The sequence below is a fragment of the Ruegeria sp. CJ6 genome, assembly GCF_056536665.1.
Genome location: NZ_JBQFQB010000003.1, coordinates 1 through 56726 on the forward strand (window position 1 = coordinate 1; position 56726 = coordinate 56726).

The 56726-nt window shown below is 58.3% G+C and carries 54 protein-coding genes, 1 tRNA gene and 1 riboswitch (1 of these 56 running past the window's edge); of the genes, 34 read left to right on the plus strand and 21 right to left on the minus strand.

What is annotated here, in order from left to right; translation table 11 throughout:
* Nucleotides 1-183: 183 nt before the first annotated feature.
* From ACR0BT_RS09655 to ACR0BT_RS09670, 4 genes are read right to left on the minus strand one after another with little or no spacing between them, the layout of a single operon-like run.
* Nucleotides 184-1218, minus strand: a complete 1035-nt coding sequence (locus ACR0BT_RS09655) for a TRAP transporter substrate-binding protein (RefSeq protein WP_170391784.1) — start codon at nucleotides 1216-1218, stop codon at nucleotides 184-186.
* Between the two features lie 51 nt (nucleotides 1219-1269).
* Nucleotides 1270-2589 (minus strand): TRAP transporter large permease, encoded by a 1320-nt coding sequence (locus ACR0BT_RS09660; RefSeq protein WP_170391787.1) that lies wholly within the window; start codon nucleotides 2587-2589, stop codon nucleotides 1270-1272.
* Nucleotides 2586-3170 (minus strand): TRAP transporter small permease subunit, encoded by a 585-nt coding sequence (locus ACR0BT_RS09665; RefSeq protein ID WP_480763041.1) that lies wholly within the window; start codon nucleotides 3168-3170, stop codon nucleotides 2586-2588. The genes ACR0BT_RS09660 and ACR0BT_RS09665 overlap by 4 nt, the downstream gene beginning before the upstream one ends.
* Complete coding sequence (locus tag ACR0BT_RS09670) at nucleotides 3167-3958, minus strand: N-formylglutamate amidohydrolase (RefSeq protein WP_170420971.1); 792 nt, start codon at nucleotides 3956-3958, stop codon at nucleotides 3167-3169. The genes ACR0BT_RS09665 and ACR0BT_RS09670 overlap by 4 nt, the downstream gene beginning before the upstream one ends.
* Before the next feature lie 128 nt (nucleotides 3959-4086).
* Here ACR0BT_RS09670 and ACR0BT_RS09675 point away from each other — a divergent pair, with 128 nt between their 5' ends.
* Nucleotides 4087-4950, plus strand: a complete 864-nt coding sequence (locus ACR0BT_RS09675) for a MurR/RpiR family transcriptional regulator (protein WP_255611699.1) — start codon at nucleotides 4087-4089, stop codon at nucleotides 4948-4950.
* 844 nt (nucleotides 4951-5794) lie between these two features.
* Here ACR0BT_RS09675 and ACR0BT_RS09680 read toward each other — a convergent pair.
* Entirely contained in the window at nucleotides 5795-6469 is a 675-nt protein-coding gene (locus ACR0BT_RS09680; RefSeq protein ID WP_170609324.1) for a TIGR04283 family arsenosugar biosynthesis glycosyltransferase, read from the minus strand.
* 73 nt (nucleotides 6470-6542) lie between these two features.
* On the opposite strand from ACR0BT_RS09680, the gene ygfZ reads away from it, so the two are divergent.
* On the plus strand, nucleotides 6543-7280 hold the full coding sequence (gene ygfZ, locus ACR0BT_RS09685) for a CAF17-like 4Fe-4S cluster assembly/insertion protein YgfZ (RefSeq protein WP_480763043.1): 738 nt from the start codon (nucleotides 6543-6545) through the stop codon (nucleotides 7278-7280).
* A gap of 106 nt (nucleotides 7281-7386) precedes the next feature.
* The gene (locus ACR0BT_RS09690) at nucleotides 7387-8322 is read left to right on the plus strand and encodes an ABC transporter transmembrane domain-containing protein (RefSeq protein WP_170391799.1); all 936 of its coding nucleotides are present in this window, start codon (nucleotides 7387-7389) and stop codon (nucleotides 8320-8322) included.
* Nucleotides 8323-8366: 44 nt separating this feature from the next.
* Here the strand turns inward: ACR0BT_RS09690 and efp are convergent, their stop codons facing one another.
* The gene (gene efp, locus ACR0BT_RS09695) at nucleotides 8367-8930 is read right to left on the minus strand and encodes an elongation factor P (RefSeq protein ID WP_170391801.1); all 564 of its coding nucleotides are present in this window, start codon (nucleotides 8928-8930) and stop codon (nucleotides 8367-8369) included.
* Nucleotides 8931-9149: 219 nt separating this feature from the next.
* Here efp and ACR0BT_RS09700 point away from each other — a divergent pair, with 219 nt between their 5' ends.
* Nucleotides 9150-9470, plus strand: a complete 321-nt coding sequence (locus ACR0BT_RS09700; RefSeq protein ID WP_008757056.1) for a DUF6280 family protein — start codon at nucleotides 9150-9152, stop codon at nucleotides 9468-9470.
* Nucleotides 9471-9543: 73 nt separating this feature from the next.
* Here the strand turns inward: ACR0BT_RS09700 and ACR0BT_RS09705 are convergent, their stop codons facing one another.
* Nucleotides 9544-10113: a cobalamin biosynthesis protein CobQ gene (locus ACR0BT_RS09705; RefSeq protein WP_170391803.1), complete on the minus strand. Its 570-nt coding sequence runs from the start codon at nucleotides 10111-10113 to the stop codon at nucleotides 9544-9546.
* Nucleotides 10114-10173: 60 nt separating this feature from the next.
* Between ACR0BT_RS09705 and ACR0BT_RS09710 the strand changes: the two genes are divergently transcribed.
* Nucleotides 10174-11631, plus strand: a complete 1458-nt coding sequence (locus tag ACR0BT_RS09710; RefSeq protein ID WP_480763045.1) for a cobyric acid synthase — start codon at nucleotides 10174-10176, stop codon at nucleotides 11629-11631.
* Between the two features lie 3 nt (nucleotides 11632-11634).
* On the opposite strand, the gene ACR0BT_RS09715 is transcribed toward ACR0BT_RS09710, so the two are convergent.
* The 3 genes from ACR0BT_RS09715 to ACR0BT_RS09725 form a co-directional block, all read right to left on the minus strand.
* Nucleotides 11635-12372: a hypothetical protein gene (locus ACR0BT_RS09715; RefSeq protein ID WP_170401189.1), complete on the minus strand. Its 738-nt coding sequence runs from the start codon at nucleotides 12370-12372 to the stop codon at nucleotides 11635-11637.
* Between the two features lie 73 nt (nucleotides 12373-12445).
* A complete protein-coding gene (locus ACR0BT_RS09720) occupies nucleotides 12446-13864 on the minus strand; it encodes a TolC family outer membrane protein (protein ID WP_170391809.1) in 1419 nt (472 codons plus the stop codon).
* 95 nt (nucleotides 13865-13959) lie between these two features.
* Nucleotides 13960-14613, minus strand: coding sequence for a protein-L-isoaspartate O-methyltransferase family protein (locus ACR0BT_RS09725; RefSeq protein WP_170401191.1), 654 nt, complete (start codon nucleotides 14611-14613; stop codon nucleotides 13960-13962).
* A gap of 225 nt (nucleotides 14614-14838) precedes the next feature.
* Between ACR0BT_RS09725 and ACR0BT_RS09730 the strand changes: the two genes are divergently transcribed.
* Nucleotides 14839-14912 (plus strand) — tRNA-Cys (locus ACR0BT_RS09730).
* A 257-nt stretch (nucleotides 14913-15169) separates the two neighbouring features.
* On the opposite strand, the gene ACR0BT_RS09735 is transcribed toward ACR0BT_RS09730, so the two are convergent.
* The 5 genes from ACR0BT_RS09735 to ACR0BT_RS09755 all read right to left on the minus strand — a co-directional run bounded on the left by ACR0BT_RS09735 (nucleotide 15170) and on the right by ACR0BT_RS09755 (nucleotide 20156).
* Entirely contained in the window at nucleotides 15170-15943 is a 774-nt protein-coding gene (locus ACR0BT_RS09735; RefSeq protein WP_480763046.1) for a citryl-CoA lyase, read from the minus strand.
* Nucleotides 15940-17127, minus strand: coding sequence for a CoA transferase (locus tag ACR0BT_RS09740; protein ID WP_170391817.1), 1188 nt, complete (start codon nucleotides 17125-17127; stop codon nucleotides 15940-15942). Before ACR0BT_RS09740 ends, ACR0BT_RS09735 begins: the two co-directional genes overlap by 4 nt.
* Nucleotides 17117-18628, minus strand: coding sequence for a tripartite tricarboxylate transporter permease (locus tag ACR0BT_RS09745; protein ID WP_170391820.1), 1512 nt, complete (start codon nucleotides 18626-18628; stop codon nucleotides 17117-17119). The genes ACR0BT_RS09740 and ACR0BT_RS09745 overlap by 11 nt, the downstream gene beginning before the upstream one ends.
* 1 nt (nucleotide 18629) lies before the next feature.
* A complete protein-coding gene (locus ACR0BT_RS09750) occupies nucleotides 18630-19112 on the minus strand; it encodes a tripartite tricarboxylate transporter TctB family protein (RefSeq protein ID WP_170391822.1) in 483 nt (160 codons plus the stop codon).
* Nucleotides 19113-19178: 66 nt separating this feature from the next.
* Nucleotides 19179-20156 carry a tripartite tricarboxylate transporter substrate binding protein gene (locus ACR0BT_RS09755; RefSeq protein WP_480763047.1) on the minus strand — a complete coding sequence of 326 codons (978 nt, stop codon included), beginning with the start codon at nucleotides 20154-20156 and terminating at the stop codon, nucleotides 19179-19181.
* A 108-nt stretch (nucleotides 20157-20264) separates the two neighbouring features.
* On the opposite strand from ACR0BT_RS09755, the gene ACR0BT_RS09760 reads away from it, so the two are divergent.
* From ACR0BT_RS09760 to ACR0BT_RS09770, 3 genes are read left to right on the plus strand one after another with little or no spacing between them, the layout of a single operon-like run.
* Complete coding sequence (locus ACR0BT_RS09760; RefSeq protein WP_170420955.1) at nucleotides 20265-20933, plus strand: response regulator transcription factor; 669 nt, start codon at nucleotides 20265-20267, stop codon at nucleotides 20931-20933.
* Entirely contained in the window at nucleotides 20923-22290 is a 1368-nt protein-coding gene (locus ACR0BT_RS09765) for a sensor histidine kinase (protein WP_170563588.1), read from the plus strand. Before ACR0BT_RS09760 ends, ACR0BT_RS09765 begins: the two co-directional genes overlap by 11 nt.
* Nucleotides 22269-23267 carry an ABC transporter substrate-binding protein gene (locus ACR0BT_RS09770; protein ID WP_170464927.1) on the plus strand — a complete coding sequence of 333 codons (999 nt, stop codon included), beginning with the start codon at nucleotides 22269-22271 and terminating at the stop codon, nucleotides 23265-23267. Before ACR0BT_RS09765 ends, ACR0BT_RS09770 begins: the two co-directional genes overlap by 22 nt.
* A gap of 124 nt (nucleotides 23268-23391) precedes the next feature.
* On the opposite strand, the gene ACR0BT_RS09775 is transcribed toward ACR0BT_RS09770, so the two are convergent.
* The 3 genes from ACR0BT_RS09775 to ACR0BT_RS09785 form a co-directional block, all read right to left on the minus strand.
* Nucleotides 23392-24003 (minus strand): class I SAM-dependent methyltransferase, encoded by a 612-nt coding sequence (locus tag ACR0BT_RS09775; protein ID WP_170420951.1) that lies wholly within the window; start codon nucleotides 24001-24003, stop codon nucleotides 23392-23394.
* Nucleotides 23996-25003, minus strand: coding sequence for a glycosyltransferase family 2 protein (locus ACR0BT_RS09780; RefSeq protein ID WP_255611700.1), 1008 nt, complete (start codon nucleotides 25001-25003; stop codon nucleotides 23996-23998). Before ACR0BT_RS09780 ends, ACR0BT_RS09775 begins: the two co-directional genes overlap by 8 nt.
* Nucleotides 25004-25117: 114 nt before the next feature.
* On the minus strand, nucleotides 25118-26104 hold the full coding sequence (locus ACR0BT_RS09785) for an NAD(P)-dependent oxidoreductase (RefSeq protein WP_370644452.1): 987 nt from the start codon (nucleotides 26102-26104) through the stop codon (nucleotides 25118-25120).
* A gap of 105 nt (nucleotides 26105-26209) precedes the next feature.
* A riboswitch (cobalamin riboswitch) is annotated at nucleotides 26210-26416 on the plus strand.
* 85 nt (nucleotides 26417-26501) lie between these two features.
* Between ACR0BT_RS09785 and ACR0BT_RS09790 the strand changes: the two genes are divergently transcribed.
* From ACR0BT_RS09790 to cobJ, 7 genes are read left to right on the plus strand one after another with little or no spacing between them, the layout of a single operon-like run.
* Nucleotides 26502-26882, plus strand: coding sequence for a DUF1636 family protein (locus ACR0BT_RS09790; protein WP_170391837.1), 381 nt, complete (start codon nucleotides 26502-26504; stop codon nucleotides 26880-26882).
* On the plus strand, nucleotides 26879-27934 hold the full coding sequence (cobW, locus tag ACR0BT_RS09795; protein ID WP_170391839.1) for a cobalamin biosynthesis protein CobW: 1056 nt from the start codon (nucleotides 26879-26881) through the stop codon (nucleotides 27932-27934). Before ACR0BT_RS09790 ends, cobW begins: the two co-directional genes overlap by 4 nt.
* A gap of 5 nt (nucleotides 27935-27939) precedes the next feature.
* Nucleotides 27940-31233 (plus strand): cobaltochelatase subunit CobN, encoded by a 3294-nt coding sequence (cobN, locus tag ACR0BT_RS09800; protein ID WP_480763049.1) that lies wholly within the window; start codon nucleotides 27940-27942, stop codon nucleotides 31231-31233.
* On the plus strand, nucleotides 31230-32357 hold the full coding sequence (gene cobG, locus ACR0BT_RS09805) for a precorrin-3B synthase (protein ID WP_480763050.1): 1128 nt from the start codon (nucleotides 31230-31232) through the stop codon (nucleotides 32355-32357). The genes cobN and cobG overlap by 4 nt, the downstream gene beginning before the upstream one ends.
* A complete protein-coding gene (locus ACR0BT_RS09810; RefSeq protein WP_480562337.1) occupies nucleotides 32357-32986 on the plus strand; it encodes a precorrin-8X methylmutase in 630 nt (209 codons plus the stop codon). The genes cobG and ACR0BT_RS09810 overlap by 1 nt, the downstream gene beginning before the upstream one ends.
* On the plus strand, nucleotides 32983-33711 hold the full coding sequence (locus ACR0BT_RS09815; protein WP_170420941.1) for a precorrin-2 C(20)-methyltransferase: 729 nt from the start codon (nucleotides 32983-32985) through the stop codon (nucleotides 33709-33711). Before ACR0BT_RS09810 ends, ACR0BT_RS09815 begins: the two co-directional genes overlap by 4 nt.
* Complete coding sequence (gene cobJ, locus ACR0BT_RS09820) at nucleotides 33708-34466, plus strand: precorrin-3B C(17)-methyltransferase (RefSeq protein ID WP_223116738.1); 759 nt, start codon at nucleotides 33708-33710, stop codon at nucleotides 34464-34466. The genes ACR0BT_RS09815 and cobJ overlap by 4 nt, the downstream gene beginning before the upstream one ends.
* Here the strand turns inward: cobJ and ACR0BT_RS09825 are convergent.
* Nucleotides 34463-35194 carry a cobalt-precorrin-6A reductase gene (locus ACR0BT_RS09825; RefSeq protein ID WP_170401244.1) on the minus strand — a complete coding sequence of 244 codons (732 nt, stop codon included), beginning with the start codon at nucleotides 35192-35194 and terminating at the stop codon, nucleotides 34463-34465. The two genes, cobJ and ACR0BT_RS09825, sit on opposite strands and share 4 nt — an antisense overlap.
* Here ACR0BT_RS09825 and cbiE point away from each other — a divergent pair.
* From cbiE to mdoH, 13 genes are all read left to right on the plus strand, one after another.
* Nucleotides 35193-36392 (plus strand): precorrin-6y C5,15-methyltransferase (decarboxylating) subunit CbiE, encoded by a 1200-nt coding sequence (cbiE, locus tag ACR0BT_RS09830; protein ID WP_480706634.1) that lies wholly within the window; start codon nucleotides 35193-35195, stop codon nucleotides 36390-36392. The two genes, ACR0BT_RS09825 and cbiE, sit on opposite strands and share 2 nt — an antisense overlap.
* Nucleotides 36389-36757: a cobalamin biosynthesis protein gene (locus ACR0BT_RS09835; protein WP_170563610.1), complete on the plus strand. Its 369-nt coding sequence runs from the start codon at nucleotides 36389-36391 to the stop codon at nucleotides 36755-36757. The genes cbiE and ACR0BT_RS09835 overlap by 4 nt, the downstream gene beginning before the upstream one ends.
* Nucleotides 36754-37548, plus strand: a complete 795-nt coding sequence (gene cobM / locus ACR0BT_RS09840; protein ID WP_170563614.1) for a precorrin-4 C(11)-methyltransferase — start codon at nucleotides 36754-36756, stop codon at nucleotides 37546-37548. Before ACR0BT_RS09835 ends, cobM begins: the two co-directional genes overlap by 4 nt.
* Nucleotides 37535-38857 carry a cobyrinic acid a,c-diamide synthase CobB gene (locus tag ACR0BT_RS09845; protein ID WP_480763238.1) on the plus strand — a complete coding sequence of 441 codons (1323 nt, stop codon included), beginning with the start codon at nucleotides 37535-37537 and terminating at the stop codon, nucleotides 38855-38857. The genes cobM and ACR0BT_RS09845 overlap by 14 nt, the downstream gene beginning before the upstream one ends.
* Complete coding sequence (cobA, locus tag ACR0BT_RS09850; RefSeq protein ID WP_480763051.1) at nucleotides 38854-39582, plus strand: uroporphyrinogen-III C-methyltransferase; 729 nt, start codon at nucleotides 38854-38856, stop codon at nucleotides 39580-39582. Before ACR0BT_RS09845 ends, cobA begins: the two co-directional genes overlap by 4 nt.
* Nucleotides 39575-40318 carry a precorrin-6A synthase (deacetylating) gene (cobF, locus tag ACR0BT_RS09855; RefSeq protein WP_480763052.1) on the plus strand — a complete coding sequence of 248 codons (744 nt, stop codon included), beginning with the start codon at nucleotides 39575-39577 and terminating at the stop codon, nucleotides 40316-40318. The genes cobA and cobF overlap by 8 nt, the downstream gene beginning before the upstream one ends.
* 76 nt (nucleotides 40319-40394) lie before the next feature.
* A complete protein-coding gene (locus ACR0BT_RS09860) occupies nucleotides 40395-40859 on the plus strand; it encodes a DUF302 domain-containing protein (RefSeq protein WP_170401258.1) in 465 nt (154 codons plus the stop codon).
* 79 nt (nucleotides 40860-40938) lie between these two features.
* The gene (locus tag ACR0BT_RS09865) at nucleotides 40939-42558 is read left to right on the plus strand and encodes a thiamine pyrophosphate-binding protein (protein WP_480763053.1); all 1620 of its coding nucleotides are present in this window, start codon (nucleotides 40939-40941) and stop codon (nucleotides 42556-42558) included.
* Nucleotides 42545-43729, plus strand: coding sequence for a CaiB/BaiF CoA transferase family protein (locus ACR0BT_RS09870; protein ID WP_480763054.1), 1185 nt, complete (start codon nucleotides 42545-42547; stop codon nucleotides 43727-43729). The genes ACR0BT_RS09865 and ACR0BT_RS09870 overlap by 14 nt, the downstream gene beginning before the upstream one ends.
* Nucleotides 43730-43909: 180 nt before the next feature.
* Nucleotides 43910-45280, plus strand: a complete 1371-nt coding sequence (locus ACR0BT_RS09875) for a tetratricopeptide repeat protein (RefSeq protein ID WP_480763055.1) — start codon at nucleotides 43910-43912, stop codon at nucleotides 45278-45280.
* Between the two features lie 33 nt (nucleotides 45281-45313).
* Nucleotides 45314-46531: an OpgC family protein gene (locus ACR0BT_RS09880; RefSeq protein ID WP_170594865.1), complete on the plus strand. Its 1218-nt coding sequence runs from the start codon at nucleotides 45314-45316 to the stop codon at nucleotides 46529-46531.
* Nucleotides 46528-48027, plus strand: coding sequence for an OpgD/OpgG family glucan biosynthesis protein (locus tag ACR0BT_RS09885; RefSeq protein WP_480763056.1), 1500 nt, complete (start codon nucleotides 46528-46530; stop codon nucleotides 48025-48027). Before ACR0BT_RS09880 ends, ACR0BT_RS09885 begins: the two co-directional genes overlap by 4 nt.
* On the plus strand, nucleotides 48024-49895 hold the full coding sequence (gene mdoH, locus ACR0BT_RS09890; RefSeq protein WP_480763057.1) for a glucans biosynthesis glucosyltransferase MdoH: 1872 nt from the start codon (nucleotides 48024-48026) through the stop codon (nucleotides 49893-49895). The genes ACR0BT_RS09885 and mdoH overlap by 4 nt, the downstream gene beginning before the upstream one ends.
* Here mdoH and ACR0BT_RS09895 read toward each other — a convergent pair whose 3' ends face one another.
* Together ACR0BT_RS09895 and ACR0BT_RS09900 are read right to left on the minus strand one after the other, a co-directional pair.
* Nucleotides 49896-50711, minus strand: a complete 816-nt coding sequence (locus ACR0BT_RS09895) for a PHB depolymerase family esterase (RefSeq protein ID WP_170391879.1) — start codon at nucleotides 50709-50711, stop codon at nucleotides 49896-49898. It abuts the gene before it with no gap.
* Nucleotides 50708-51181 (minus strand): rhodanese-like domain-containing protein, encoded by a 474-nt coding sequence (locus tag ACR0BT_RS09900; protein ID WP_170401273.1) that lies wholly within the window; start codon nucleotides 51179-51181, stop codon nucleotides 50708-50710. The genes ACR0BT_RS09895 and ACR0BT_RS09900 overlap by 4 nt, the downstream gene beginning before the upstream one ends.
* 220 nt (nucleotides 51182-51401) lie before the next feature.
* Between ACR0BT_RS09900 and ACR0BT_RS09905 the strand changes: the two genes are divergently transcribed.
* The 5 genes in view from ACR0BT_RS09905 to ACR0BT_RS09925 are tightly spaced (each overlapping or abutting the next) and all read left to right on the plus strand, a layout consistent with a single transcriptional unit that may run on beyond the window.
* Nucleotides 51402-54272, plus strand: coding sequence for a monovalent cation/H+ antiporter subunit A (locus ACR0BT_RS09905; RefSeq protein ID WP_170401275.1), 2871 nt, complete (start codon nucleotides 51402-51404; stop codon nucleotides 54270-54272).
* Complete coding sequence (locus ACR0BT_RS09910; protein ID WP_170391885.1) at nucleotides 54272-54631, plus strand: Na+/H+ antiporter subunit C; 360 nt, start codon at nucleotides 54272-54274, stop codon at nucleotides 54629-54631. Before ACR0BT_RS09905 ends, ACR0BT_RS09910 begins: the two co-directional genes overlap by 1 nt.
* Nucleotides 54628-56166, plus strand: coding sequence for a monovalent cation/H+ antiporter subunit D (locus ACR0BT_RS09915; protein ID WP_480706646.1), 1539 nt, complete (start codon nucleotides 54628-54630; stop codon nucleotides 56164-56166). The genes ACR0BT_RS09910 and ACR0BT_RS09915 overlap by 4 nt, the downstream gene beginning before the upstream one ends.
* Nucleotides 56166-56663: a Na+/H+ antiporter subunit E gene (locus ACR0BT_RS09920; RefSeq protein ID WP_170392908.1), complete on the plus strand. Its 498-nt coding sequence runs from the start codon at nucleotides 56166-56168 to the stop codon at nucleotides 56661-56663. Before ACR0BT_RS09915 ends, ACR0BT_RS09920 begins: the two co-directional genes overlap by 1 nt.
* Nucleotides 56660-56726, plus strand: partial view of a K+/H+ antiporter subunit F gene (locus tag ACR0BT_RS09925; RefSeq protein WP_170563653.1) — the start only. Its footprint extends 203 nt past the window's final position; the window shows 67 of its 270 coding nt (coding positions 1-67); its start codon is at nucleotides 56660-56662; the stop codon falls past the right edge of the window. Before ACR0BT_RS09920 ends, ACR0BT_RS09925 begins: the two co-directional genes overlap by 4 nt.

Genomic DNA, 56726 nt, shown 5'->3' on the forward strand with positions numbered 1-56726 from the left:
CATCAAACGGCCCTGCATGTCAACCAGACAAACCAATACCGTATCAATCTCGCCAGACGAAACCTCAGCCTTCAAATGCTCAAATGTCAGCATGCAATACCTCTGTGATATGCGAGAATTTTCGACGAAAATTCTTTGTCCCTGTAACGACCGGCCCGCGAAAGAACGGGCCGGTCAAGTATTTTATCCGTAACGATAGGGCCGCCCGGCCTTGAGCATTTCGGCGTTGTAGCGCTTGAAGATATCCACGACCTTTGCCTTGGTCTCGGATTCCGCAGCAATTTCGTCCCAGAACTTAACAGCAGCTTCTTCAACCGTCGCCCACTCTTCATCCGGGATGGTCGTCAATTGCATCTTGGTACCGTTAACCCGCAGGTTGGCTTCGCCGCCCCAATACCACCACTGGCGGTAGTAGTGCGACTGGTCACAGCAGACCTTGAACAGAGTTTGCAGGTCTTCCGGCAGCTCGTTCCAGCGATCCATATTGGCAAAGAAGTGACCGGCCCAGGCCCCCGAAATGTTGTTGGTTAGGAAGTAGTTAGTCACATCCGCCCAACCCACGGTGTAGTCTTCGGTGATGCCCGACCAGGCAATACCGTCCAACTCGCCGGTTTGAACTGCAACTTCTATGTCTTCCCACGGCAGTGTGACGGGTACCACGCCAAACTGGCTGAGGAACCGGCCTGCTGTCGGGAAGGTGAAGATGCGTTTGCCCTTCATATCCTCCAGCGAATTGATCGGATCCTTGGTCGCAAAGTGACACGGATCCCACGCGCCGGCGCTGATGTGTTTAACGCCAACCTTCGAATACTCTTCGTCCCAGATTTCGTTCAAGCCCCACTGGTTGAACAGCACCGGCACGTCCAGCGAATAGCGCGAAGCGAACGGGAAGTAGCCGCCGAAAACAGTGACTTCGGTGGGCGAGGCCATCGAGTCATCATCCGATTGAACCGCGTCGATGGTTCCCTTCTGCATAGCGCGGAACAGCTCTCCGGTCGGGACCAGTTGATCGGCGTAGAATAGCTCGATCTGCATACGGTCACCGGCGATCTGGTTGAACATCTTAATAGCCGGGTCGATCACATGCTCGGCCAGTGCAGGACCGGCATATGTCTGCATCCGCCATGTGATCGTGCTTTGCGCCAGTGCAGGCGTTGCCAAAGGTGCCGCCGCAACCCCTACCCCCGCAGTTTTCAGAAACTTACGTCTTGTCGTCATGTCAATTTCCTCTCCGTTTAAGTTTGGGTGCCCGTGTGTCGGGCCTTCTGGTTAATTTCCGTAAACATACCCGGGCAGCCACAAGGCGATCTCGGGGAATATCATGATTATTGCGAGCGCCAGGATCATCACCCCGACAAAGGGCACGATTGAGCGGTAGATGTCGCGCAGGCTGATTTCTGGCGGAGCCATTGCGCGCATCAGGAACAAGTTGTAGCCGAAAGGCGGCGTCATATACGCGATCTGGGTGGTGATGGTGTAAAGTACACCGTACCAGATCAGATCGAAGCCAAGCGCCCCCACGAGCGGCACATAGAGTGGCGCCACGATGACGAGCATTGCGGTATCGTCCAGGAACGTGCCCATGATGATAAAGCTGAGCTGCATCAGGATCAGGATCAGCCACGGTGACAGCCCCAACTGCTCGGTGAACAGGTTCTCGATGGCCTTGACCGCGCCCAGCCCGTCAAACACCGCGCCGAAGCCCAGCGCCGCAAGGATGATCCACATGAACATGCACGAGATAGCCAGTGTTTGCTTGGTACAATCCTCGAAAATCTTCCACGTCATCCGACGCTTGAGGACCGACGCTACAAGCGCCGCCAACGCTCCGATGGCCGAACTTTCTACCAATGAGGTCCAACCGTTCACGAACGGCAGCATCATCGCAGCGAAAATCATCAATGGCAGTGCCCCGGCCCAGAGCAGACGGAGTTTCTCGGACCTCGGGACCTCGTGCGCGTCTTCCATCGCTGGTCCCAGATGCGGTTGAAGCCGGCAACGAATCCAGATGTAGAGGATGAACAAAGACGCCATCAGCAGCCCCGGCACAATGCCTGCCAGCCAAAGTTGACCGACGGGTTGCCGCGCGATCATGGCATAAAGCACCAGAACTACCGAGGGCGGCACAAGGATGCCCAAGCTCGACCCGGCCTGAATGACCCCCGTCACCATGGTCTTGTCGTATCCGCGCCGCAGCAGTTCAGGCAGCGCAATCGTCGCCCCGATGGCCATACCGGCCACACTAAGCCCGTTCATGGCCGAGACCAGCACCATCAGGCCGATGGTGCCGATGGCAAGCCCACCGTTCACCGGCCCCATCCAGACGTGGAACATGCGATAGAGGTCATCGGCCAGACGACTTTCGCTCAGGACATAGCCCATGAAGATGAACATCGGCAGGGTCAGCAGCGGGTACCATTTCATCAGCTTCATCGCCGCCGAAAACGGAATATCCTGCCCGCCTGTCCCCCAGAGCGCCAGTGCCGCAATGGCTGCGACGGCACCAATTGCACCAAAGACGCGCTGCCCGGTGAACAGCATCAGCATCATCGAAGCGAACATGAAGATTGCGATAAATTCCTGGCTCATGCCCGCGCTGCCCCGATCTCTTGCCCGTTGATCCGCGCAATGTCTTTGAAAAATTCTGATATCGCCTGCAGCAGCATCAGGAAGAAGCCGAAGACCATGATCGCCTTGACCGGCCAGATGTATGGCCGCCACGCAGTGGAGGATCGTTCTAGCCGTCCGACTTCTTCGCTGCCGGTCAGAAGGCTTGTGAAATAGGCGACAGGGTCATCACCCCAATAGCCCAGGCTGTACGCCGTGGATCCAAGCCCACCGTAGAACAGTACACCCAGATAAAGGATCAGCAGCAGTACCGTGAAGGCATCGAACCAGGCTTTCCGGCGATGGCTCCAATTATGATAAAACAGATCCATTCGCACGTTCGAACCCAGTTGGATCGAATACGGCCCCCCCATGATGTAATAAGTCACCATCGCAAACTGCGCCATTTCTAGCGTCCAGAGCGAAGGCAGAAAGAAGGTCTTCGAGATCGAGGACCACAGCAGGATGCCCATCATCACGAACAGGCCCCACATCATGACCCGCCCGATCCGGTAGTTCACCGCATCGACTACACGCACATATGCTGACATTGCCTTGATCATTCGCCCACCCCGCTACAGAACGGAGCAATGGTACGATTGATCCACGGGGCCAGACAATCGGCCATGACCCGCTGCTGCTCGGCTGTCTGAATCAGATCATTCCGGATCTCGATCATGACGTTTAACAATCCGTTGGGCGCTGCGTGAAGATCCAAAGTGTGCGCCACCCCGTCTGCCGCCGAATAGGGTTCGTTCAATCGAGTAACCAGGGGCAGCTCGTGCGCGGCGCTGGCCAACATCGCCTTGGCAAAGCGGGCGTCCTGGCCATGCAGCAAACCAAGCTCAACATCGCGCGGTGTTCCGCGGTATATCGGCGTGAAACTATGAACCGTCACCATGAGTTTTAGCGTGCGGTGATGACGGATCAGAACATCCTCTAGCCCTTGGCAAAACGGCACGTATACGCCTTCAATCCGCTGCTGACGCGCATTGGCGCTCAGTTCAAGGTTCGCCGGGATCGGTGTGTCTTCACTGCATTCCGGCATAGCATCGGGGGCTTCGGGAGGGCGGTTGCAGTCATAAACCAGCCTCGACACCCCGCCATGCACCAGCACGCCGTTCAACTGCTGGGCCAGTGCCTGTGCAACCGGCAGCGCGCCCGGGTCCCACGCGATATGGCTGCGCAGTGCCTCGGCACTTAGCCCCATGTCCCCCAGTCCGTCCGGGATACGATGCGAGGCGTGTTCGCACACCACCACAACCGAAGGCTCTTCCGGCGCGTCGTCGATGTGAACGACGGGACCGAAATCAGGCTGAGCAGAGGTGAGAGTGGCGCTACGTGATTCCATTTGGAAAAAATTCCACAGAGGTTCTTAACCTGTCAATAAATTTCCTGTATAAAATTCCCCAAGTCAGATTGCATTGTCAAATTTTCCACATAAACATGGGTAGAAAGGGAAAGGAGTATTCCGTGCGAGTGACAGAAAGGCTCCTTGCGCATCGCGAAATGATGACACCGACCGAGCGGCAGTTGGTCAACGTGCTGCTGGATGATTACCCCATGGCAGGGCTTGGCAGCATTACCGAGCTGGCCAGTATCGCCTCGGTTTCCACCGCCACGGTTGCGCGGATGCTTCAGAAAACCGGCTTTGATGGCTATCCGCAGTTTCAGTCCGCGATACGTAGCGAAGTGAAAGAGATGATCTCGGGGCCCGTCGCCAAACGGGATGTCTGGCAGAATGACTTACCTGAAGAACACATTCTCAACCGCTACTCCCGCCAAGCGCTTGAGAACCAGCGGCGTTCGATTGATGAGGTCGACCCGGATGAGTTTGACAGTTTCTGCCGTATGCTTTGCGATCCCAAACGGCGTGTTTTCATCACCGGCGGACGCATAACCGGGACCCTGGCGCAATATCTCTACCTCCACCTGCAGATGATCCGTCCTGATGTGAAGCTGCTGTCAGATGCAGCGTCGTGGACTCACGATCTGCTCGAAGTGCGCGAAGGCGACGTGCTGGTGGCCTTGGATGTGCGGCGTTATGAGAACACTACTTTGTTGATCGGGCAGCTTTGCCATGAACGCGGGGCCGAGGTTGTCCTGCTGACGGATCAATGGCGATCCCCCATCCACCGGCTGGCGAAACACACCTTTGCGGTAAGGATCGCAGTGCCTTCGGCATGGGATTCCATGACTTCGCTAATGGTGCTATTGGAATGCGCCATTGCCGAAATGCAGGAACGTCTCTGGGACAGTGTCAAGCAGCGCACGGACGAGTTAGAGCAGGCCTTTGACCGGACGAAGCTGTTTCGCAAGTTCGGCCAAAGCTCGGGGTCCTGACGTCAGGTAGCGACGTTTCATAAGGTACAACTGCGCGTGAACCCTGTTGTCAGACGCTGCGCAGACCGTACACTCCGGCGTATGACATTCATCGCTGAAAACCAATTACCTCTGCTGATACTGGCCTTTATGATCGGCCTGTTTGGCACAGGATTTCTGTTCCGCAAACCTGCAGGGCATCGGGCGTGGAAACTGGCGGATCTGGTCTGGGTCGTATTGGGTGGGATCGGTGCGCTGGTCGCCGTGTTGGCCGGGCTTTACACCTCGGACAGTTCGCGGCTGGACCGGCAGATCGACGTTGCTTATGCCGCCACGCTTGCATTCGACCGTGATGCCGCGCGGTTTCGGCTGAGGTTCTGTGACCCCGCTTACGACCCGGATACAGCTGTTTTGTGCGAAAAGGTAGAGTTTCTGTCCGCCTCAACCGCAAGCAATGCCGATTTACCGTTGTTCATCGCGGTCACGAACGAAGTAGCCCCGCTTCAAGGCCTGCATTTTCTATTCGGCCGCACGTCGAGTGATGACATGGATGAGGCCCGCGAGATGGCCGCGAAAGCGGATGCCTTCAGCATCGATCAATTTCTCGTCTTCACATCTCTGGACGATGATACACAAACCGCAATTGACAACATGCGGCGCAAGGTGCCTGCGATTGCCGGTGATTATCTGATCCTGGCCCAAAGCTATGACGATCTGATCGAACAGGTCGGCAAGCTCAAGGATGAATGGGAATATCTGCAGGCGAATGCGCATATTTTGGTACTGCAGATCATCGCCCTATGTCTGGTAAGTTTTGCTGCACCGTTCCGTCTGGGCAAATCCATCGTTGAACTGCGCACCGCCTTCAACGCCGATACGACTGCGCCAGCAGATGCGGATCAGCCCCCAGAAAGTACCGCGCCAGAGTCCAAAGGTTCCGCGCGCCCCGCCGAAACCAACCCTGACGGATATAGCGTTCCGCACTCGTAACCGCGTCTGCTTTCAACAGCACCGGGCGCGGCAAAGCGCGGATCAAGGCGACATCCTCCATCAGTGGCTGATCTGGGAATCCTCCGACAGAGTCATAAGCCCTGCGACGCACCAACAGCCCCTGATCGCCGTAGGGCAACCCAAACACTCTGCTACGCAGGTTGGCCCAACCAGCAACCCAGCGGGCACCAATCCCACTGACGCGAAACCGCAATCGGAAGGCTGCTGGCCTGTGCGAACGCAGATGCTCTGCCACGATGGCGCTCCAGCCTGACTGCAACTCGGTGTCGGCATGCAGGATCAGCAGCCAGTCGCCAGATGCTTTGGCACACCCCCTTTGCAACTGCCCTCCCCTTGACGCCGGACCTGTTACGATCATGGCTCCGGCTTCATCCGCCATCTCAAGTGTTGGGTCCTCTGAGCCGCCATCGGTCACGATTAACTCTCGGATCAGGCCCGAATGAAGCCCTTCCATCAAAGCCTGCAGCGTTCCCGGCAGGGAATGCCCCGCGTTAAGGGTCGGAATCACAATGCTGATCGGGGCGGACACGTCTGAAACCCTCTGGTCATGGCGGCGCGATTTCCTATATCACGAAGCCAGACGAATTGACGAGGATCAACCCATGTCCAATCGCCGCATTCTGCGCCTGACCGGCAACGATACTGATAGCTTTCTGCAGGGGCTGATCACAAATGACGTGCAGCGGCTGGACGACGGGCTGGTCTACGCCGCCCTTCTGACTCCGCAGGGCAAGTACCTGGCTGACTTCTTTCTCAAACGAGACGGTGAGTCGGTGCTGCTGGATGTGGCCGAAGTGCTGGCCGACGGGCTTGCCAAACGACTGACGATGTACAAGCTGCGTGCAGATGTGACCATCGACCAGACCGACCTGAACGTACAACGCGGCACCGACCCCGCGCCCGAAGGCGCCCTACCCGACCCGCGGCATCCTGATCTGGGATGGCGCGCTTATTCTACCGCTCCGGAAGGTGATGATGGTACGGACTGGGATGCTATCCGCGTCCGTCACTGTATCCCCGAAACCAGCATCGAACTGACGCCAGACAGCTATATTCTTGAGTCCGGGTTCGAGGCGCTGAATGGCTTGGACTTCAAGAAGGGCTGCTATGTCGGACAAGAGGTCACCGCGCGCATGAAGCACAAGACTGAGTTGCGCAAAGGTCTGCGCGTTGTCGAGATCGCGGGCACCGCTCCGGTCGGGACCGAGATTCACTCCAGTGGTAAACCCGCCGGGGTGTTGTTTACACAGTCTGGCGGAAAGGCGATCGCATACCTTCGGCTGGATCGCGCGGGGGACGAGATGCAGGCAGGTGGCGCGACGCTAAAACTGCCAGGTTGATTTTGTTGCTGAACCGGCACGCCCAATCTTTTGAAACTGTTTGCGTATTTGACGCGGCCGGGCCGCGCGGTATCACTGACTGCAATTGGCCTAACGGGATACGTGCATGTTTCGCCTCTATACCGCGATATGGCGTGTCAGCGCCGGACGGCAAATCATCCTTATTCTGCTGTCATTGGCGGTGGCTGCGCTGGCGGCTGCTCCGCTTGAGTTCCAGCGCGACATCGTCAATCACCTGACATCTGATAGCATCGAAGTGGATCGCCTGCTGTTGCTGGGCGCTGGGATGATGGGCGTCATCCTGTTGAGCCTTACGTTGAAATGGGTGCTCGGGTATCGCTCTGGAACGCTGGGCGAGGACATCATCCGACTGATCCGGGGACGGTTGCTTGCCCGATCAATCGATCTCAGCGAAGAGGGGCAAGACCTTCGTTCGGGCACGATGACAACGGCCGTATCCGCTGAGGCGGAAGAGCTGGGTAAGTTCGCAGGCGGTGCATTTTCTGACCCCGTGGTGCAAATCGGCACATTGATCAGCGTAATCGGCTACATCTCTTCCACCCAACCGGGGCTGGGCTTGATCGCACTTTCCATGATCGTTCCGCAGATTATTATCGTTCTGGCCTCTCAGCGAAAAGTGAACATCTTCGTGGCCGAGCGTGTTCGAATCCTGCGCAGCGCGACCGACCGCTTGACGCACGAGGATATTGAGGCGGCATCGCGAGCGATTGAGAAACAGTTCGACGAGATATTCGAGACCCGCCGCAAGATGTTCATCTGGAAACTCTCGGCCAAGTTCCTGCTGAGTGTCATCAATGGCGCAGGGACTGTTGGGATTCTGATGCTGGGCGGCTGGCTGGTGTTGCAGGGTAAAACCGATGTCGGCACCGTCGTGGCCGCGATAAGCGGTCTCGGACGCATTCAAGGCCCGACCGCTTTCTTGATCGCGTTCTACCGACAGGTCAGCGCCAATCGCATCAAGTACGAACTGATGCTGGAGCTGTTTGGAGATCATCCCGAGCGCTATCGCATTCGGACCTAATAAAGGGCCGCAGAGCGACCCTTTTGCACCGAACCATCGTCCGCTTACGCGCGTTCGGAATATTCCATGGTCTCGGTATTCACTACGATCATCTCATCCTGCCCGATAAAAGGTGGCACCATGACCTTGACGCCATTGTCCAGAACCGCTGGCTTAAACGAGTTCGCCGCAGTTTGACCCTTCACAACCGGCTCGGTCTCGACGATCTTGCAAGTCACTTTTTGGGGCAGCGTGGCGTTCAGCGCCTCGCTTTCATAAAACTCCACTACGATGGTCATGCCGTCCTGCAGAAACGGGCGGCGCTCACCCAGCAGTTCCGAAGGCAGTTCGATCTGCTCGTAGGTCTCGGAATCCATGAACACCAGCATGCCATCGGATTCGTACAGGAACTGCTGATCCTTCTGCTCAAGGCGCACGCGTTCGACCTTGTCGGCCGAACGGAAGCGTTCGTTCAGCTTTGAGCCATTGCGCAGGTTGCGCAGCTCGACCTGGGCAAAAGCACCGCCTTTGCCGGGCTTTACGTGATCCACTTTGACCGCCGCCCACAGTCCGTCATTATGCTCAAGCACATTGCCGGGGCGAATTTCGTTCCCATTTATCTTGGGCATGACTTAAATCCTTCACAAACGGTTGATGCGTCAGTTCTCGTCCCTATATCTGGCGTGACCACACCTGACAAGACAACGAAACCTAGTGCTGCACCTGCAGCGAGCCATGCAAATGACGCAACGCAACTATGCATTTTAGGTGTATCCGAATCGCATGTAATAGGTCATAAGGACCGTCACGCCGAAAATTGCAAGAGCAAGAAAAACAGGAAAGACGAGATGAGAGATTTCGTTGACGGCACTGCCTTTAACAACGAACAAGGCAATCGTGCACGCAAACTTTTCGCAGCCGTTGTACTGGCTGCTCTGGATGATGCCATCGCCGACGACAAGAAGTATGGCAACGGACCGGAACAAATTGCCCGTTGGGCACGTTCGCGCGATGGGCGCGAAGTACTATCGTGCGCCGGCATCGACCCCAATGAGCGGGTTGTAGGCGGGCTGATGGAATTTGTTGGTCGCGGCGTACGGACGTCTGTCGCCCTGTCCCGCGAAGAAAGCGAACGCCGGAATGCGGCTCAGCAGGCCGAAGCTGCCTGATTGTTCCCCGCATCCGATCGAAAAAACGCGCCCTGACATCGGGGCGCGTTTTTCTTTGGGCTGATTGGTCAGATCAAAAATACATGATCCATTGCCACGCCACCCAAAGCTCGGCCGCCAGTAACAGCGCAAAGAACAGTTTTGCCGAAACCGACAGGCCGCGCTGCCAAAGCACCACATAGGCGGCAATGCAAATCGTCACTGAGATCGGCGCGATCCAAGCCGCATGATGTGTGCTGTCCCAATAGCTGATCGGACTGTGAAAGACCCATGAACTGATCGGCCAGAACTGTGGTCGGCCATCGCCTGCGTGCAATAAGAAATCCATCACCAAATGAAGTATCCCTGCGGATGCGCCAATAGTCAGCAGGTGCCAGCCGCGCCACAGCCCGAGTGCAAGTGCCACTCCCCACAAAATGAACGAGTTATCGATGGCGAATACGGTTTGCCACGCGGGTGAAAAGTAAAGCTGATCAAACACCACCTGTGCCGGGATGTTCAGGATGTGCAGCGAAACGCCGGCCATCAGGTATAGCGACAAATCCGGCAACAAGGACCCAAACAGAGCTGCCCATAGCGTCGCGCCCCGGGCCGGGCGCGCAAAAACAGCAGCACCGATCAAAAGATGCGCAGGCGTATTCATATGGGGCTTTTCCTTTGGCCTTAAATCAGGTCATCTGCGCCCGAGCATAGGAGACAGGCCATGGCGCGGTCCATCATGATTCAAGGCACCGGCAGCAATGTCGGCAAATCGGTTTTGGTGGCCGGGTTGGCCCGCGCCTATACGCGACGCGGGTTGCGCGTGGCTCCGTTCAAGCCGCAGAACATGTCGAACAACGCCGCTGTTACGGGAAACGGCGGCGAAATCGGGCGCGCGCAAGCCCTGCAGGCGCGGGCGGCCAAACGACCGACGCATACGGATATGAACCCAATCCTGCTCAAACCCGAAACTGATACCGGCGCGCAGATCATTCTTCAGGGCCAGCGCGCAGGTACAATGAAGGCGGGCGATTATCGCAAGGACAAGTCTAAGCTGCTGGGGGCGGCTCTGGAAAGCTTTGAAAGGCTTTGCAGCGACGCTGATCTGGTGTTGATCGAAGGCGCGGGTAGTCCGGCAGAAACTAACCTGCGCAAGGGTGACATCGCCAATATGGGATTTGCTTGTGCCGCACAGGTTCCGGTGGTTCTGGTGGGCGACATTCATCGGGGTGGCGTGATCGCTCAGATCGTGGGGACGCAAGCCGTCTTGGAGGCCGGGGACCTTGCGATGATCCGGGGCTTTGCGATTAACCGCTTCAAGGGCGATGTCTCCCTGTTCGATGAAGGGCGCGACGATATCGCATCCCGGACCGGCTGGCCCTGTATGGGCGTGGTGCCCTGGTTCCATGACGCATGGAAGCTGCCGGCAGAAGATATGATGGACATCCGCTCTCATGCCGGAGGGGCATGCAAGATCGCTGTGCCTCAGCTTGAGCGGATGGCCAATTTCGACGATCTCGACCCGCTTTCCGCCGAACCGGGCGTTACGGTCGAGATCATCCCAGCAGGCCGCCCCCTGCCCGGAGATGCCGATCTGGTGCTGTTGCCGGGCAGCAAGTCTACAATCGGCGATCTGGCCTATTTCCGGGCGCAGGGTTGGGATATCGACCTTTATGCCCATGTCCGCCGCGGGGGTCATGTTCTGGGCCTGTGCGGGGGTTATCAGATGCTGGGCAAAACCATCTCGGACCCCGATGGCGTCGATGGACGCCCCGGTCGGGTCGAAGGGCTGGGATTGCTGGATGTCAGCACGACAATGGCCGGAGAAAAGCAGGTTATCCTGCGCTCAGCAACCGCCCTGCCCGGTCATGAACCCGTCAGCGGATATGAGATCCACATGGGCCGTACTGATGGCCCGGATTGCGCTCGGGCCTGGCTGCAGATCGAAGGTCGCCCGGAAGGTGCCGCCAGCGCCAATGGGCGCATACGCGGCAGCTATCTGCATGGGATTTTCACCTCGGACACGTTTCGCGCCAGCTATCTGGCAAAGCTGGGCGTGACATCGGAAACAGCTTATGAAGACGGCGTCGAACAAGTGCTGGACGACCTTGCCGACCATCTGGAACAGCATATGGATCTGGATCTGCTTCTCGCGATGGCGCAGACGCCACGCACCAGTTAAGCCTCAGTCAATATCCGCTGCGGCGATCGCCCGCGTGATCTCACGCCGAACCATCTTGCGCAGGTTTTTCGTGATCCGTTCGCCCAGCGCGCCCTGCAGCTCTTCCCGGACGATCTGGGCGACGAGTTCGCGCAATTCCTCTTCTCCGATTGTCACATCGGTCGGCTTCTGTGCCATATCTTCCACCACCTCCGGGTCGCGAATAAATGTGGCTTCGGATTTTGGTTCAGCCGCCTGAGACTGCGCAAAAGCTCTGTCTGCCGGCCATTCAACAGCCTGCGTCTTGGTGCCAGAGTAGTCGTCATCGCTCTCGCCATCGGGCTCCCACTGATCCTCGGTGCGCGCGATAGCAGCTTCCAAAGCTTCAATCTTGGCGCTGAGGCTTCCCGCTAGGTCGCGCTTTGGTGCGTCTGCCTTGGCGTCGACATCACCAGCGCGCACAATATCGCTGGGTTGCAGCCGCATCGGTTCGGCAGGGTTGCTTGGCGCATTTGCGGCCTGCTTTGGGGTACTGTCACCCGCGCTATGCTGGGGCATCAGTTTCAAGGGCGCGGCCTTCTTGGCGATCAGCGGTTCATTGCTGACGCGCAGCGCATCCGTTAAAACCAATCGGCCCGGCTTAGCAGCCGGGGCCGTCGGAACAAAGATGAATTCTGATTCGTCATGCGCGTCCTCGTCGACCATTCGCTTAACCGACGAAAGAACGTCCTGAATATTGGCGCTTACAACACGATCTGACATTATTTTCTACCGCTCTAACCTAGCCCCGATTGTAGCCAATCTGAGCCAGCGCCACAACAGGTAGCGATGCCCTTTAATCGCGGCGCAATGCCTTGAGCACTCGATCCAGATCGCGGCTTTGCTTACTGACCTGCGACGGCGCCTTTTTCACGAGGTTGTAATACAGGGTCGGATCATAGATCTGCACTGCAAGACCCAAACGCTCTGCCGTCAACAGCCCCTGGGCCTGCAGCAGTTCATATGCCGCCCGAGACCGCTCGGTCCGGGATGCTACCTCGGCCAATTGCGCGTCCAGCAAATCCTGCTGGGCATTCAGGACGTCCAAGGTCGTCCGTGCACCCAACGTTGCTTCTTCACGAATACCGTCAAACGCCACCTGCGAAGCACGAACCCGTTCCGTTGACGCCCGCAGGCTTGCAGTTGCCGCCTGAAACGCAGCATAGCGATCGGCAACACCTTGTGTGATGTCTTTCTGAACGTTCAGAAGGTTGGCACGCGACGCATCACGAGTTGCCATCGCACGACGCACCGCTGCCGCCAGACCGCCACCAGAATAGATCGGCTGATTGAAGTTCAGTGAGATTGTCGCATCGTTGATGTAATCGTCATTGTCGTAGCTCTCGGTAATGCCCGCATCCGCATTCAGGCTGACATTCGGACCCAGATTTGCACGCTGCTGCTGCACGATCAGGTCCAGCGCACGCACCTGATGCTGTGCGGAAAGAATCGCAGGGTGGTTACGCTGAGCCAAATTCACCGCATCCGCCTCTGAACGCGGCAGGTTGGGCAGCCTTGGCTGGCCAGCCGTCCGCCCAGGTGTCTTGCCAACGGCGTTTACGTATTCAGCCTGAGCAATGCTCAGGTTACCACGTGCGACCGCCAAATCAGCCTGAGAGCTGGCCAATTGTGCCTCGGACAGGGCAACGTCTGTACGAGTAACCTCACCTACTTCAAAGCGATCCTGCGATGCGCGCAGTTCTTCCGCCGACACTTCCACGTTGTTCTGGCGGATCGCAACCGTCTCTTCCTGCAGCAGAACACCCAGATAGGCGTTCGCGGCTCTGATCAGGATTTGTTGTTCAATATCAATAAGAGACTGACGGGTGGATAGCACAGTTTCCTGCGCCGATTGCTTGCCAAGGATGGAAGCGCCACCGTCATAGATCAACTGGCTCAGCGTGAGACCGGAAAAAAAGCTCGAGGGTTCGCGCGTCGTGATCAAGCTGCTTGTATTGGTGCGCGTGTAATCCCGGCTCACCCGCACGGTCCAGTTGATGATCGGACGCAGCGCTGAGAGCGCAATGGCGACATCTTCATCCGCTGCGCGTAACAAGGCACGGTTCTGCTCAAGCAGGCCGCTGGTGTTATACGCGCCGATGAATGCATCGGTCAGATTATCTGCCCAAACCGACCTTCCGGGCATCACACTTAATGCAACACCAGCAGCCAAAGTCAGGCCTTTGACCAGCTTTCCTGTCGTCGTCCCGCGCATAACTAAGTCCTCTCAAATCGAAATTACGCAACCACCAGCGCAGTTTGCGCCGGTGTTTTCAAGTAATCAAGGCATCAAAATACTTCTATTGCCAACTATAGCGAAAATGCACACTCAGCGCAAAATGCGGGCAAAATCGGTGCGCTAGCATTGAATGCAAATCGCCACGAGACACGGCCTGAGGACTTGAGACCCATACGAACCGTGCCAAGATCACCCTCCATGAACAGGCAAATGATCCGGCCCCCATCCTTGAGTTGATCCAGCAAAGTGTCTGAAAGCTGCTCGACCCCACCCTGAATCATGATCACATCGTAGGGTCCATGCTCAACCGCGCCTTGTTCAAGCGGTCCTTCATGAACAATAGCGTTGTCTACGTCAGCTTCCATCAGAAGCGTCTGAGCTTCAGCTGCCAATGCCGGGTCGGATTCCACGGCCACAACCAACTCTGCCATTCGCGCGGCAATTGCGGTTGAGTAACCCAGCCCCGGAGCGATATCCAGCACCACTTCATCATTGGAAATGTTGACTGCGTCCAACATCTTAGCCAGCGTCCTGGGCTCAAGCAGACAACGTCCATCACCCAACTCGACCAGATCACCAACATAGGCTGCCTCACGTTGCGCATCCGGCACGAAATTTTCGCGCGCAACGCTCAGCATCGCATCAATGATAGGGAACTTGGTCACATCCGAGGGCCTGACCTGAGTATCAACCATCGTAAGGCGCCGGGCTGCGAAATCTGTCATGTGATCGCTCATTCCTTATCAGACTGTTATCTGGCTTTTGCCACATCCGCCTGCCTGCAGCAACGGGCCAGATTGCATTTCCGGGCGCGGCAAAAACGTACCATTGGGGTATTGTCAAATTTCCAAACAAGACAGAAATAATCGCCCTCAAGGCTATGGACGTTCATCCTGAAAGCTGATAGAACGCCCCTCACACCACGGCAAGTTATTGATATTGCTTAAAAAGGCGAGTTGGCGGAGTGGTGACGCAGCGGATTGCAAATCCGTGTACACCGGTTCGATTCCGGTACTCGCCTCCAATTCACTCTAGATCCTTGACTTAGGGCGATTACGTTGTCCGCCTTGTGCGCATTTTCCTGGAAAACGACAACACGCTACGCCAGTCCTACCTGCGCCAGCTGCGACGTCACTTCTCCCAAATTATCCAGCTCCTGTACTACGCAGTTCTAGACGGTGTTGGCTGAAAAGCGAAGGCGCTGGCGACAAACTATGTCGCTGTGTTTCAGAATCTGGATAAAAGGCATCCGAAGCCATGAGGAACGACAGGCGGCATAACTCAACTTCCATTGCGTAGATATGTCCAGCGATAGTGGGGCGGCGTAGGACCTTTGTTACGTCCGCCTTGCTGGGTCTGCTCCCAGGCATGGGCCAGAATACCGACCGACCGCGAAAGGCAAAACAAACCCCGTGCCAATGGAGGGGCAAAGCCTAGCTCTGCATAGATCACTGCCGTGACACCATCGATATTCATCGGCACCGGCTTGCCTTTCCGGCGCATCAGGTCGGTTTCCACGGCTTGCCCGACTTTCATGAACCGACCCTCGCAGGCGTCCTGTTCGACTGCATCAGCAACCAGGGCCATCAGCCGGGGTGCGCGCGGGTCCGTCGGTGTATGGAACCGATGCCCGAAACCCGGCAGTATCTTCCCGCGCTCGGCGATCCAGTCGTCCAATGCCTGTTCTGGGCCTTCGGCATGGGCGTCTACAAAGTGATAAAGCTCCATCGCCTGCTCGCCGGCACCACCATGGATTTCACCCAGCATATTAACAGCACTCGCCATCGCGTTGTTAAGAGACAGCCCGCAGGTCACCGCCATTCGCGCAGCCGCGATCGAAGGGGCTTGCGGGCCGTGATCCACGGCGGCGACCAAAGCGGCCTCGAACAATCGAGCCTGCGCAGGTGTCGGTCTGTCACCCCGCACCATCAACCAGATCATTTCAGCGAAACCCAGATTGCCGATCAGGTCTTGAATCGGCTGGCCACGCAGTTCAATGCGCCCGGGCTCCATATCGATGATGGCGGTGCGCCACCAATCGGCAACATCGCTCATATCACCCTCTCATGTCGCAACGTTTCGATCTCTGCGTCCGACAGTCCAAGCTCGGCCCAAATTGAGAGGTTGTCGGCCCCAAGATCCGGTGGTGCGGATCGTGGCATACGGCGTGCGCCATTAATGACCACTGGGCTGCCCGCAAGGCGTAAACTCTCTCCGTACGCCGACAGAGTTCCAATCAGCCCGCGACCTGAGAGTTGATCGTCGGACAAAGCCTGCGGCACCGTCATAACCGGCCCGGCCGGTACACCCAACGCATTCAACTCTTGGACCCAATCACTGGATGGACGGGTAGAAAGCGTGCGTTCCAGTTCTTGGCGCAATTCATGCCGGTTGGTCTTGCGATCCTCGCGGGTTAGGTAGTCCGGATGCGTCAAAAGGTCGGCGCGGCCCAGATGTTGGGCGAGCGCATGCCATTGTTCGTCGCGATTGGCGGCGATATTTATAGGGTTGTCGGATGTGGCGAAAGTTCCGGACGGGGCCGACGTTGTGTTTTCGTTCCCATGCGGCGCAGGAGTCACGCCACCGACCAGATAGTTGGACACCACCCACCCCATGGTCGAAACCACCGCCTCGCTCATTGCGACATCAAGGAATGCCCCGCGCGGGTTGGCATTCAAGGCCGCGCTTATGGCAAAGGCCGCCGTCATCCCGCCGACGGTATCTGCCAGAGGATAGCCAACCCGGTAAGGCGCGGTATCCGACGCACCTGTGATTGACATGACACCGCTGATCCCCTGCACGATCTGGTCATAGGCCGGGTCGTCCCGGCGTGGTCCATCCTGACCAAACCCGCTGATGGCACAATAAATCAGTCTGGGGTTCTCGGCGCGCAGAACCTGATACCCCAGCCCAAGCCGGTCCATCACGCCGGGCCGGAAGTTCTCGACCAGCACATCGGCAGTCTTGACCAGCCGCTTGAGCAGAGCCTTTCCCCGATCAGCCTTCATATCCAAAGTCACGGATTTCTTGTCTGCATTCTGCGCCAGAAAGCTGATGCCCATGCCGGCCTTGTTCCGATCAGGATCCGCCCCCAGCACACGGGCCAGATCTCCGCTGCCGGGGCGTTCGACCTTGATCACTTCGGCCCCCATCAGGGCCAGTTGGTAGCAACAATACGGCCCGGCCAGGACATTAGTCAGGTCAAGAACCCGGATGCCTGAAAGTGGCTCAGTCGCCATCGGCCACGCCTGCCGCTCGCGCCTTGGCGCGACGTGCGCGGTAACTGGGCAACAGCACCAGAAGGAGGGCAATCACCAACAGGCCCAGCGTCATCGGACGTTCCCAGATAAAGGCTATGCCGTCATACAGCTGCATGGAACGGGCGAAGTTATCCTCCATCATGCCGCCAAGGATGAAACCGATCAGCAGCGGTGCCAGAGGGTAATCGGCAAATTTCAGTGCTGTGGCGCAGACGCCGAAGCCGACCAATATCAGCAGTTCCGTGGCATTGTTCTGCCCGATATAGGCCCCCATGAGGGTGAAGAACAAAATGAACGGGATCAGATAGTTGCGCGGTACTGCAAGCACCTTGGCGATATAGGGGATCAACGGCAGGTTCAGGATCAGCAGCACCAGATTGCCAATGAACATCGACATGATGACAGCCCAGAATACCTGTGGCTCGTCGATCATCAGGCGCGGACCCGGTGTCACATTCAGCGCGATCAGGGCGCCCAACAAAATGGCCGTAGTTCCGGAACCTGGAATGCCGAGCGTCAGCAACGGAACAAAGGAACCGGTACAGGCAGCATTGTTAGCTGTCTCGGGTGCTGCCAGACCTTTGATCGAGCCTTTGCCGAACTCCTCCTGCTCTTCTTTCGGGGCAATATTGCGTTCAACCGCATAGCCAAGGAAACTGGCAATCGTTGCCCCTGCCCCCGGAAGCACACCGATAAAGAAACCCTGCACAGATTGGCGACCAACCACCGGAGCGATGGCCTTTGCCTCGGATCCTGTGATGCGCAGGTCCTTGATTTCGCCTTCGTCGCCTTGCAGGTCCTTGGGTTTGAGAACCAAAAACAGCGCTTCGGGCAGGGCAAACATCGCCATTGCAAGCGTGATGAAACCAAAGCCGGACTGCAGATCCATGATCCCCATCGTGAAACGCGGCAAGTTGAACAGCGCGCCCTCGCCGACAGTGGCCATGATCAGCCCGAGAATGGTCATGACAATTGCCTTGGCCACCTGCCCGGTTCCCGCAAAGGCGGCGATGGCGGATAGACCCACTACCATCAAGGCAAAGTACTCAGCCGAATGGAACAGCAGTGCGACCGAGGATAATGCAGGCGCAAAGACCATCAGCAGTAGCGCGCCTATCGTGCCCCCGGCGAAACTGGCGATAGCGGCAACTGTGAGCGCCTTCCCGGCTTTGCCCTGACGAGCCATCGGATAGCCGTCGAAGCTTGAGGCCACGGTTCCCGCGACCCCCGGCGCGTTCAGAAGAATGGAAGATGTCGAGCCACCAAAGATTGCGCCGTAATAGACACCGGCAAGCAGGATCAATGCGGCGGACGGATCGCCCATCGAAATGGCGACCGGAATCATGATGGCGATAATCGACATCGGCCCAAGACCGGGCAGCATGCCGATGAATGTACCAATCAGACAGCCCGCTATGACCATCAACAAGTTTTGGATGGAGAATGCCGTTTGTAGGCCGATCAACAATCCTTCAAGCATGTCAGCCTCCGAAAACGCCCGGCAAGGGTCGCATGTAGATGCCAAGAACCTCTTGCACGAGGTACCAGACTGAACCTGTAGCGATTATGGCAACCGGCAGCATGACGTGCCATTTGCGTTCGCCCAGAATGAAAGAACCGAGGATCAGGAACCCGGATGTCGAGATCAGAAATCCAACCGGACGCAGGCACAGCGCATAGGCAACCATCAAAGCCAGCAACAGCAGCGCCTGGCCCAAGTGATATTCGCCCAGCCTCCGATAATCGATATCAGCCTCTTTGGGCTCAGCCTTTTCAAATCCCAGCAGAATAATCGTTGTGGCAATTATCCCCAAAATCGACAGCACCTTGGGAAAGGTGCTCGGCCAAATGGGGTTGCGCTGCATGAAGGGGGGCAGACTGCCATCCATCGTGAACCAGGCGGTGTAGCCATATGTCAGGCATATGCCCAGCAAAACGAGCGCGATCCAGCGATCCAGCGCCATGTTTCCCCCTCCTTTGATTTATTGTTGGTTGAGGCAGAGCGGTTGCCCGCTCTGCCCGAGGTATCCTTACAGGAAACCCAACTTTTTCATCAGATCGCCGATCTGCTTTTCCTGCTGTTCCAGGAACGATTGGAAATCAGCACCCGAGTTGTGGATGTTCACCCAACCGTTACGGGCGCGGACCTCTTCCCATTCAGGTGTGTCATACATCTTGGCGATGGCTTCTTGATAAGCGACCAGCTTGTCCTCTGGCAGACCAGGAGCAGCAAAGAACCCACGCCAGTTCACGAAAGTTGTGTCGATGCCCTGCTCTTTCATGGTCTGCGCATCAGGGGCTGCATCCACGCGCTCTTCCGCGGTGACGCCAATGATCTTCACCTCACCCGCATTCGCCAGATCGACAGCCTCCGAGAAACCGGTCGACAGCGCGGCAATCTCACCGGACAGAAGCGCGGCCATCGCTTTGCCACCTGCATCATAGGGGATGTACTTCACGCCCAAAGCGTCCTTGCCTGCCGCTTCCATAACCATCGCCGCGACCAGATGGTCCATCCCACCCGGCACAGAACCACCGCCGATGGCCGTTGTACTTGGATCGGCGTCATACGCGGCTAGCAGGTCCGCCATTGAATTGATGGGGCTGTCTTTGCCCACAACAATCGCCGCGTAATCACCGATCGTGCCCGAGACCAGTGTCAGGTCGCGGAAATTGTGCGGGAACACTCCGGTCAGAGAGCGGATCACGATCGGGGTCGAGTTGACCATGAGCGTGCCGTGGTTGCTGTCGGCGTTTTCGATCAGATATCCGATGGCTTTACCACCGCCGCCGCCCGACATGTTTTCGTAGGATGCAGTTCCCACGAGACCCGCATTCGTCAGCGCCTCACCTGTGCCACGGGCAGTGCCGTCCCAGCCGCCCCCTGCGCCACCGGGGATCAGAAAGTGGATGCTATTTACGACCTCTTCAGCGAAAGTCGGTCCAGCCAGACCAATAGCGGTCACAGCCGCGATCAGGGCGCGACGGCCCAGTTTGATTGTCGTCATGAATTCCTCCCGTTTGACAACCGGCCGCAGTGCGGCTCAGATTATTCGAAACCTAAACACATCAACCTGACATCAACCTGTCATGGGTGAAATTACTATTGGATCCCGATGAAATTCCTCTTGGTCGAAGACAATCTGGACCTCGCCAATGCCATAAGTTCGCGCATGCGACTGGACGGGCATGTGGTTGATCACGCAGAGAAAATAGAAGATGCTGTGGCCTTTGTTGAAATCGATGAGTATGACCTGATCCTGCTGGACATCATGCTTCCCGACGGGGACGGGCGGGATTTCCTCAAACGGCATCGCGCCAGCCATCTGGACACACCTGTCATCGTTCTGACCGCCCGCAGTCAAGTGTCGGATCGAATCGGCTCACTCGATCTTGGGGCGGACGATTATGTCACCAAGCCCTTCGACCATGCTGAACTTGAGGCGCGCTGCCGCGCAGTGCTGAGACGCAAATCCGGCAAGACCAAAACGACGATTGAAATTGGCGGCGTCGTCTTTGATCCGGTTGCGGGTCATTTGACGGTGGGCGACGACATCGTCTCGCTTCGCAACCGCGAACTGCGCTTGTTGGAACTGCTGATCAACGCCCCCGGTCAGGTGTTTTCTAAGCAGAAGCTGGCGGACCGGTTGTTCTCCTACGACGACAATGTTTCGGACAATGCCATCGAGGTGTATGTTGGACGACTGCGTAAGCATCTGGAAAAATCGGACCTCAGGATCACAACGTTGCGCGGTTTGGGCTACAGGCTGGATCATGGCAATTAATCCAAATGTTTCCGGATCACTGCGAAACCGTCTTGCGCTAACGCTAATCGGCGGTGCCGCGATTCTGGCCCTCGTGCTGTTCTTTGCTGTCCGCGACTATGCAGTTCAGGTTGCCCAGCAAGGTCAGGACAACATTCTGGGTGCCTCAGTCACCTCGATCCTCGACGCCGCGGCGCTGCGTGGAGGCGAGCTTGAAGTCGATATCCCCTATGCTGCCTTTTCCATGCTGAGCACGCCGTCGGACGACCGAGTGTTTTATGCGATTTTTCAGGATGGCGAGTTCTTGTCCGGCTACGAAGACCTGACCCCAACTCAAGGACCCGCTGATGGAAAATGGACCTTTCGCTTCGGTGAAGTGCGCGGTGAAAACGTTCGTCAGGTCAGTGCCAGCCGCACTCTGGTTGGGCTGGGAAATCAGACAGAAATCGAAGTGGCCTTGGGACAGACCCAAGATGCGCTGTCGGAGACGCTGGATCAAATCTCACGCAATGCTGGCCTTTTGGGATTGGGGTTCTTTGTACTTGCGGCTGTATTGTCCTTCTGGGTGAGTTCGGCCACCATTGGTCAGCTCGACAGATTAACGACATCCGTCACCCGTCGGGGACCGCAAGATCTCAGCCCATTCAAAAAACCAGTACCGCGTGAAATGGCGCCTTTGGTGTCATCGCTGAATTCGCTTATGGGACGCCTGGACCAGTCTCTCAGCCAATCCGAGGACTTTATCGCCGAGGCCGCCCATAGGGTCCGCACCCCGCTGGCAACGGTGAGGTCTTATGCCGAGGCGACGCTGCAACGGGTCGAGAGAGAAGACAACCGCGAGGCGTTAAGATCAATGATGCGCGCCATCGACGAAAGCTCTCGGGCTGCGGGGCAGCTACTGGATCACGCCATGATCACATTCCGCGCCGACCATCTGGAGCGCGAGGATATCGATCTGGTGACTCTGATCCGAGAGCTTGTCCAGCGCTTGACGCCCATCGCTGAAATGAAAGACCTTTCGCTTGCTTTGAGCGGCGATCCGCAGGTCATGTATTCGGGCGACCCCATCCTCATCCAAAATGCGGTGCGGAACATGGTAGACAATGCGCTTAAATATGCGCCAGCGGACAGTACCGTAGTCATCGATGTCGCAGGGTCACCCACAGCCCGGATCACGGTCAGTGACCAGGGGCCAGGCTTTCCGCCAGATGAAATCGAAACGCTCACAAGACGTTTCGAACGTGGTCAGAACGCGGCGGGAACCATCGGATCGGGCCTCGGGCTAACCATTGCCCAGGACGTCGCGGTCGCCCATGGCGGCACGCTGGTACTGTCAAACAAAGCGGAGGGCGGCGCATGCGTTATCTTGTCACTCTGATCCTGTGCCTGTTCGCCAGCGGCGCAGGGGCTCAGGATTGGGAAGACCGACAAATATTCAACGAAAGTGCCGACGGCCCCCGACTGCGGGTCATTTCCAGCACCGATACCGCCCTGTTTGCGCCGCTGATCGAGGATTTCGTCGCCCAGAATCCAGCGATATCGGTCGAATATCTGGTGACAGGCACGGCAGATATCGATCGACGCGTCCGAGCCACGCCAGAAGCGTTCGACGTGGTCGTTTCCAGCGCGATGGACCTGCAACTGAAGCTCGCGAATGACGGATATGCGCTGGCGCTTAACGATCTTCCGCACCCCCCTTGGGCGCAATGGCATCAAAGTCTGTTCGCCTTCACTTCGGAACCCGCAACCATCGTTGTCAATCGCACCGCGTTCGAAGGACAACCAATACCGCAAACACGGCAGGAACTGATCGAAGCGCTGCGCGCCCGCCCGGATGATTTTCGGGGCAAAGTCGGCACTTATGACGTGCGCCAGTCGGGATTGGGCTATTTGTTCGCCACGCAGGACGCCCGCGCCTCGGAAACCTATTGGCGCTTGATGGAGGTTTTGGGCGGCCTGGATGTGCGGCTGTATTGTTGTTCGGGCGACATGATTAACGACCTGGCGGATGGTACAATCGCGGTGGCCTACAACGTGCTTGGCAGTTATGCGGCGGTACGAACAGAAGGAAAGGATGCCCTTCAGATCATTCTGCCTTCCGATTTTCAGACGACGATGATGCGAACCGCCATGGTAACTGGCAAAAGCCGCTTGCCGGAGGAAGCGGAAACCTTTGTCCGGCACCTGACCACGCTGAATCCGGAATCAATGGCAGCACTGCCACTTCTGGACACGCAGGACTCCACGACCGAAAGCGCAGCGATAGCGCTGGACCCTGCGTTGTTGACGTTCCTCGATACGCTGAAGCGCAGAAAGTTCCTGTCTGCCTGGGAAAGTGCCGCTATTCAAAGATGATCGGACTTAGACAACAACCCTATCCGTCATCGCTGAACTTGTTGCTTAACACTGTTGACGCTGGAAGACACTAGCCAGCCTGGGTTACGTCGCACGAATCTATAGTCAGAAAAATGATCTCGGCTCAAAGTTTCTCGACGGCCACCTGCGCCCCCATGATGGCCTTGAGCCGCAGCCCCGCAGAATTTGCCCCGAGGAATTCGTGGAACGCACGCATCACGTCATCTTTCCACCAACCGCGCCTGTGATAATCGTCAAGCATGATTACGCCGCCTTCGATCATCTTGGGCAGCAAAGCATCCAGATCCGTTTTTACGCCCTCGTAGGAATGGTCGCCGTCCAAATAGGCAAACCCGATGCTTTGATCTTCAAACAGACTCAGCGCTGGTCGCGAATAGTCGCGAATGATCGAAATTTGCCCCTTGGCAATCTCGGTGCTGTATTTGCCCGTCACTGCCTCGTAAATTCGATCCATATCCTTTTGCGTGCGCGCTCCGGCGAGCGAAGCACCGCCATCCGGGTCTTGCTGTACTTGCCAGGGATCGATGAGGCACAGTTTCGAGGGCTGCAGCTCTTCCAGCAGAATCCGCGAAAACTCGCCCTTCCAAACGCCAATTTCAACGCTCAGCCGTCCATGCGGCATGGTCTTGAGCATTTCGCGCCGCAGGGAATCCTTCCGCTCGCGCTGCTCAGCTTGCTTCTTGCGGCGATCCTCAGCAGATACAGCTTCACCCATAGACGTCTTCTCCGGTAGAGGAATTTTGCAACGCTTCAACCAGATCAACCCAGTCCGGTCTGGCTCTCAATTCTTCGGCTTTCGACCTGTGCCACTCACATGCTTGGTGATGGAGGTCTGCCAATTGCGGATCTGCCATCATCTCAGATTTGATGTCGTGCATAGCCGGCATGTGTTCCAGAATTGAGCGATCCTCAACATCATTGTGGTTCATCATGAGCCAGTATTTGAGCCCTTGATCCTGCCCCACATGATTGGTGCGCCCACGGTCGCGCTTGACCAAAAAGCTATCAGTGCTGCGCACAGCATAATGATGAATGCGCGCGAATTCATGGCTGAAACCACGCCATGCTTTCCATTTCACTTGGTCTGCTGGGTACAGGTTCCCGCCCGAATCCCGCCACAACACGCCTTCGTATGGCGCGTCAGGGTTCGGTGCATCTTCTGGATTGATCCTGGGACGATGGGCGCGAAAACGGCTGAATTTTCCGTTGTTGCGGAACAGCGTTTTGAACCCTTTGGTCCGATGATGCGGATAGCCGTCTTCGGTGGCGGCCAGAAAGAAAGTCTCAGGTACAGGTCGATCAACGAAATCGTTCTGACCCGCATTTCCGAACATGCGCCAGCAGATCGAGATCGCGTCCGCCACGCCGCTGGCCTCAACGAGGCTTCTTATATCACTATTGGGCAAACGGATATTGATATACTCGTCCACATCCAAACTGAGAATCCAATCCGATGACAGATAGCTTGGGTGATTCCGCGCAAGCGAAAATGCACGAACCTGCGGCGCGGCGCGCGGACCCAGTCTGTTTCGCTCGTGGTGAGCCCAGCCAAGCACTTGCAGCCGTTCGCCCATGGCATCAGTACCATCAGCGCAATCATTGGTATAAATCAGAATGTCATCAAAACCGATTGCGTGGTTGTAGGCCACCCAATCGATCATGAAAGGCCCTTCGTTTTTCATCGTTGTTACGATGAGAAAGGTCTCATTCGTCATAAGTTGTTCTCTTGCCTGTGCCGGTGTCGGACTCCTGTTGATCTGTTTAGAATAGCCCCAGAATTTTGTCCAACCAGGTCGCCAGACAGCCGCAACGCTTGCCGATTATTTGATCTACCGATTCTGCGGGATCACCTCATAACCCGGTTCTTCTGGCTCGTCGTCCAGCATCTCGGTTGGGAACCCTGGCGCCTGGATCTCCAGTCCGGTCGCGTCCTCTAGCCGCCTGATGATGTTCGGGGACAGTTCACGCTCACCATATCGCGCGATGCCATCTTCGAAAATCTTAATCATCAATGGGTTTATCTCCAGAGGAACTCCGGCACGGTCGGCGACCTCCTGAAACAGACCGATATCTTTTTTCACCAGGTCCATGGTGAAGGAAATATCGCGCGAGCCGTTCAGGATGACCTGACTTTCGGTCTCGTGCACGAAGGATGTGCCTGACGATATCTTGATCGCCTCATAGGTGGTTCCAAGGTCCATACCGGCGGCCTTGGCTGTCACCAATGCCTCGGCGCAGGTGATCAGGTTGGCGGTAGCCAGATAATTGGTCAACACCTTCAGAACAGAGGCCGAGCCCAGATCGCCCGTGTGCAAAATGCGACGCCCCATGGTGGTCAGGAATGGCAGGATACGTTCAAAAGTCTCACGATCACAGCCTGCGAAGATCGAGATATTACCCGTCGCTGCCCGGTGACATCCGCCGGAAACCGGGCAATCCACTGCAGCCCCGCCTCGTTCGATGACCATTGCGCCAAGGCGTTTGACTTCGGCTTCATCGGTGGTCGACATTTCCATCCAGATTTTGCCAGGGCCGACCTCTGGCAACATTTCCTGCATCACCGCATCCGAGGCCGCAGGAGAAGGCAAACAGGTTATAACAGCATCGCAATTGCGCATCAGTTGCGCCGGGCTTTTGGCGGCTTTGGCACCCTTGGCGACGAATTCGGTCACCAGATCCGGGTTCAGGTCATGAACCGTCAGATCGATACCGTTTCGTAGCAGCGATCCAGATAGCTTGCCCCCTACATTCCCCAGCCCGATAAACCCTACTTTCATGCGCGGTATCCTCCTGTTCGCATCTTGCTGCCATGCCAGCACGTCGTTGCAGAAGTATCATGCCGCCCAGCGACCCCGACAGGTCGCTTTTTATCCGCTTTTTCACGGATCGGCGCGACTCGCTTGACAAGCAACCCTGCCCTGCCGCATGTCCCTTTCGTTGGTGTCTGCGAGAGCAGATGAAAAGGGAATGCGTCAGCGGTTTTTGCCGTCAAACGCAGCCGCCCCCGCGACCGTGACCGGAGAGGGTGCCCAAAGCCACTGGCAGTATGGCCGGGAAGGCGGGACATCCGACAGAGGCCTCCTCTGACATCCGCAAGCCGGGAGACCTGCCAACGCCCGAAGATGAAACCGGACGGGGTGTTCCGGTGTGGGGCTGTGATCGGCCCGCATGAAACCCCGTCCCCCACGAAGAGGATTTGGGGGGATGAGAGACATGACCGAGACCGCACCGGTCGAACTGCTGGTTTGCACTACCTGCCGTCGCGGGCTGCCTGTCGAGGATGACGCCCAGCGCCCCGGCACGTTGCTGCACAAGGCGCTTGAACAGGCGGGCCTGCCCGAAGGCATTACCTTGAAAGCTGTGGAATGCCTGTCGAATTGCGATGAAGGCTGCTCGATCGTGCTACGCGGAGGACCGGATCGCTGGACTTTCGTGTATGAGCATCTGAACGAGATCGACCATGTTGAAACCATCGTCGAAGGCGCAGCCAAATACCTCGCCACCGAGGACGGTTTGGTCAAATGGCGCGAACGTCCCGAACATTTCCGCAAAAACTGTGCGGCCCGCATTCCCCCGATTGGAGCCCTGAAATGAGCAATCTCGAGAAACTCCCCGTCACTGTGATCACCGGCTTTTTGGGCTCGGGCAAAACCACTTTGGTGCGACACCTGATGCAGAACCCGCAGGGCAAGCGTCTGGCGGTGGTCGTCAACGAATTCGGCGATGTCGGCGTCGATGGCGATATCCTGAAGTCCTGCGCCATTCCTGATTGCCCGGCGGAAAACATCATGGAACTGGCCAATGGTTGCATCTGCTGCACCGTGGCCGATGATTTCATCCCGACCATTGAAGCCCTGATGGCACTAGAGCCGCGCCCCGATCACATCCTGATCGAAACCTCCGGTCTTGCCCTGCCAAAACCGCTGCTGAAGGCGTTCGACTGGCCCGATATCCGCTCGAAAATCACCGTCGATGGCGTGATTGCTCTGGCCGATGCCGAGGCCGTGGCCGCTGGTCGGTTCGCTCCGAATGTCGAGGCGGTGGATGCGCAACGCATGGCAGATGACTCGATTGATCATGAAACTCCCTTGTCCGAGGTGTTCGAGGATCAGATTTCCTGCGCCGACATCATTCTGCTGACCAAGCCCGATCTGGCTGGCCCGGAAGGCGTTGCGAAAGCGAAAGAGATCATCGCCGCCGAAGCGCCCCGCCCCATGCCCGTGGTCGAAGTGGCCGAGGGTGCCGTGGACGTCCGCGTCGTGCTGGGTCTAGAAGCCGCGGCCGAGGATGACATGGACGCGCGTCCCAGCCATCACGACGGCCATCACGATCACGAGCATGACGATTTCGAAAGCATCATCGTTGAACTGCCCGAGCAAACCGATCCGATTGATCTGGTCGCCAAGATTGAACGATTGGCCAACGAGTTGAATATCCTGCGCGTCAAAGGCTATGCCGCCGTTCAGGGCAAGCCCATGCGCCTACTGGTTCAGGCCGTCGGTGCGCGCGTGCGTCACCAATATGACCGCCTGTGGGAGCCCGGCGAAGACCGTCGCTCGCGCCTTGTGGTCATTGCCGAGCATGACGATATCAAAGAGGCCGAGATCCGCGATATCCTCGTGGGTGTAACCGAGGCTGCCGAGTAAGACTTATGCACGTCGTCTTCCGCGAAAGCCATGGGCTCGAAGAAACCGAGACCCCGACCGATCTGGGTCAGAGCCCGGCGGACCTGGTGGTGCTGTCCTTTTCCGACAGTGACCTTGGCGCTTTCGCGGCGGGATGGCATCGTGGAGGTGGGCCTGAAGGACGCATGCCAACGATGCGGCTGGCCAATCTGACGGCGCTGAAGCATCCCCTCTCAGTCGACACATATGTCGAGCAGACACTGGAGGGCGCAAAGGGCATCCTGATCCGTCTGATCGGTGGAGTGCCCTATTGGGCGTACGGCTTGCAGCAGGTTCTGGCGCTGGCGCAGGCCAAAGGGATTGCACTGGCCGTACTGCCCGCAGACGGTCGCGAGGATACGCGGCTGGATGATTACTCTACCCTGCCTGTCTCGACCCTGCGGCGGCTGGCGCATCTGTGCGACACCGGCGGTGAGGTCGCGGCGCAGGCCGCTCTGGCGCAGATGGCACTGGCTGCGGGGTTGTATGCAGGTCCGGTCATGGGCGCCAAGACCATCCCCGAATGCGGTGCCTGGTGCCCAGATCACGGCGTGATCCCTGCAGAAAACGCTCTGCCCGGTGATGCGAAACGTATCATCGTAACCTTCTATCGTGCTTATCTGACCTCGGCGGACACAGCCCCAATCGCAGCGCTGATCCGCAGCTTGCGCGCGCGAGGTTTTGAGGCCGTCGGCCTGTTTGCCCCGTCGCTCAAAGCACCAAATGCCGCCGATTGGCTGCGCGAGACTATTGTAGCGCTGAAGCCTTCGGCAATCGTCAACGCCACCTCATTCTCAGGCAAGGGCGCATCAGGCACCTCACCTCTCGATGTGGCAGAGGTGCCGGTCTTTCAGGTGGCGCTGGCCACCTCACGCCGCAAAGCGTGGGCCGAAGCGGAACGTGGCCTTTCACCAGCTGATCTTGCCATGCATGTGGTCCTTCCGGAAGTGGACGGGCGGATCAACGCGGGCATCGTATCCTTCAAAGAGCCGGGCAAACGCGACCCGCATCTCGAATATTCCCGTTTCGCTCATCGGGCTGAACCGGAACGGATCGAAGCCATCATCAACCGCATCTCCGGCTGGCTGAACCTTCACGACAAACCCAAAGCGGAGCAGGTTCCGGCGCTGGTGCTATCGACCTATCCCGGCAAAGACTGGCAGATGGCCCATGCGGTGGGTCTGGATGCGCTGGCCTCGGCCGAGGCAATGTTGCTCGATCTGCAAGGCGAAGGGTATGACACCGCACCTGCCGAGCCGATTGCTGAAACTCTTCTTGATGCCCGGATTTCATGGCCGCTAGAGGATTATCAGGCGGCGCTGGCGGCGCTGCCGGAAACACTCCGCGCCGATCTCAATAAGGTTTGGGGCACTCCCGAAGACGACCCTGCTTTCACAAACGGCGCGTTCCATTTCACGGCACTGCGTCGTGGAAAAGCGCTGATCGCGCTGCAGCCCGAGCGCGGTACACCCGAACTGCGCGATGACGACTATCACGATCTGTCGCGCACACCGCGCCACGCCTACGTCGCCTTTTACTTATGGCTGCGCAAAGGATTGGTCGCGGATACGCTGATCCATATCGGCGCGCATGGCACGCTGGAATGGTTGCCGGGAAAATCAGTCGCCTTGTGCAACGAGTGTTGGCCCGAGGCGTTAATCGGCGATTTGCCGGTGATCTATCCCTTCATAGTCAACGACCCCGGCGAGGCCGCGCAGGCCAAGCGTCGGATCGGGGCGGTTACGTTGGGCCATATCCCACCCCCGATGAAGGAAAGCGGCACACCGGATCGCATGGTACGGCTGGAATCGCTGTTGGACGAGTTCTCGAACGCGGACGGGCTAGACCCCAAACGCCGTGATCGCCTGCAGGAAGATATCCGGGACGAGGCGCAGGCCATCGGGCTAGAAAGCGATCTTGGCCTCGATCAGGCCACCTGTACCGCCGAGGCGATCACGCGCATTGACCGATTTGTCTGCGACATCAAGGAAAGCCAGTTCGGTGATGGGCTGCATATCTTTGGGCGCGTCCCCGATGAGACGGGCAATTTCGACGCTGCCCCCTCAGCCCAAGCTGAACGCTCTGCCCTGATTGACGCTTTAGCGGGCAAACGGATCGAGGCCGGGCCGTCCGGATCCCCCTATCGCGGGCGTACGGATGTTTTGCCGACCGGGCGGAATCTATATACGACCGACCCACGCTCGGTTCCCACGCGCGCGGCCTACACACAAGGCGTCAAGCTCGCCGAAGAGCTGGTTCGGCGGCATCTGCAGGAAGAAGGCGACTACCCCAAGGGCTTGATCGTCGATCTATGGGGTTCGGCCACTATGCGCACAGCGGGCGAGGAATTCGCCATGGCGCTGCATCTGCTGGGGGTGAAGCCGGTTTGGGATAAAGGGTCTGAGCGGGTCTCGGGCATCGAAGTGTTGCCGATCACCGATCTCAGCCGCCCGCGTCTGGACGTAACACTGCGCGTCTCTGGCCTGTTCCGGGACGTGTTCCCGACGCTTTCAGCGCTTTACGGTCAGGCTGTCCGCGCGTTGACCAAACGAGATGAAGCACCCGACTGGAATCCTTACGCCGGTCAGGAGCCTGCGGCGCGGGTCTATGGGCCAGCCCCCGGCAGCTATGGTCTGAACATGACTCATCTGTCCGAAACCTATACGGATGAGGCACGCGTGCAAGCGGGTGAGGCTTGGCTTGATGCCAGTTCCTTCGCTTTGGAAGGTGAACACATCGCGCAGGATAAGGACGGTATCTCGCAACGCGTCGCCAACGCCGACAGCTTTGTGCACCTACAGGACCTGACCGAGACGGACTTGCTGCTGGCCAATGATTATGCCACGCACGAGGCCGGATTTGCTGCCGCCAAGAAAATCACCGGCGGTACTGCGCAGCTTTATCATCTGGACAATACCAACCCGGACAACCCGCGCGCCCGCACCCTGCCCGAGGAAATCAGCCGCGTCGTTCATGCCCGCGCCGCCAACCCGGGCTGGATTGCCGGAATGCAGCGGCACGGGTTTCGGGGTGCCGCTGAAATCGCGGCGACGCTGGATCATATGGCATCTTTCGCGCATCTGTCCGGCACAGTCACACCGCATCTGTTCGATCTGTACCACGACGCCACGCTGGGCAATGAAGAGGTCGACGCCTTCCTGCAACAGGCAAACCCGCGAGCACATCAGGCCATGCAGGATCGGTTCCGTGCACTGCTGGAGGCAGGGCTATGGCATACCCGCCGGAACTCGATCCGCGCCGACCTGGAGGGGTTGGGATGAGTGCGCCCATCGTGCAAGGCTGGTGCCCCGGTGCCCATCGCCCGATGATGTCCGGTGATGGGCTGGTCGTGCGTGTGCGCCCTCGGCTGGCGCGCCTGGATGCGCAACAGGCGCTGGGACTGTGCGAATTGGCGGAACGGTTCGGCAATGGTACCATCGACCTCACCAACCGCGCCAATCTTCAGCTGCGTGGAGTGAAGGAAACCGACCACCAATCCCTGTTGGCAGCGCTTTCCGCGCTGAATCTGCTGGACGCCGAACCCGGAATCGAAATTCGCCGCAACATTCTGGTCTCACCGCTCTATGAAGCCGGTGATCTGACCACCCGGCTGACACAGGAATTGATCCAGCGTCTGGCCGAGCTCCCGGATTTACCTGCCAAGTTCGGCTTTGCCATCGACACAGGTCCCGAGCGTTTATTGGCCGATGACTCGGCGGATATCCGGCTTGAACTCGGTTCGGGCAGCCTGATCCTGCGCGCGGACGGGGCCGAAACCGGACGAGTGGTGTCGGAAGCTCAAGCCATCGACCAAGTGATCGCGTTGGCGAAGTGGTTTGCGCAAACCCACACAACCGAGACCCGCCGCATGGCGCGGACCGTTGCCACATATGGTTTGCCCAACGAGTGGCAAGGCAGCGCGCCCGGCCCCATTGGCGTGCCTCTTCAACCGGGAGCCTGCGCGCGGGGGACACTCTATGGCGCTGCCTTTGGGCAGCTACCGGCGCGGCAACTCCATTTGCTGATCGAAAACAGCAACGCCACTGCCCTGCGGGTCACACCATGGCGGCTGTTCCTGTTGGAAGGCGGGGCGGCGATACCCGCCCTTGACTTTGTCACAGATGGCACCGACCCGCTGAGAACAACCGACGCCTGCCCCGGCGCGCCATACTGCCCGCAGGCGCAGGTCGAAACCCGCGGTGTGGCGCGCGCCCTGGCCGCGCGCGTTGCAGGCAGCCTGCATGTATCGGGCTGCGCCAAGGGATGCGCCCGAATGGGTCCGGCCGATGTCACTTTGGTTGGCAATTCCGGACGATTTGACCTTGTCAAACAAGGCCGTGCGGGGGATGAGCCCTGCCAACGCGGCCTGACCGAAGAAACACTCATGACCATGGACTTCACCTGATGCCCTATGAATACGAAACCGACGGCGCGGCGATCTACAAGCAGAGCTTTGCCACCATCCGATTCGAGGCTGATCTGGCCCGGTTCGATGCCGATGAAGAACAGGTCGCCGTTCGGATGATCCACGCCGCAGGGATGGTCGGGCTGGAAGAGTTCGTCCATTTCTCGGACGGTTTTGTCTCGGCAGCGCGTTCCGCGCTGGAAAATGGCGCGCCGATCCTGTGTGATGCCCGCATGGTCAGCGAAGGCGTCACCCGCTTTCGCCTGCCCGCTGACAACGAAGTGATCTGCACCCTGCATGACGAGCGTGTTCGACCTCTGGCTGCCGAAATGAGCAACACGCGCTCTGCCGCCGCGCTAGAGCTGTGGCGTCCGCATCTGGAAGGAGCACTGGTCGCGATCGGTAACGCCCCTACCGCGCTTTTCCACCTTCTGAACATGTTGGAAGATCCCGACTGCCCACGCCCCGCTGCCATTATCGGCTGCCCGGTGGGCTTCGTCGGAGCGGTCGAGTCCAAGGATGCCTTGTGGGAAGCGCAGCCAGTACCATCCTGTATCGTCAAAGGCCGTTTGGGAGGCAGTGCGATCACAGTTGCTGCCATCAATGCTATCGCGAGCCGCACGGAATGAGCGGGGGTAAAATATACGGCGTGGGCCTCGGCCCCGGCGATCCGGACCTGATGAGTGTCCGTGCGGACCGCCTGCTGCGCAATGCCCGCCATGTGGCGTTTTTTCGCAAACCTGGCCGCACAGGTCAGGCCCGCAAGATCGTCAATGGAATGATCCCCGGCGATGCCATCGAGTTTCCAATGGAGTACCCGGTAACCACCGAAATCCCGGTGACGGATCCAAGGTATAATGAACTCCTTTCGGTGTTTTACGAAGACTGTGCCGCACATCTGAAGTCGCTTACCGAAAATGGTGAGGATGTAGTGGTCCTGTGCGAAGGCGATCCGTTCTTCTATGGATCATTTATGCACCTTTACAATCGACTACGAGACATATCTGAAGTCGAAGTCGTACCTGCCATAACCGGGATGTCCGGCGCTTGGACCGCGACCGGTGACCCGATAACTTGGGGCGACGATGTCCTCACGGTTCTTGTTGGAACCTTGCCCGAGGATACGCTGACTGAACGCATGACCCAGACCGACGCGCTGGTTGTCATGAAGATCGGGCGGAACTTCGACAAGGTAAAGCGTGCGCTGAGACAGGCCGGGCTTTATGATCGCGCGTGGATCGTCGAATACGCTCAGATGCCGAACCAACGGGTCTGCAAACTGTCTGACAATTGCGAAGGGATCACGCCCTATTTCTCAATCATTCTGGTTCATGGACAGGGACGCCGACCATGAGCGGTTGGGTCAAGATCGCTGGCCTTGGGCCTGGAAACGAAGCACTGGTCACTCCCGAAGTCACTGCCGCGCTTGCAGAAGCGACAGACGTGGTTGGCTACATCCCTTATGTTGCTCGGGTGGCCGAGCGTGAGGGGTTGACCCTGCACGCCAGCGATAACCGGGTCGAGATCGACCGCTCTCAGCACGCTTTGCAAATGGCGGCCGACGGTAAACGCGTCGTTGTGGTTTCATCTGGCGATCCCGGCGTGTTTGCGATGGCCGCAGCGGTGTTTGAAGCGCTTGAAAACGGGCCGAATGACTGGCGCGACATACAGATCGAAGTGTTGCCAGGGATCACTGCGATGCTGGCGGCTTCGGCCCGTGCCGGGGCACCGTTAGGGCATGATTTCTGCGCCATCAACCTGAGCGACAACCTGAAGCCATGGCCACTGATCGAAAAGCGCCTGCGACTTGCCGCGCAGGGCGATTTCGCCATGGCGTTCTACAACCCTCGCTCGAAGTCTCGACCGGAAGGGTTTGAAAAAACGCTGGAAATCCTGCGGGAAGAATGTGAGCCGGAACGCCTGATCCTGTTTGCACGCGCTGTATCCCGCGAGAATGAGGCTTTGCGGATTTCAACTCTGGAAGAAGCCACGGCAGATATGGCGGACATGCAGACCGTCGTCATCGTCGGCTCGTCCCTGACCCGCATAGTCGAGCGCAACAGCGCCCCGATCGTCTACACCCCGAGATTCACGCTGGCCAAGGATTAAGTATGCGCCAGCCAGTCCAAGACCTGCGTGACATTTGCCAACTCGGTCCGCTTCGGCAGGGTCGGACGGTCTATCATCAGAACCGGCAAGCCCAGCGCCCTTGCGGCATCCAGTTTGGCCCGCGCGCCGGTGCCACCCGCATTCTTGGACACAATCAATTGCGTATGGTGACGTTCCATCAAGGCCCGGTCCTCTTCAACAGAAAACGGGCCCCGCGAAACGATCACATCGCTTTTCGGAAGCGGCAATGCGTCCGGATCGTCTACAAGCCGCAAAAGATAGTGATGCTGAGGTTGGGCTGCGAAGTCATGAAGATGCATGCGGCCAACTGCCAGGAAGACGCGGCGGGCTGGACCAGCCAAAGCTTCAACCGCAGCTTCAATATCCGGTACGTGCTGCCAGTTATCTCCGTCTTGCGCGACCCAGGCAGGCCGGGTCAGAGCGGCCAAGGGCGTTGCAGCCCTCGCACAGGCATCCACCGCATTTCGGCTCATCTGTGCCGCAAAGGGATGAGTCGCATCGACAACATGGCTGACGCCGTGCTCGTGAATGTACCGCGCCAGTCCCGCTGCACCACCAAACCCGCCCACGCGCATCGGCACGGGTTGCGAGCGCGGGTTATCGACACGTCCAGCGTAGGAATATGTAGCGGGAATGCCTTGATCGGCAACCGATTTTGCCAGAGCATTCGCCTCGGTCGTGCCACCAAGAATCAGGAGGTTGGGCATGTCTGAAACTCCGTGGTTGACCGTTCTGGGTTTGGGCGAAGATGGACTGGATGGCCTGTCCCCTGCAAGCCGTCAAGTGCTGGACCGCGCTGAGATTGTCATGGGTCCGACACGCCACCTGTCGTTGATCCCAGACAGCGCGGCGGAACGGATTGAATGGCCGGTCCCATTTGCCGATGGCCTGCCAATTCTGACCGCATTGCGCGGTCGGCAAACCGTTGTGCTGGCCTCGGGTGATCCGTTCTGGTTCGGGGCTGGGTCCGTTATCGCGCGTAATTTCGAAACGAACGAATGGATTGCCCTACCCGGCCAGTCGACCTTTTCGCTTGCTGCTGCGCGGCTTGGTTGGCCGCTTGAAAACACGTTGACCTTCGGGCTACATGCCGCGCCTCTGACGCGCCTTCGCCCTCACTTGGCACCCGGCCTGCGCGCGATTCTCTTGCTGCGCGACGGCAAAGCCGTAGCCGAGCTTGCGACCTATCTGGGCGAAACCGATTTTGCCGATTGCACTCTGCACGTCATGGAAGCGCTCGGTGGCCCCCGTGAACGCGCGCGCAGCGTGTCGCTGACCGAGGCGTTGCTTGGAACCTTCGAACATCCGGTTTGTGTCGGTCTTGATGTCGCGGGTACTGGGCGTGCCTTTCCCAAAGCCTCGGGAAAGCCCGATGACATCTTTGAAACCGACGGCCAGATCACCAAGCGCCCCATTCGCGCGCTAACCCTGTCGGCGCTTGCCCCTCATCGGGGTGAGCATCTGTGGGATATCGGTGGTGGCACCGGTTCGATCAGCATCGAGTGGCTGATGTGCGATCCGACGCTAACTGCAACGACTATCGAGCCGCGTGCTGATCGGGCCGAACGCATTCGCCGCAATGCCAATACGTTAGGGCAGGATCGGTTGTGCGTTGTGCACGGTTCTGCACCAGAGTCGTTGGCTGATCTTGACCGACCCGATGTGGTGTTCATCGGTGGCGGTCTGAGTGCGGATCTGCTGAACTGGCTACACGCTAATCTTCAGGCCGGCACGCGGCTGATCGCCAATGCGGTGACACTCGAAAGCGAAGCGCTGCTAGCTGAATGGCACGACAAGCTGGGCGGAGACCTGCTGCGTATCGAACTTGCGCAGGCAGCTGCGCTTGGACCACGGCGAGGCTGGAAATCTGCCTACCCAGTGGTGCAGTGGAGCCTCACGTTATGATCGTCGCGGGGTTAGGTTTCTCATCCTCTGCTACGCTGGCCAGTCTTCGTGCCGCTTTCGAGCTTGCCTCGACAGGAAAAACTGTCGAGGCCCTTGCGACCGTTGCGGACAAGGACGGACACGCCGCACTTGCCGCGCTTGCAGAAGCAACTGAGCTGCCGATACATTTCATTCCGGCAAATGATCTTGCCGAACAACGCACACTTACTTGCTCAACCCGCAGTCGCGCCACATATGGCACCGGCAGCGTGGCCGAAGCATCCGCTCTTGCTGCCGCCGGACATGGCGCGCGGCTGATTTCACCCAGACAAATCTCGCACGACCGGCTTGCAACCTGCGCCGTCGCCATCGGAGGACAGACATGACCGTTCATTTCATCGGCGCCGGACCGGGCGCCGCCGACCTGCTGACCCTGCGCGGGCGCGATATCATCGCCTCCTGCCCGGTGTGCCTCTATGCGGGTTCATTGGTACCCGAGGAGATTCTGGGCCACTGCCCCAAAGGCGCGAAGATCGTAAACACCGCACCCATGGATCTGGATCAGATCATGGCCGAAATCGAAGCAGCGCATAAAGCTGGACAGGACGTGGCGCGGCTGCATTCCGGGGACCTCTCGGTCTGGTCGGCGATGGGTGAGCAAATCAGACGTCTGAAAGAGATGGGTGTCCCGGTCAGCGTCACGCCCGGTGTACCCTCGTTTGCGGCTGCGGCTGCAGCGCTCGGGACCGAGCTGACACTGCCCGGTCTGGCGCAATCAGTGGTCTTGACCCGCACGCCCGGGCGTGCGTCTTCGATGCCGGAAGGCGAGACACTGAAAAACTTCGCTAAATCAGGTGCGACTTTGGCTATCCACCTTTCGATCGGAAATCTGGATAACGTCATCGCCGACCTGACACCTGCCTATGGGGCAGACTGCCCGGTCGCCGTGGTCTACCGCGCTAGTTGGCCAGATGAGAAGATCATCCGCGCAACGCTTGCCACGTTGAAGGAGGCGCTGGACAACAGCATCTCGCGCACCGCACTGATCATGGTTGGTCCGGCGCTTGCAGGTGAAGGGTTTGACGAAAGCTGTCTGTATTCCAAGACATATGACCGCCGCTATCGCCCTCAAAGCGCCGACAGTCCGTGGTCGAGCTGGAGCCATGGTGATGACTAACCCCCCCGGAATACTGATTTCCGCTCCGTCATCGGGTACAGGCAAGACCACTGTCATGCTGGGATTGCTCCGGGCTTTGGCCGAGGACGGATTGACCGTGCAGCCGTTCAAAAGCGGGCCGGACTACATCGACCCGGCTTTTCACCGGGCTGCGGCAGGCCGTGCCTCGTTCAATCTGGATAGCTGGGCGATGGGGGAGCCGCTGCTAAGCGCGATCTCTGAGCAGGCGACGGGCGCGGATATTGTGGTGGCCGAAGGCTCAATGGGTTTGTTTGATGGCGTCGCCAAACCCGGAGAGCTGGGGCATGGGTCGAGCGCTGAAACGGCGCTACGCATGGGATGGCCGGTCGTTCTGGTCCTGGATGTCGGAGGACAGGCGCAATCGGCGGCGGCGACCGCGCTTGGCTTTCGGATATATAACCCCGATCTACCTTTTGCCGGGGTGATCCTGAACCGCTGTGCCAGCCCAAGACATGAGCGGCTGACGCGGCTGGGCATGGAAAGGGCTGGATTGCCGGTTCTGGGCGTTCTTCCGCGCCGAGGTGATCTGACTCTGCCCGAAAGACATCTAGGCCTGATCCAGGCGGTTGAGCATCCGGATCTGGAAACGGCAATCGCCGGATATGCCGCATTCCTGCGTGAAAATGTCGATCTGGATGCGATCAAACGGGCGGCCTCCTCAGGCCCTGCTGGACCATCGTCAGCCGCGTTGCCGCGACCCCCGGCGCAGCGGATCGCACTGGCCCGTGATGCAGCGTTTTCATTTACTTACCCGCATCTGCTGGAAGGGTGGCGCAGCGCCGGTGCAGAAATACTGCCCTTTTCGCCACTGGCAAACGAAGCGCCAACTGCAGACGCTGAACTGGTCTGGCTACCGGGGGGCTATCCCGAGCTGCACGCAGGAACACTGGCGGCAGCAGATACCTTCTTGACGGGGCTGCGTAAACACGCGGAAACGCGGCCCGTGCATGGTGAATGCGGGGGGTACATGGCATTGGGGGAAGTTCTGGTCGACAAGGAAGGCGCCCCACATCAGATGGCAGGGTTGTTGGGTCTGCAAACCTCATACCAAAAGCGCAAATTCAACCTTGGCTATCGCAGGGCTGAGCTTTTGGCGTCGATGCCGGGCTTTGCCAAGGGTACAGCCTTGCGCGGACATGAGTTCCACTATTCCTCGATCATCGAACAACCTGACGCTCCTCTCGCGCGAGTCTTCGATGCCGAGGGGGCCGAAGGCCCTCAGACAGGATCGCGACGTGGCAATGTCACTGGCACATTTTTCCATCTTATTGCAGAGGCCTCGGCATGACCGGTTTTGTCTCTTTCATTGGCTCCGGTCCGGGTGATCCGGAGCTACTAACGCTCAAGGCCGTAGACCGGATGCAGAAAGCCGATGCAGTGCTGTTTGATGATCTCAGCAGCGGCCCGATCCTGACCCACGTGCGTGACGATGCTGATCTGGTTGGTGTTGGCAAACGCGCCGGTCGCCCTTCGCCCAAGCAGGATCACGTCAGCCGATTGTTGGTGGAGTATGCGCAGACCGGTCAGCAGGTGGTACGCCTGAAATCCGGTGATGGAGGATTGTTCGGTCGACTGGAAGAAGAACTGGTCGCGTTGCAGGCAGCCGGCATCAAATATGAGATCATTCCCGGCATCCCCTCTGCCGTCGCGGCGGCAGCTGCCGCTGGTATTCCTCTGACCCGACGCCTGACTGCACGTCGTGTTCAATTCGTCACCGGGCATGACGTAAGTGGCAAATTGCCGACCGATCTGAACCTTCCTGCCCTGGCTGACGCTACCGCGACAACGGTCGTATTTATGGGCAAGCGCACTTTTCCCTTGCTGGTCGAAGCCCTGAGCGCGCATGGCTTGCCTTTGGACACGCCTGCATTGATGGCCGAATCTGTTTCAACTCCCGAGCAATCCTTGCATCGCTCCACAATCGGAGACCTGTCCGACAAGCTGCGATCCGAGGTCGGAACCGCCCCGGCCCTGATCCTGTATGGCCCGCTGGCAGAGTTCGAAGATGTTTGAACTGATCCTGATCGGAATCGGAACGGGTAATCCCAACCACCTGACCTTTCAGGGGGCGAAGGCGATCAGATCAGCGGACCTGATCCTGATTCCACGAAAAGGAGAGAACAAAGCCGATCTGGCCGGTTTGCGCGAAGACATCATCACGCAGGTCACCGACAAACCTGCACGGATCGCCTATTTCGACGTTCCCAAACGCGGGGCAGATGACGGTTATCTCCAAGGCGTCGACGAATGGCACGACGCAATTGCCCTGCGCTGGCACGAGGCGATTTCAGCCTACCCGGACGCGCAGAAGGTGGCGTTGCTGATCTGGGGTGATCCGTCGCTGTATGACAGTTCGCTAAGAATTGCAGCGCGGCTGGACCCGCAACCGCGAGTCCAGGTTATGCCGGGAATCACAGCGTTACAGGCGTTGACTGCAGCCCATGCGATCCCGATCAATGATCTGGGCGCGCCCTATGTCGTGACCACAGGCCGTCGCATCCGCGATGATGGATGGCCTGAAACGGCGTCGAAAGTGGCCGTAATGCTGGATGGCGAATGCTCGTTCCAGAGCCTGAAGATGACCGATTATGACATCTGGTGGGGGGCATATGTGGGCATGAAAGAAGAGATTCTGATCAAAGGCCCATTGGCGGATGTGGCGCAAGACATTCTGGATACCCGCGCGCAGGCCCGTTCTGATCACGGCTGGATCATGGATATCTATCTGCTGAAGAAACGTGCGGCCTGACGCGCGCACAGGATTGTGAGCCCCGTTTCAGCGCTTTTCTGTCATCAATTCCCCAGTCAACAGGAAGGGAAAGAACATGAGGGCGCTTTGGGCTGCGATCTGCCTGCTGGCGATGCCTGCTTGGGCCGACGGCATCGAACCTCTTACTGGATGGGCGGTTTACTCCAGCGGAAAAAGCTATGAGACCCTCGTGGATGACACAAAGGCCGCGGTAAAGGAAAACGGCCTGATCGTTGTGACACAGGCCGGGCCGACCAAAGCGGCGGCCTCGCGCGGTATCACCATTCCGGGCAACCGGGTGATTGGCGCATTCAACAACGATTACGCGGTTCGTGTTCTTGAAACCTCGACCAACGCGATGATCGAAGCGCCCATCCGCTTCTACGTAACCGAGAACGAGGACGGCACTGCAACCCTTTCTTACAAGACACCAAGCTTCGTCTTTGCCCCTTACGCAGACGAGGGCGGAGACGCTCTGCGCGAGATTGCCATAGAATTGGACGCAAAGTTTCAGGCCGTAGCGGAAAACGCCGTCAAATAGTCACACTGACGTGAACCTGCTTGCGTCCGGACGCGTCCTCCGCAATCTGCTGACAGATAACTTTGTCGGAGCTTGATTAATGCAGGACCTGTCTCCCCGCGCTGCGGATTTGTTGGCACAACGCCTTTTCGAGGCCGGATGCCGCCATGCGTTCGGAATGCCCGGCGGCGAGGTTCTGACATTGGTGGATGCGCTGGAACGCGCGGGCATTGCTTTCCACCTTGCAAAACACGAAAACTCAGCAGGTTTCATGGCCGAAGCGGTCCACCATCGCGATGGTGCACCTGCAATCCTCGTGGCCACACTCGGACCCGGAGCGATGAACGGGATCAATGTTGTCGCCAACGCCCTGCAGGATCGGGTGCCGATGATCGTGCTGACCGGATGTGTCGACGCGGATGAGGCGTTGACCTACACCCATCAGGTGATGGATCACGCGCAAGTCTATCGCTCGATCACCAAAGGCAGCTTCATGCTGACGGCCGACGGGGCCGATATCATCGCCGACAAGGCGGTATCGCTTGCCAACCAAGCGCGCCCCGGCCCGGTACACATCGATGTGCCTATCTCGGTGGCCGATACGCGCGTATCAGGGGTTAAACGTCGTCGACTGGCAAAAGTTGCTCCTGTCGCGCCTGGCGCGGAATGTCTGGAAAAGGCCCGCCGCTGGGTGGCCGAGGCTGAGCGACCTTTGGCGATCATCGGTCTTGATGTTCTTTACGACGACTCGCGCTGTGTGGTGCGAGCATTTCTAGAGCATTTCAACATTCCCTTTCTCACCACCTACAAGGCCAAGGGGGTGGTGCCCGAGGATCATCCACTCTGCCTGGGCGGGGCGGGTTTGTCTCCGCTGGCCGATAAGCACCTAGTCCCGCTGGTGGAACAGGCTGATCTGGTACTGTGTTTGGGATATGACCCTATCGAGATGCGCCCCGGCTGGCGCGAGATATGGAACCCAGAAACCAAGCGCGTGATCGACATATCAGCCGTGGTGAACGATCATTACATGCATCAGGCTGGGCTAAATCTGGTCGCCGACACCGGCGCAACGCTTGAGGCCATTGCCAAGGGCAACCCTGCCGGCAAGACTTGGTCGAATGGTGAGCCTGAACAGGTCAAGGCTGCGCTGGCGAATGCTTTTCCGATAGATGAAGACTGGGGACCGGCGGCGATCATCGCAGAAACTCGTGCCGTTCTGCCACCCGAGACCCTCGCCACGGCCGACAGCGGCGCGCATCGCATTCTGCTCAGTCAGATGTGGGAGTGTTCGGAGGCACGAGGGTTGATCCAGTCCTCGGCGCTCTGCACCATGGGGTGTGCCGTTCCGATGGCGATCGGTCTGAAATTGGCCGAACCGGATCGCCCCGTGATCAGCTTTTCTGGCGATGCCGGCTTTCTGATGGTTGCCGGAGAGCTGTCGACTGCCGCCGAATTGGGTGGCAACCCAATTTTTCTGGTCTTTGTCGATGCCAGCCTTGCGCTGATCGAACTGAAACAGCGCCAGCGCCAGATGGGCAATCGCGGAGTGGACTTTGACCGCCATGACTTTGCGGCTTTAGGCCGCGCATTCGGCGGTTATGGTCACACAGTTCGTAGCCGCGACGATTTGCGGGCTGCATTGGATCAGGCGTTGATAGCAGACAAGTTCACTGTCATTGCTGCGGAAATTGACCGTGGAGGATATGATGGCCGCATCTGAAGGACCGCTGAAAGGCGTCAAGGTACTGGACCTGTCTCGCATTCTGGCAGGACCCACTTGTACGCAGTTGTTGGGCGACCTTGGCGCTACCGTCATCAAAGTCGAAAACCCGGCGACCGGTGGTGATGATACGCGGCAATGGGGCCCTCCTTACGCCGAGGATGCGGATGGCAACCGCTCAGACCTGAGCGCATATTTCATGTCCTCCAACCGCAACAAGAAATCGGTCGCCTTGGATATCGCAACACCCGAAGGACAGGCAGAAGTCCGACGCCTAGCCTCGCACGCTGATATACTGATCGAGAATTTCAAGCCCGGTGGACTGGCGAAATACGGGCTCGACTACGCAACCTTGTCCAATGAGTTTCCCGACCTCGTCTATTGTTCAATCTCAGGCTACGGGCAGACAGGCCCAAACTCATCGAAGCCCGGATATGATCTAATGGCGCAAGGATATGGCGGGATCATGTCTCTGACCGGAGACGCCGACGGCGCGCCGATGAAAGTAGGCGTCGGAATTGCTGACGTGATGTGTGGTATGTATGCCTGCGTTGGTATTCTGGCTGCGCTGCGTCATCGCGACATGACTGGCGAGGGTCAGCAGATCGATCTGGCGCTGGTGGATGCACAGATCGCTTGGCTGATCAATGAAGGCGTGAATTATCTGACCTCGGGCGAAGTGCCTCAACGGCGCGGCAACGGGCATCCCAATATTGTGCCTTACGAGGTCTATCAGACGGCGGATGGGCACGTGATTCTGGCCGTTGGAAATGACAGTCAGTTCAAAAGATTTTGCAGCTTCATCGAAAAGCCAGAGCTTGCCGACGATCCCCGATTTGCCACCAACCCGGCCCGTCTTGAAAATAGGGATGCGCTGAATGCGATCCTGCGCCCGGCAGTTCAGGCGCTGGATACAGGCAGCGTCATCGCGGGGCTTGAAGAGCTGAAAGTCCCTGTTGGCCCGGTGCGGACGCTCGATCAGGTTTTTGCCTCGGATCAGGTCGCAGCCCGCCAGATGCAGATCTCGATGCAAGCTGAGCCTGGCGAGGTGCAACTGATCGGGAATCCCCTGAACCTGTCACGCACGCCTGTAACATATCGCAGCGCACCACCAGTCTGTGGGGCTGACACACAGGCTGTTCTGAACGCGGAAAACCCCTTCGAAGATTGAAACACTCTGCCCGTTTAGGCGGCAAGTTGCTGAAACATGCCCTTGAATCGGCGGTTTTTTTCGCGTTTCTCACACACGGGATTTCACCAATTCGAGAGCAGGGTCGATACTGTTACGACCCGGCTGCACACTCTGTTACATCGAACAGTGTAGAACGTCGCAATCAGATTGGACCCGAGTATGAAACAAGACGTCTTTGGACAGATGAACACCCTGAACCAGCCCGCAAGCGTCGAGGCATGGGATGGTGTTCTCCTTGGGTTCATGGCGCATGCCGCTGTAACACCGCAACATCTGGGCAAGGTGCTGGAGCTTGAGCCGGACTTTGCGCTGGGCCATGCGGTCAAAGGGTTGTTCATGGTTCTGCTGGGCCGGCGCGAGATGATCGCGGTCGCTGCCGAAGCGCAGAGTGCCGCGAATGCAGCGATGGAGCGTCAGCCAGTTTCAGCCCGGGAAAGGCTATATGTCGAGGCGCTTGGTTTGTATATGGCCGACCTTCCATCACAGGCCGTTCAGAAATTTGAAGAGATTCTGCGAGCGCACCCAACTGATACTCTGGCCATGAAGCTCAGCCATGCGACGCGTTTCGTTCTGGGCGATGCGGCGGGGATGCGTCGGTCGATCGAACGGGTGATGCCAGCGTATGAACCCGACCACGCCGGACGTGGATACTTGCTGGGATGCCACTCGTTCGCGCTGGAGGAAACCGGCGCCTACGAGAAAGCCGAAATCGCCGGTCGTCAGGCCCTATGGATGGTTTCGGACGACGCCTGGGGATTGCACGCTGTAGCGCACGTGCACGAGATGACGGGAAACGCGCAGCTGGGACTGGACTGGCTCGCGGGACGTGAGGACGCTTGGGCGCATTGCAACAATTTCCGCTATCATGTCTGGTGGCACAAGGCGCTGATGCATCTGGATTTGGGGCAAGTCGATCAAGTTATGGCGCTTTACGATCATCACATCCGCCAGGACAAAACCGACGACTATCGCGATATCTCGAATGCAACCTCGCTGCTGTCCCGGCTAGAGCTTGAGGGCGTTGATGTTGGCAACCGCTGGGAAGAACTGGCCGATCTCAGCGCAGCCCGAACCGAAGACGGATGCTTGATCTTCGCCGATCTTCACTACTTGCTGGCATTGACCGGGGACAATCGTTCGGAGGCTACAGCAAATATGCTGCAGCGTATTCAAAATGACGCCCAGCGCAATCAGGGTGACACGCCGATCCGCATGTCCGACCCGGGCATTGCCGCCGCCAAGGGGCTTGAGGCCTTTGGAGAAGGCCTTTACGGCCAAGCCTTTGATTTTCTTTCAAATGCCCGGGGTGGGATGCAACTGGCGGGTGGCAGCCACGCCCAACGTGATGTATTCGAGCGCATCACCATTGATTCCGGCCTGCGCGCTGGCCGTCTGGATGCTGTCGAGCGCATCCTGGACGACCGCCGCGCCAAACGTGCCGGGGGAGAGGACAATTACGCCCTCGCCCGCCGAGAATTGATCGAGGCCGCACGCGACAGCGGCGACGCACAAAGCGTCCCCGCCGAATAACAACAATAAAAGACCAAGAAGGACAGAAACCGTATGGCGACCGCATCGCCCGCTTCTGATTTTGCTCCGGTGGCGTCTCAGGTCGCCGCCCCCGCCGCTACGCGCGATCCGCGGTTGGATTTCTATCGCGGCATCGCGATGTTCATCATCCTGATTGCCCATATTCCGAACGATCCGTGGGCCAAATGGATACCTGCCCGTTTTGGCTTTTCGGACGCAACCGAGATCTTCGTATTCTGTTCAGGCATGGCTTCGGCAATTGCTTTTGGGGGGGCGTTCATGCGCAAAGGCTGGTGGATGGGCACCGCACGCGTGAGCTTTCGCATCTGGCAGGTCTACTGGGCGCATATCTGCCTGTTCTTCTTTGTCGCGATGACAATGGCGGCCCTGAACCAGAGTGGGCTGTTCGAGAAAAACTATATCTCCTCTCTCAATCTACAGCATTTCTTCAACGATCCGGCGTCACAGATCGTCGGACTGTTCACCCTGACCTATGTGCCGAACTACTTCGATATTCTACCGATGTATCTGGTGGTACTGGCGATGATGCCCCTGTTTATGGGGCTATATCGGATCGGATTCTGGGCGGTCGCCATGGCCTCGGTCACGATCTGGCTCGTTGCACAATTCGACTACCTTGACCTGCCGGCCGAACCCTGGTCAGAGCGCCAGTGGTTCTTCAACCCATTCGGGTGGCAATTGCTGTTCTTCACCGGCTTTGCGTTCATGCGAGGTTGGATTCCAGCGCCGCCGGTGTCGAAAACTCTGATCTGGGCGGCAGCATTGTTTTTGATCTTCTCGATGCCGTTCGGCTCGTGGAAGGTATTCACTTGGATCAATGCAGCAGCCCCTGATCTGGCTGATGAGATTCGCAAGGTCTGGCCAGTGACCAAAGAATTTCGCGACAAGACCGACTTTGGTCTATTCCGATATCTGCATTTTCTGTCGCTTGCCTATCTGGGTTGGGTTATCGCCGGTGAGCATGGCCGTCGCCTGATAGCGACCGGTCATGGGGCAGCCGCAAAGGTCTGGCAGTTCCTGCTGACCATCATCACCAAAGTGGGTCAGCAATCGCTCGCGGTGTTCGTATTTTCTATGGCAGCAGCACGACTTATCGGCGTCGGACTGGACCTGAGTGGGCGGGATGTTGCCAGTGTGTTCATCGCCAACATGATTGGCTTTGCCATGATCATCGGCGTGGCTTATCTGGCCGCCTGGTTCAAGTCACAACCTTGGAAATCAAAGAAATGAACTTTACACGTCGCGCTTTTCTCGCCTCATCAACCGCTCTGGCCTTCGCCCCAGCGGCATATGCCACAGGTGGAGAGACCCCGTTCAGCCGAGACGACGTCATCGCAATGGCCCGCGACCTGGCCAACCGTGATTATGCCGAACGTGAGATGGTTCCGCAGGAGTGGCAGGACCTGACGTATCAGCAATACCGTTCAATACGGTTCCGGCTGGATCGCGCGCTCTGGTACGAGACCGAGACGCCCTTCAACGTCGATTTTTTCACGCCGGGCCTGTATTTTCCACGCACAGTGAAAGTATCGACCGTCGAGGACGGTATGACCAAGCCGGTCGCCTTTGATCTGGCCATGTTCGATAAGTCTGAAGACGTACCAGAGCTGCCCATTGACGACACGCTGGGCTTTTCAGGTCTACGCCTGCGTACTGAGATGCACCGCCCTGGCGAGACAGACGAGTTCTGCGTTTGGCAAGGGGCCAGCTATTTCCGCGCCATCGGTTTGCACGAAGTCTATGGCCTTTCGGCCAGAGGGCTCGCCTTGAAGACCGGCGATCCAGATGGCGAGGAGTTTCCCGAATTCATTCGTTTCTGGTTGGAGCGTCCAGAACCGGATCAACGTAACATGGTCGTTCATGCGCTCATGGACAGCCCCAGCGTTACAGGGGCCTACCGCTTCCACGTTACCGCCGGTTCAGATTGCGTGATGGATATTGAAGCCACCCTGTTCCCACGTACCGAACTGCCCCATGTCGGCATCGCGCCCGGCACATCTATGTTCCTGTTCGATCAGACCAATCACAGCCGTTTCGATGATTTTCGCCCCGCAGTGCACGACAGTGACGGGTTGATGATCCGCAACGGCGCAGGAGAGGTTCTGTGGCGCCCGCTTGCGAACCCGACTCGCCTGCAGATCTCGTCTTTTGTCGACACAAACCCCCGCGGCTTTGGTCTGATGCAACGCAAGCGCAATTTCTCGGACTATGCGGATCTTGAAGCCAATTATCACAAACGCCCAAGCTTGTGGGTCGAACCCAGCGAAGACTGGGGTAAAGGCACTGTCACGCTTGTCGAAATCCCAGCGGATCAGGAGATTTATGACAACATCGTCGCCTATTGGCGCCCGATGGAACCCTACGCAGCAGGCAGCCAGATTGATCTGTCCTATCGCCTGATCTGGGGCGAGGAACCGCAGCACACCCCTATGGCCCGCGTGATCAACACCGCGATGGGCGACAACACGTTCGGCGAGGGCCGTTTGGCTGTGATTGATTTCGAAGCCAGTGAGCTGCTTGACGATCCCGAGGCCATCACGGTGTTTGTCGACTCGCCCCATGCCGAAACTTCAGAAGGCGTTCTGCAGCGTAACCCAGACACGGGCGGGTTGCGGCTGGCGTTCTCATTCGAACCAGGCGAACGCAACCACGTGGAACTGCGCGCGCAGTTGCTGAAAGACAAACAACCAGCCTCTGAAGTCTGGCTTTACCGTTGGACCATATGAACCACGATCTTCATATCATGCCGCCCGAGGCCCCTCTAGCGATGCCAGCCCAGAACTTTGCGCAGGGATTCCGCGATGCGCAGGTACCTGCCGGGGGTCGAAATCCCTCTGTCGGGTTTTGGCGCGCGCTGGTCTTCTCACCTGCCATGGCGGCGGCTTTGGGTCTGCTCTGGGTCATGTCCGACTGGTTCAGCGCCGAAGGGATCAATCTGGTCGAAGGTATCCTGCTGACGCTAATCTCGTTCAATTTCTTCTGGATTTCCTTCACGGTCTGCACCGTACTGCTGGGCATGGTCTCGCTGTCCCGGCAAGAGCAGCCAAAGCGTGAAGGACGCTCGCAACCGTTGCGCGTGGCGCTTTTGACGCCTGTCTATAACGAGGTGCCGTGGAACGTGCTGGGGAACGCCCGTACGATGCTGGAAGACCTGCAGAAACGCGGTGGTCAGCACCACTATGCCATGTTCATTTTATCCGACACGCGCGACCCCGAGATCGCCGCGCAGGAACAGGCCAGCGTAGAGGCGTTGCGGACCACGCTGGCACCGGGGCTTGAACTCTATTATCGCCGCCGCCCCCAGAATACGGATCGCAAGGTCGGTAATATTGCCGATTGGGTCAGCCGCTGGGGCGCGGACTGGGATGCGATGTTGGTGCTGGATGCCGACAGCCTGATGACGGGTCGCGCGATCTCGCGCCTGACCGATGCGTTGGCCCGCGATCCCGGCGCAGGCCTGATCCAAAGCTATCCGCAGCTGATTGGCGCGCAATCGGTCTTTGCCCGGATGCAGCAGTTTGCCAACGGCGTCTATGGTATCGCCTTTGCCGAAGGCCTCGCGCGCTGGTGCGGGCAAGAAGGCAATTATTGGGGCCACAACGCCATCATTCGCACCTGTGCATTTGCTTCTAGCGCAGGTCTGCCCAAGTTGCGGTCGCTAAACGGACAAGACAAGCTGATCATGAGCCACGATTTCGTCGAGGCCGGATTGCTGCGCCGCGCAGGATGGGCCGTGCGCTTTCTGCCGCGCATACGCGGATCATATGAAGAAACGCCCCCCACCCTCATTGACCACGCAATGCGCGATCGCCGCTGGTGTCAGGGCAACCTGCAGCACCTGAAACTGCTGGGTTCGACCGGCTTCCGCGCAGTCTCGCGGTTCCATATGTTCCACGGAGCGGTCGGATATCTGATGTCGCCGCTATGGTTCGCACTTTTGGTGATGTGGGCCTTGATCGGTCAGGGCAAGGACGCCTCGGTCCTGCATTACTTCAGCCCGGACAATCCGCTGTTCCCGCAATGGCCAGAAATGTCCGAAACACGGCATGTGCTGATCATTCTGGTGATGTATGCGATGCTATTGGCGCCCAAGGTTTTGGGCGTCGCTGCCCTGCCCCTCAGCGGTGTGCGCTATTCCGATTTCGGCGGAGCGCGAAAATTCTTCACTTCATTTCTGTCCGAAGTCATCCTGTCGATCCTCTATGCCCCTATACTTATGGTGCAGCAGATGATTGCAGTGTTCCGCACCTCGTTGGGCATTCAAAAGGGCTGGTCCCCGCAAGCGCGCGATGGTGGCAGCTACGGGCTGCGCACGCTGATCCTGTGCCACAGCCTTGAGACTATCATCGGCGTCGCGCTTAGCGTTGGCATCCTCGCCGGTCTGGTCTCGGTCTGGCTGGCCCCGATTGCGATCAGCCTGGCACTGGCGATCCCATTGTCTGCGCTCAGCGGCGTATCGGCAGGCACCGCGCGCCGTATGGTTGGTATGCGCGAAGATGTCAGTGAGCCTGCAATTACACGCTCGGCCCGGCGCTATCGCGATGAGTTGAAGCGATTGATCGAAGGCAAAGGCGTGATCACACCGGCGGAATGATCACCCGCCGGGCAAGCCCTCGTACCAGTCCACCATCATATCAGCCCAGCCGTTTGGCACCGTATGGCCACCCGGGAACAGAGCAAATTCCAAGGCGCTGCCTTCGGCACACCCCATCCAGTTGCGACGCATAAACTGGCCCGTGGTAGAAAACCCGCTGGGCTTGGTATCGGCACACTCATTGGCGACCCGCCAGATTTCCAATCCGGCAAAGATATCGCCCTGGTGGAAACGGCCTCCGCCCAAAAGGCGGCCCTCCAGCGGCACCACATTGTCCGTCCAACCATGGGTGTGGAACATGCGTACCGGACCATCACAGCTTTCGGGATGTGGCCGCCAGAACCCGCCTGAAACCGGGACATAAGCAGAAAATGAATCCGGCGCAGCGCAGGCGAGGTAATAAACCATGAACGCGCCAGCCGAGAAGCCGCCCAGCACCACGCGATCCGGGTCGATATCAAACCGGTCGGCAGCGTCCTGCACTACTTCACGAAGAAACGCGGGTTCATCCCGACCTTCCCAACCGGGAAAGAAGTTCCAGCTTTTTCGGCCGTTTCTCTCGGACCCTTCCGGTGCCATCACCGCGTAGCCGCGCGCCAGCAACGGCTCGACCATGGATCGGTTCTTGAGCGTACCGGTGGCGCTGCCGCCATAGCCGTGCAGGAACACAACCAGCGGAGGGTTCTCCGCTTTCGGCAGTTCGATGTGATATCCGCCTGATGCGGTTTCGCACATCCCCTCGGTATCGCCACAAGCCGCAAGGCCGGGTTGCCCGGCAAAAACAAAGCACGCGGCCAACCAGTGTCTGACACTCATCCCGTTTCCTCTTCATAATCGTTGACAGGCAACCCAGCCCGCACCCAACCGGGCCCAGCCGCCGAACCCAGCATGCCCTCGGGCACGTCGATGATATTGGTAAATCCAGCCTCGGTCAGTCGATTGCTTAATCGGGCCGAGCGCACCCCGCGTGCACAGATCAGTGCGACAGGTGCAGATCGGTCCCCACCGAGCAGATGGTCCAAGGCCTGCACGAAATCCTCACGGCGCATGTCGAGCGGATGGGCTGCTTCGGCGACCCCGGTCGCCCGCCATTCGCGTGGGGTTCGGATATCGATAAGATGGATCGCGCCGTCGAGAGCCTGTTGATGGGCTGTGGCCGCCGCAATCTGACCACCAGCATAGGCCTGCGGGATCAGCCGGTATTCGCGGATTGCGAAACCCGCTGCAATGGCGGCCCCTCCGCCCAATAGGACCCATCTGCGGGTTCGGCGTTTCCCTTCTGCCATGCGGCACTCTCCTGCATTGTCAGATCGGTATTATCATATGGCAATTCGCGACGCTTTCAGGAAATCCAACCCTCAGATCAAGTTCGTGTCATAGTTACACAGGTGGATCACGTCCAATATGTGCGCTTTAGGACCTTTCGGAACCTTGCAATTTCCGGACAGTCAATAAATTATCCCTAGTAATTCAGCCATATTGACCGCACAGACCGGAGTATCGCACTTGTCCCTATTCCTTATCGCGGCCCTTCCCTTCCTCGGAGCTGTCTTTCCGGCCCTCCTGATCCGGGCAGGACGAAACGCAGCAGCATCAGCGGCTGGGTTGACCACCTTCCTCGCGTTGATGGGATTGCTGATCCACATTCCCAGCGTCATGCGCGGTGATGTTGTGACCGCGCGGTTCGACTGGATACCCGGACTTGGACTAAACGCGAACTTCATGCTGGACGGCCTGGGTTTTTTGTTCGCCCTGCTGATCCTGGGCATCGGTCTTCTGATCATCCTCTACGCACGATTCTACTTGTCGCGCGAGGATCCGATGGGGCAGTTCTATACCTATCTGCTGCTGTTTCAGGGCGCGATGGTGGGAATTGTTCTGTCCGACAATATCCTGCTTCTGCTAATATTCTGGGAACTTACGTCGCTCAGTTCATTCTTGCTGATTGGTTACTGGAAGCACTTGCCCGAGGGTCGTCAAGGCGCGCGTATGGCTTTGGCCGTGACCGGTTCGGGCGGGCTGGCGATGATCGCAGGGATGCTTATCCTCGGCAATATCGTGGGATCTTATGACCTGAGTGTCATTCTGCAGAACAAAGAGCTGATCCAGTCCTCGCCGTACTACCTTCCTGCGCTGATCCTGATCTTGCTTGGCTGTTTCACCAAATCGGCGCAATTCCCGTTCCATTTCTGGCTGCCGCACGCGATGGCGGCTCCGACGCCAGTGTCGGCCTATCTGCACTCGGCCACAATGGTGAAGGCAGGCCTGTTCCTGATGGCCCGGATGTGGCCGGTTCTGGCGGGTACGGATGCGTGGTTCTACATCGTCGCCACTACCGGTTTGATCACCATGCTGCTGGGTGCCGTGATTGCGCTGTTCAAGGATGACCTAAAGGCGCTGTTGGCGTTTTCGACGGTGTCCCATCTGGGTCTCGTGACGATGCTACTGGGCTTTGGCACGACGATCGCTGCTGTTGCAGCCGTCTTCCACATCATCAACCACGCGACGTTCAAGGCGGCCTTGTTCATGACCGCCGGGATCGTGGACCACGAGACCGGCACACGCGATGTCAAACGGCTGGGTGGTTTGCGGCATCTGATGCCGATCACGTTTACTATCGGCACCATCGCTGCCCTGTCGATGGCCGGTCTGCCACCGCTGAATGGTTTCCTCTCGAAAGAGATGATGCTGGAAGAGACGGTCCACACGACTTGGCTTAACTCGCCTTACTTGGTACCCGGCTTGGCGCTTTTGGCTGCGCTATTTTCAGCGGCCTACTCCTTTCGCTTTGTCAGCCATGTCTTCCTTGGGCCCGAGCGGGACGATTACCCCGCGCATCCGCATGACCCGCCTGTCGGTCTTTGGTTGGCGCCGGCGTTCCTTGTGGTGCTGGTTGTCCTGATCGGTCTTTATTCCGCAGCCATCGTTGGCCCGCTTGTCGCGGTTGTCTCCAGCGCGGTGATCGGGGGCGAGAAGCTGCCTTATTACTCGCTGAAACTGTGGCACGGCTTTACACCTGCGCTTTACATGTCGGTGGTCGCGACGCTGGGAGGCCTGTTCCTGCTGTCGTTGCACAAACGCGGCGACCAGATATGGAACGCCCTGCCCCGGCCCGAGGCAAAGGTGATCTTCGAGGCAATCATCGACGCGCTGACCCGTCTCAGCCGCTGGATTACGGACGAGCTGCATAATGGTGTGCTCAGCCGGTATGCGATCATCTTCGTGGCTTTTGTCGTTGGGCTTGGCTACTACGCCTACACCACCGGCACCATTGGCGTTGAAACACGCGTACCGCTTGAGGCTCAGGTCATCCCGATCATCGGCTGGATCTGTCTGGTGGGTGCGACGCTGGCGATCATGTGGTTCCACCGCAACCGTCTGCTTTCACTGGTGTTGATCGGGGTGGTTGGCCTGATCGTTTCGATGGCATTCAACTACCTTTCTGCCCCCGATCTGGCGCTGACACAGATTTCGGTCGAAGTGGTGACGATGATCCTGCTGTTGTTGTCGCTGAACTTTCTGCCGACCGACACACCCTGGGACAGCAGCGCGGCACGGCGTTGGCGTGATGCGGCAATTTCGGTGGTTGCCGGGATCGGCTCAGGCGCTTTGATCTATGCGCTGATGATGCGGGATTTTGCTTTCCCAACGATCTCGGAATTCCATCTGGCCAATTCGTACAAAGGTGGCGGTGGCACCAACGTCGTGAACGTGATCCTCGTCGACTTCCGGGGTTTTGATACCTTTGGCGAGATCATCGTGCTGGGCATCGCAGCCCTGATCATCTACGCCCTGACCGAAGCAGTGCTGAGCACCAATGTGCGCAGTTACCTGCTGAACCGTAAACCACATTGGCCGCAGTCGGGTGACTCTCACCCATTGATGATGGTGGTCGTCACCCGCGTGATGATGCCCATCGCTTTGATGGTCGGGGCCTATATCTTCTTCCGAGGCCACAACCAGCCCGGCGGCGGCTTCATCGCAGGCCTCATCGTCGCGATCGCCTTCCTGATGCAATATATGGCCAGTGGCTATACCTGGGCGATTGAACGGCAGCGGTTCTACTATCACGGCACCATCGGTTGGGGCGTTCTGATCGCCGCTGCCACTGGTCTGGGTGCATGGTTCAATGAACGCCCGTTCCTGACCAGCGATTTCGGTTATATCCACTGGCCCCCGCTGGAAGAATTCGAATGGGCCACCGCGATTCTGTTCGATACCGGCGTCTTCCTTGCGGTACTGGGCGCTGTGATGCTGGCGCTCGACAGCCTGTCGCGCTTCGCGTGGCAGCCGGGAATGGCACAAGAATTCCCGATGGATATCAACCCGCTGCGGGATAGCCCTCAGGATGAAGATAACGAGAAGGAGCAGGCCTGATGGAAGCGCTCGTAGCCTCTGCAGTCGGCGTCATGACCGCCGCCGGGATATTTCTGATCCTGCGCCGTCGTACATTCCCAGTCATTCTGGGCCTGTCCCTGATCACCTATGCGGTGAACGTGTTCCTATTCGCCACCGGGCGGCTGGCGCTGAACGCACCTGCCGTTCTGAACAAATATGAAGATGTCCCCTATACCGACCCGCTACCGCAGGCGCTGGTGTTGACGGCCATCGTGATCTCATTCGGGATGACGGCGGTGATCGTGATGATCTCGCTGTCTGCCTATCTGTCCTCGAAGGATGACCATATCGATATGAGCGCAAGCGATAGCGTGGACGCGCCGGGAGAAGACGCATGAACCATTGGATCGTCGCGCCGATCGTCCTGCCCGCGATCCTGGCCCCGTTTATCATTATGGTGTTGCGATATCATTTGGACCTTCAACGCATCTTCTCGGTCGCCGGCGTCGTGGGATTGCTGGGTATCGCCTTGACCATTACCGCTCAGGCATCGGGTGGCGAGGTTCAGGTCTATGAGCTCGGCAACTGGCCCGCACCGTTCGGCATCGTGATGGTGTTGGACAAACTTTCGGCCATGATGGTGTTGTTGACGGCCCTGCTGGCCCTGCCGGTTGTCCTTTATGCCATCGGCTCTGGCTGGGATGAGAGAGGCAAACACTTCCATGCTCTACTCCATTTTCAGCTAATGGGTGTCTGCGGTGCTTTTCTGACCGGCGATGCCTTCAACCTCTTTGTGTTTTTCGAGGTCCTGCTGATTGCCTCTTACGGCCTCATGACGCATGCAGGTGGCGCAGTGCGGTTGAAGGCCGGTGTTCAGTACGTCGCCTATAACCTGCTCGGCTCGACCTTGTTCCTGTTTGCCTTGGGCACGATCTATGCTGTGACCGGCACGCTCAACATGGCTGATCTGGCCGTTCGCGTGGCCGATATCCCACCCGAAGACACCGCCTTGCTGCGGGTTGGAGCAGTCTTGCTATTACTGGTTTTCTGTATCAAGGCTGCAGTCTTGCCACTGCATTTCTGGCTTCCTGCAAGCTACGCAAATGCGCCGCTGCCCGTTGCAGCGCTGTTCGCGATCATGACCAAAGTCGGTGCTTATTCGATCCTGCGGGTCTATACGCTGGTCTTTGGGCCCGATGTAGCCGCAACCGAAGGGCTAGTCGGTAGTTGGCTACAACCTGCAGCGCTGCTGACATTGGCCGTTGGCGCTATTGGCATTCTGGGCTCGCAACATATCGCGCGAATGGTGGCCTTTTGCGCCATCGCGTCGATGGGCACATTACTGATTGCGATCTCGTTGTTTAGCGAGGCCGCGACGGCGGCAGCACTCTACTATATCTTCCATTCGACGCTGGCGACGGCCCTGCTGTTCCTTGTCGCGGACATGGTAATGGAGCGCCGTGGCGGAGCCATAGCCCCTTCGACGCCGATGCCGCAATCCGGTCTGATCTCAGCCCTGTTCTTTGTCGGCGCCATCGCGATGGCTGGCATGCCGCCACTATCGGGTTTTGTGGGCAAGCTGCTGGTACTGGACGCCTCACGTGGCGCGCCCGATGCAAATGCGGTCTGGGCCGTGATCTTGATCGGGTCGTTCGTCACAATCGTGGGTCTGGCCCGCGCGGGAACGCTGATCTTCTGGAAAAGTCACGACGCCCTACATAATGTGACGCCTGAGCCAACCGACGAAGACAGCCTACCAACCGCGCCCGAGCCCTATCCGGGCCTCGCCTTTACTTCGGTGTTCGGGGCGGTTCTGGGACTTGTGCTGCTGACACTGTTTGCAGGTCCGGCGCTGCAATATGCCAGCAACACGGCCGTGCAACTGTTCGCGCCGGAAGATTACATTTCGGCCGTGCTGGGAGGGGAAGAATGATGAAGCTTCTGCACCGTATATTTCCGCATCCCCATCTGACCGCACTACTTACACTGGTGTGGGTGTTTCTGGCAAACACCGGGTCTTTGAACTCGGTGGTCTTTGGCCTGCTACTGGGCATCATCATTCCGTTTATCACTCAGCCCTATTGGCCGGATCGCCCGAAACTGCGCAATTGGCCGATGGTGGCGGAATACATGTTGGTTGTCTTATGGGATATCGTGATGGCCAATATCGCGGTGGCCCGGATCATCCTGTTCAAGCGCGATGCAGACCGCCAGCCAAGCTTTGTCAGCGTCCCGCTGGAACTGCGCACGCCCGAGGCCATCACAGTTCTGGCCGGAACCATCACCATGACCCCTGGCACCGTCAGTTGCGATTTGTCCGCACAAGGGCACTACCTGCTGGTTCATTGTCTGGATGCACCGAACCCCGAAGAGGTGCGCGACCAGATCAAACAACGCTATGAGCGCCGCCTGAAGGAGATTTTCGAATGATCACCTATGCGATCTACTTTGCTTTTGCCTGCTTCGGCGCTGCGATCATGATGTGCTTGTGGC

Coding starts and splice junctions, on each gene's coding strand:
- ACR0BT_RS09655 (WP_170391784.1), bottom strand. CDS start 1,218: ATGACGACAAGACGTAAGTTTCTGAAAACTGCGGGGGTAGGGGTTGCG.
- ACR0BT_RS09660 (WP_170391787.1), bottom strand. CDS start 2,589: ATGAGCCAGGAATTTATCGCAATCTTCATGTTCGCTTCGATGATGCTG.
- ACR0BT_RS09665 (WP_480763041.1), bottom strand. CDS start 3,170: ATGATCAAGGCAATGTCAGCATATGTGCGTGTAGTCGATGCGGTGAAC.
- ACR0BT_RS09670 (WP_170420971.1), bottom strand. CDS start 3,958: ATGGAATCACGTAGCGCCACTCTCACCTCTGCTCAGCCTGATTTCGGT.
- ygfZ (WP_480763043.1), top strand. CDS start 6,543: ATGTCCAATCGCCGCATTCTGCGCCTGACCGGCAACGATACTGATAGC.
- ACR0BT_RS09690 (WP_170391799.1), top strand. CDS start 7,387: ATGTTTCGCCTCTATACCGCGATATGGCGTGTCAGCGCCGGACGGCAA.
- efp (WP_170391801.1), bottom strand. CDS start 8,930: ATGCCCAAGATAAATGGGAACGAAATTCGCCCCGGCAATGTGCTTGAG.
- ACR0BT_RS09700 (WP_008757056.1), top strand. CDS start 9,150: ATGAGAGATTTCGTTGACGGCACTGCCTTTAACAACGAACAAGGCAAT.
- ACR0BT_RS09705 (WP_170391803.1), bottom strand. CDS start 10,113: ATGAATACGCCTGCGCATCTTTTGATCGGTGCTGCTGTTTTTGCGCGC.
- ACR0BT_RS09710 (WP_480763045.1), top strand. CDS start 10,174: ATGGCGCGGTCCATCATGATTCAAGGCACCGGCAGCAATGTCGGCAAA.
- ACR0BT_RS09715 (WP_170401189.1), bottom strand. CDS start 12,372: ATGTCAGATCGTGTTGTAAGCGCCAATATTCAGGACGTTCTTTCGTCG.
- ACR0BT_RS09720 (WP_170391809.1), bottom strand. CDS start 13,864: ATGCGCGGGACGACGACAGGAAAGCTGGTCAAAGGCCTGACTTTGGCT.
- ACR0BT_RS09725 (WP_170401191.1), bottom strand. CDS start 14,613: ATGACAGATTTCGCAGCCCGGCGCCTTACGATGGTTGATACTCAGGTC.
- ACR0BT_RS09735 (WP_480763046.1), bottom strand. CDS start 15,943: ATGAGCGATGTTGCCGATTGGTGGCGCACCGCCATCATCGATATGGAG.
- ACR0BT_RS09740 (WP_170391817.1), bottom strand. CDS start 17,127: ATGGCGACTGAGCCACTTTCAGGCATCCGGGTTCTTGACCTGACTAAT.
- ACR0BT_RS09745 (WP_170391820.1), bottom strand. CDS start 18,628: ATGCTTGAAGGATTGTTGATCGGCCTACAAACGGCATTCTCCATCCAA.
- ACR0BT_RS09750 (WP_170391822.1), bottom strand. CDS start 19,112: ATGGCGCTGGATCGCTGGATCGCGCTCGTTTTGCTGGGCATATGCCTG.
- ACR0BT_RS09755 (WP_480763047.1), bottom strand. CDS start 20,156: ATGACGACAATCAAACTGGGCCGTCGCGCCCTGATCGCGGCTGTGACC.
- ACR0BT_RS09760 (WP_170420955.1), top strand. CDS start 20,265: ATGAAATTCCTCTTGGTCGAAGACAATCTGGACCTCGCCAATGCCATA.
- ACR0BT_RS09765 (WP_170563588.1), top strand. CDS start 20,923: ATGGCAATTAATCCAAATGTTTCCGGATCACTGCGAAACCGTCTTGCG.
- ACR0BT_RS09770 (WP_170464927.1), top strand. CDS start 22,269: ATGCGTTATCTTGTCACTCTGATCCTGTGCCTGTTCGCCAGCGGCGCA.
- ACR0BT_RS09775 (WP_170420951.1), bottom strand. CDS start 24,003: ATGGGTGAAGCTGTATCTGCTGAGGATCGCCGCAAGAAGCAAGCTGAG.
- ACR0BT_RS09780 (WP_255611700.1), bottom strand. CDS start 25,003: ATGACGAATGAGACCTTTCTCATCGTAACAACGATGAAAAACGAAGGG.
- ACR0BT_RS09790 (WP_170391837.1), top strand. CDS start 26,502: ATGACCGAGACCGCACCGGTCGAACTGCTGGTTTGCACTACCTGCCGT.
- cobW (WP_170391839.1), top strand. CDS start 26,879: ATGAGCAATCTCGAGAAACTCCCCGTCACTGTGATCACCGGCTTTTTG.
- cobN (WP_480763049.1), top strand. CDS start 27,940: ATGCACGTCGTCTTCCGCGAAAGCCATGGGCTCGAAGAAACCGAGACC.
- cobG (WP_480763050.1), top strand. CDS start 31,230: ATGAGTGCGCCCATCGTGCAAGGCTGGTGCCCCGGTGCCCATCGCCCG.
- ACR0BT_RS09810 (WP_480562337.1), top strand. CDS start 32,357: ATGCCCTATGAATACGAAACCGACGGCGCGGCGATCTACAAGCAGAGC.
- ACR0BT_RS09815 (WP_170420941.1), top strand. CDS start 32,983: ATGAGCGGGGGTAAAATATACGGCGTGGGCCTCGGCCCCGGCGATCCG.
- cobJ (WP_223116738.1), top strand. CDS start 33,708: ATGAGCGGTTGGGTCAAGATCGCTGGCCTTGGGCCTGGAAACGAAGCA.
- cbiE (WP_480706634.1), top strand. CDS start 35,193: ATGTCTGAAACTCCGTGGTTGACCGTTCTGGGTTTGGGCGAAGATGGA.
- ACR0BT_RS09825 (WP_170401244.1), bottom strand. CDS start 35,194: ATGCCCAACCTCCTGATTCTTGGTGGCACGACCGAGGCGAATGCTCTG.
- ACR0BT_RS09835 (WP_170563610.1), top strand. CDS start 36,389: ATGATCGTCGCGGGGTTAGGTTTCTCATCCTCTGCTACGCTGGCCAGT.
- cobM (WP_170563614.1), top strand. CDS start 36,754: ATGACCGTTCATTTCATCGGCGCCGGACCGGGCGCCGCCGACCTGCTG.
- ACR0BT_RS09845 (WP_480763238.1), top strand. CDS start 37,535: ATGGTGATGACTAACCCCCCCGGAATACTGATTTCCGCTCCGTCATCG.
- cobA (WP_480763051.1), top strand. CDS start 38,854: ATGACCGGTTTTGTCTCTTTCATTGGCTCCGGTCCGGGTGATCCGGAG.
- cobF (WP_480763052.1), top strand. CDS start 39,575: ATGTTTGAACTGATCCTGATCGGAATCGGAACGGGTAATCCCAACCAC.
- ACR0BT_RS09860 (WP_170401258.1), top strand. CDS start 40,395: ATGAGGGCGCTTTGGGCTGCGATCTGCCTGCTGGCGATGCCTGCTTGG.
- ACR0BT_RS09865 (WP_480763053.1), top strand. CDS start 40,939: ATGCAGGACCTGTCTCCCCGCGCTGCGGATTTGTTGGCACAACGCCTT.
- ACR0BT_RS09870 (WP_480763054.1), top strand. CDS start 42,545: ATGGCCGCATCTGAAGGACCGCTGAAAGGCGTCAAGGTACTGGACCTG.
- ACR0BT_RS09875 (WP_480763055.1), top strand. CDS start 43,910: ATGAAACAAGACGTCTTTGGACAGATGAACACCCTGAACCAGCCCGCA.
- ACR0BT_RS09880 (WP_170594865.1), top strand. CDS start 45,314: ATGGCGACCGCATCGCCCGCTTCTGATTTTGCTCCGGTGGCGTCTCAG.
- ACR0BT_RS09885 (WP_480763056.1), top strand. CDS start 46,528: ATGAACTTTACACGTCGCGCTTTTCTCGCCTCATCAACCGCTCTGGCC.
- mdoH (WP_480763057.1), top strand. CDS start 48,024: ATGAACCACGATCTTCATATCATGCCGCCCGAGGCCCCTCTAGCGATG.
- ACR0BT_RS09895 (WP_170391879.1), bottom strand. CDS start 50,711: ATGAGTGTCAGACACTGGTTGGCCGCGTGCTTTGTTTTTGCCGGGCAA.
- ACR0BT_RS09900 (WP_170401273.1), bottom strand. CDS start 51,181: ATGGCAGAAGGGAAACGCCGAACCCGCAGATGGGTCCTATTGGGCGGA.
- ACR0BT_RS09910 (WP_170391885.1), top strand. CDS start 54,272: ATGGAAGCGCTCGTAGCCTCTGCAGTCGGCGTCATGACCGCCGCCGGG.
- ACR0BT_RS09915 (WP_480706646.1), top strand. CDS start 54,628: ATGAACCATTGGATCGTCGCGCCGATCGTCCTGCCCGCGATCCTGGCC.
- ACR0BT_RS09920 (WP_170392908.1), top strand. CDS start 56,166: ATGAAGCTTCTGCACCGTATATTTCCGCATCCCCATCTGACCGCACTA.